Source organism: Lutispora saccharofermentans, from assembly GCF_024363565.1.
Taxonomy (GTDB): domain Bacteria; phylum Bacillota; class Clostridia; order Lutisporales; family Lutisporaceae; genus Lutispora; species Lutispora saccharofermentans.
Genome location: NZ_JAJEKE010000016.1, coordinates 55917 through 104275, shown reverse-complemented (window position 1 = coordinate 104275; position 48359 = coordinate 55917). Strand labels below are relative to the sequence as shown.

Annotated in this window: 45 protein-coding genes, 3 tRNA genes, 1 rRNA gene and 1 other annotated feature (1 of these 50 only partly in view); of the genes, 38 read left to right on the top strand and 11 right to left on the bottom strand. The window is 41.0% G+C overall.

Translation table 11 applies throughout. The features are described from left to right. The first annotated feature begins 6 nt into the window (after positions 1–6). The 4 genes from rrf to LJD61_RS15795 all read left to right on the top strand — a co-directional run bounded on the left by rrf (position 7) and on the right by LJD61_RS15795 (position 5801). Positions 7–123 (top strand): 5S ribosomal RNA (gene rrf / locus LJD61_RS15810). A gap of 130 nt (positions 124–253) precedes the next feature. Continuing rightward, positions 254–751 carry a thioredoxin family protein gene (locus tag LJD61_RS15805; protein ID WP_255228510.1) on the top strand — a complete coding sequence of 166 codons (498 nt, stop codon included), beginning with the start codon at positions 254–256 and terminating at the stop codon, positions 749–751. Positions 752–946: 195 nt separating this feature from the next. Beyond that, positions 947–4396: a TSCPD domain-containing protein gene (locus LJD61_RS15800; RefSeq protein WP_255228509.1), complete on the top strand. Its 3450-nt coding sequence runs from the start codon at positions 947–949 to the stop codon at positions 4394–4396. Positions 4397–4580: 184 nt separating this feature from the next. Continuing rightward, entirely contained in the window at positions 4581–5801 is a 1221-nt protein-coding gene (locus tag LJD61_RS15795; RefSeq protein WP_255228508.1) for a GGDEF domain-containing protein, read from the top strand. Between the two features lie 115 nt (positions 5802–5916). On the opposite strand, the gene LJD61_RS15790 is transcribed toward LJD61_RS15795, so the two are convergent. The 5 genes from LJD61_RS15790 to LJD61_RS15770 form a co-directional block, all read right to left on the bottom strand. Further along, positions 5917–6075: a hypothetical protein gene (locus LJD61_RS15790; RefSeq protein WP_255228507.1), complete on the bottom strand. Its 159-nt coding sequence runs from the start codon at positions 6073–6075 to the stop codon at positions 5917–5919. A 113-nt stretch (positions 6076–6188) separates the two neighbouring features. Further along, positions 6189–8507 carry an FtsX-like permease family protein gene (locus tag LJD61_RS15785; protein ID WP_255228506.1) on the bottom strand — a complete coding sequence of 773 codons (2319 nt, stop codon included), beginning with the start codon at positions 8505–8507 and terminating at the stop codon, positions 6189–6191. Continuing rightward, positions 8504–9187 (bottom strand): ABC transporter ATP-binding protein, encoded by a 684-nt coding sequence (locus tag LJD61_RS15780; protein ID WP_255228505.1) that lies wholly within the window; start codon positions 9185–9187, stop codon positions 8504–8506. The genes LJD61_RS15785 and LJD61_RS15780 overlap by 4 nt, the downstream gene beginning before the upstream one ends. A gap of 65 nt (positions 9188–9252) precedes the next feature. Further along, entirely contained in the window at positions 9253–10290 is a 1038-nt protein-coding gene (locus tag LJD61_RS15775; RefSeq protein WP_255228504.1) for a sensor histidine kinase, read from the bottom strand. Between the two features lie 9 nt (positions 10291–10299). Next, on the bottom strand, positions 10300–10986 hold the full coding sequence (locus LJD61_RS15770; protein ID WP_255228503.1) for a response regulator transcription factor: 687 nt from the start codon (positions 10984–10986) through the stop codon (positions 10300–10302). 411 nt (positions 10987–11397) lie between these two features. Here LJD61_RS15770 and LJD61_RS15765 point away from each other — a divergent pair, with 411 nt between their 5' ends. Together LJD61_RS15765 and nifJ are read left to right on the top strand one after the other, a co-directional pair. Continuing rightward, entirely contained in the window at positions 11398–11946 is a 549-nt protein-coding gene (locus LJD61_RS15765; RefSeq protein WP_255228502.1) for an NADH peroxidase, read from the top strand. Between the two features lie 264 nt (positions 11947–12210). Then, positions 12211–15741 (top strand): pyruvate:ferredoxin (flavodoxin) oxidoreductase, encoded by a 3531-nt coding sequence (gene nifJ, locus LJD61_RS15760; protein ID WP_255228501.1) that lies wholly within the window; start codon positions 12211–12213, stop codon positions 15739–15741. Positions 15742–15899: 158 nt separating this feature from the next. Here nifJ and LJD61_RS15755 read toward each other — a convergent pair whose 3' ends face one another. From LJD61_RS15755 to LJD61_RS15745, 3 genes are all read right to left on the bottom strand, one after another. Next, the gene (locus LJD61_RS15755; protein WP_255228500.1) at positions 15900–16475 is read right to left on the bottom strand and encodes a manganese efflux pump; all 576 of its coding nucleotides are present in this window, start codon (positions 16473–16475) and stop codon (positions 15900–15902) included. 180 nt (positions 16476–16655) lie between these two features. Next, positions 16656–17510 (bottom strand): DegV family protein, encoded by an 855-nt coding sequence (locus tag LJD61_RS15750; RefSeq protein ID WP_255228499.1) that lies wholly within the window; start codon positions 17508–17510, stop codon positions 16656–16658. Positions 17511–17541: 31 nt separating this feature from the next. After that, positions 17542–18795, bottom strand: a complete 1254-nt coding sequence (locus LJD61_RS15745; protein ID WP_255228498.1) for a pyridoxal phosphate-dependent aminotransferase — start codon at positions 18793–18795, stop codon at positions 17542–17544. A 268-nt stretch (positions 18796–19063) separates the two neighbouring features. Here LJD61_RS15745 and fusA point away from each other — a divergent pair, with 268 nt between their 5' ends. The 7 genes from fusA to LJD61_RS15710 all read left to right on the top strand — a co-directional run bounded on the left by fusA (position 19064) and on the right by LJD61_RS15710 (position 26808). Then, on the top strand, positions 19064–21148 hold the full coding sequence (fusA, locus tag LJD61_RS15740; protein WP_255228497.1) for an elongation factor G: 2085 nt from the start codon (positions 19064–19066) through the stop codon (positions 21146–21148). 144 nt (positions 21149–21292) lie between these two features. Continuing rightward, the gene (locus LJD61_RS15735; protein WP_255228496.1) at positions 21293–21526 is read left to right on the top strand and encodes a hypothetical protein; all 234 of its coding nucleotides are present in this window, start codon (positions 21293–21295) and stop codon (positions 21524–21526) included. A gap of 23 nt (positions 21527–21549) precedes the next feature. After that, entirely contained in the window at positions 21550–21711 is a 162-nt protein-coding gene (locus LJD61_RS15730; RefSeq protein WP_255228495.1) for a hypothetical protein, read from the top strand. Positions 21712–21839: 128 nt separating this feature from the next. Then, complete coding sequence (locus LJD61_RS15725) at positions 21840–22298, top strand: CtsR family transcriptional regulator (RefSeq protein ID WP_255228494.1); 459 nt, start codon at positions 21840–21842, stop codon at positions 22296–22298. Between the two features lie 265 nt (positions 22299–22563). Further along, a complete protein-coding gene (locus tag LJD61_RS15720; protein ID WP_255228493.1) occupies positions 22564–23076 on the top strand; it encodes a UvrB/UvrC motif-containing protein in 513 nt (170 codons plus the stop codon). Next, positions 23076–24086 (top strand): protein arginine kinase, encoded by a 1011-nt coding sequence (locus LJD61_RS15715; RefSeq protein WP_255228492.1) that lies wholly within the window; start codon positions 23076–23078, stop codon positions 24084–24086. Before LJD61_RS15720 ends, LJD61_RS15715 begins: the two co-directional genes overlap by 1 nt. A 289-nt stretch (positions 24087–24375) precedes the next feature. Further along, positions 24376–26808, top strand: coding sequence for an ATP-dependent Clp protease ATP-binding subunit (locus tag LJD61_RS15710; RefSeq protein WP_255228491.1), 2433 nt, complete (start codon positions 24376–24378; stop codon positions 26806–26808). Between the two features lie 139 nt (positions 26809–26947). Here LJD61_RS15710 and LJD61_RS15705 read toward each other — a convergent pair whose 3' ends face one another. Next, positions 26948–27379, bottom strand: coding sequence for a C-GCAxxG-C-C family protein (locus LJD61_RS15705; protein WP_255228490.1), 432 nt, complete (start codon positions 27377–27379; stop codon positions 26948–26950). 74 nt (positions 27380–27453) lie between these two features. Further along, the gene (locus LJD61_RS15700; protein ID WP_255228489.1) at positions 27454–28230 is read right to left on the bottom strand and encodes a DeoR/GlpR family DNA-binding transcription regulator; all 777 of its coding nucleotides are present in this window, start codon (positions 28228–28230) and stop codon (positions 27454–27456) included. A 490-nt stretch (positions 28231–28720) separates the two neighbouring features. On the opposite strand from LJD61_RS15700, the gene radA reads away from it, so the two are divergent. After that, on the top strand, positions 28721–30079 hold the full coding sequence (radA, locus tag LJD61_RS15695; protein ID WP_255228488.1) for a DNA repair protein RadA: 1359 nt from the start codon (positions 28721–28723) through the stop codon (positions 30077–30079). A 30-nt stretch (positions 30080–30109) separates the two neighbouring features. Here the strand turns inward: radA and LJD61_RS15690 are convergent, their stop codons facing one another. Then, positions 30110–30505 (bottom strand): nucleoside triphosphate pyrophosphohydrolase family protein, encoded by a 396-nt coding sequence (locus LJD61_RS15690; RefSeq protein ID WP_255228487.1) that lies wholly within the window; start codon positions 30503–30505, stop codon positions 30110–30112. A 179-nt stretch (positions 30506–30684) separates the two neighbouring features. Here LJD61_RS15690 and LJD61_RS15685 point away from each other — a divergent pair, with 179 nt between their 5' ends. The 24 genes from LJD61_RS15685 to rpoB form a co-directional block, all read left to right on the top strand. Beyond that, positions 30685–31173 (top strand): CarD family transcriptional regulator, encoded by a 489-nt coding sequence (locus LJD61_RS15685; RefSeq protein ID WP_255228486.1) that lies wholly within the window; start codon positions 30685–30687, stop codon positions 31171–31173. A 103-nt stretch (positions 31174–31276) separates the two neighbouring features. Continuing rightward, positions 31277–32395 carry a PIN/TRAM domain-containing protein gene (locus LJD61_RS15680; protein ID WP_255228485.1) on the top strand — a complete coding sequence of 373 codons (1119 nt, stop codon included), beginning with the start codon at positions 31277–31279 and terminating at the stop codon, positions 32393–32395. Between the two features lie 23 nt (positions 32396–32418). Beyond that, positions 32419–33117 carry a 2-C-methyl-D-erythritol 4-phosphate cytidylyltransferase gene (ispD, locus tag LJD61_RS15675; RefSeq protein ID WP_255228484.1) on the top strand — a complete coding sequence of 233 codons (699 nt, stop codon included), beginning with the start codon at positions 32419–32421 and terminating at the stop codon, positions 33115–33117. Next, the gene (gene ispF, locus LJD61_RS15670) at positions 33110–33595 is read left to right on the top strand and encodes a 2-C-methyl-D-erythritol 2,4-cyclodiphosphate synthase (protein WP_255228483.1); all 486 of its coding nucleotides are present in this window, start codon (positions 33110–33112) and stop codon (positions 33593–33595) included. Before ispD ends, ispF begins: the two co-directional genes overlap by 8 nt. A gap of 6 nt (positions 33596–33601) precedes the next feature. After that, positions 33602–33928, top strand: a complete 327-nt coding sequence (locus LJD61_RS15665) for a hypothetical protein (protein ID WP_255228482.1) — start codon at positions 33602–33604, stop codon at positions 33926–33928. Positions 33929–34411: 483 nt separating this feature from the next. Continuing rightward, positions 34412–35806 (top strand): cysteine--tRNA ligase, encoded by a 1395-nt coding sequence (cysS, locus tag LJD61_RS15660; RefSeq protein WP_255228481.1) that lies wholly within the window; start codon positions 34412–34414, stop codon positions 35804–35806. A 4-nt stretch (positions 35807–35810) separates the two neighbouring features. After that, entirely contained in the window at positions 35811–36296 is a 486-nt protein-coding gene (locus LJD61_RS15655) for a Mini-ribonuclease 3 (RefSeq protein ID WP_255228480.1), read from the top strand. 286 nt (positions 36297–36582) lie between these two features. Next, positions 36583–36813, top strand: coding sequence for a PF20097 family protein (locus LJD61_RS15650; RefSeq protein ID WP_255228479.1), 231 nt, complete (start codon positions 36583–36585; stop codon positions 36811–36813). A 239-nt stretch (positions 36814–37052) separates the two neighbouring features. Next, positions 37053–37808, top strand: coding sequence for an FAD-dependent thymidylate synthase (thyX, locus tag LJD61_RS15645; protein WP_303740791.1), 756 nt, complete (start codon positions 37053–37055; stop codon positions 37806–37808). 105 nt (positions 37809–37913) lie between these two features. Then, positions 37914–38843: a 23S rRNA (guanosine(2251)-2'-O)-methyltransferase RlmB gene (rlmB, locus tag LJD61_RS15640; protein WP_303740790.1), complete on the top strand. Its 930-nt coding sequence runs from the start codon at positions 37914–37916 to the stop codon at positions 38841–38843. A 21-nt stretch (positions 38844–38864) separates the two neighbouring features. Next, positions 38865–39383, top strand: coding sequence for an NYN domain-containing protein (locus tag LJD61_RS15635; RefSeq protein WP_255228478.1), 519 nt, complete (start codon positions 38865–38867; stop codon positions 39381–39383). A gap of 93 nt (positions 39384–39476) precedes the next feature. After that, positions 39477–40121 carry an RNA polymerase sporulation sigma factor SigH gene (gene sigH, locus LJD61_RS15630; RefSeq protein ID WP_255228477.1) on the top strand — a complete coding sequence of 215 codons (645 nt, stop codon included), beginning with the start codon at positions 39477–39479 and terminating at the stop codon, positions 40119–40121. A gap of 110 nt (positions 40122–40231) precedes the next feature. Continuing rightward, a tRNA-Tyr gene (locus LJD61_RS15625) sits at positions 40232–40316 on the top strand. 6 nt (positions 40317–40322) lie between these two features. Then, positions 40323–40396: transfer RNA gene (locus LJD61_RS15620), tRNA-Gly, on the top strand. An 8-nt stretch (positions 40397–40404) separates the two neighbouring features. Further along, positions 40405–40481 (top strand) — tRNA-Thr (locus LJD61_RS15615). A gap of 84 nt (positions 40482–40565) precedes the next feature. Next, positions 40566–41768 (top strand): elongation factor Tu, encoded by a 1203-nt coding sequence (gene tuf, locus LJD61_RS15610; protein ID WP_255228463.1) that lies wholly within the window; start codon positions 40566–40568, stop codon positions 41766–41768. A 247-nt stretch (positions 41769–42015) separates the two neighbouring features. Further along, positions 42016–42165 (top strand): 50S ribosomal protein L33, encoded by a 150-nt coding sequence (gene rpmG, locus LJD61_RS15605; protein WP_255228476.1) that lies wholly within the window; start codon positions 42016–42018, stop codon positions 42163–42165. A gap of 20 nt (positions 42166–42185) precedes the next feature. Next, complete coding sequence (secE, locus tag LJD61_RS15600) at positions 42186–42389, top strand: preprotein translocase subunit SecE (RefSeq protein WP_255228475.1); 204 nt, start codon at positions 42186–42188, stop codon at positions 42387–42389. A gap of 46 nt (positions 42390–42435) precedes the next feature. After that, on the top strand, positions 42436–42957 hold the full coding sequence (nusG, locus tag LJD61_RS15595; protein ID WP_255228474.1) for a transcription termination/antitermination protein NusG: 522 nt from the start codon (positions 42436–42438) through the stop codon (positions 42955–42957). A 47-nt stretch (positions 42958–43004) separates the two neighbouring features. Next, positions 43005–43430: a 50S ribosomal protein L11 gene (gene rplK / locus LJD61_RS15590; protein WP_255228473.1), complete on the top strand. Its 426-nt coding sequence runs from the start codon at positions 43005–43007 to the stop codon at positions 43428–43430. Between the two features lie 50 nt (positions 43431–43480). Then, positions 43481–44176 (top strand): 50S ribosomal protein L1, encoded by a 696-nt coding sequence (rplA, locus tag LJD61_RS15585; protein WP_255228472.1) that lies wholly within the window; start codon positions 43481–43483, stop codon positions 44174–44176. 10 nt (positions 44177–44186) lie between these two features. Next, positions 44187–44306, top strand: a sequence feature (ribosomal protein L10 leader region). Positions 44307–44337: 31 nt separating this feature from the next. Beyond that, positions 44338–44841, top strand: coding sequence for a 50S ribosomal protein L10 (rplJ, locus tag LJD61_RS15580; RefSeq protein WP_255228471.1), 504 nt, complete (start codon positions 44338–44340; stop codon positions 44839–44841). Between the two features lie 20 nt (positions 44842–44861). After that, positions 44862–45242 (top strand): 50S ribosomal protein L7/L12, encoded by a 381-nt coding sequence (rplL, locus tag LJD61_RS15575; RefSeq protein WP_255228470.1) that lies wholly within the window; start codon positions 44862–44864, stop codon positions 45240–45242. Positions 45243–45650: 408 nt separating this feature from the next. Continuing rightward, positions 45651–48359, top strand: the 5' portion of a protein-coding gene (gene rpoB, locus LJD61_RS15570) for a DNA-directed RNA polymerase subunit beta (RefSeq protein ID WP_255228469.1). It continues 1281 nt past the right edge of the window; 2709 of the gene's 3990 nt are visible here — the first part of the coding sequence; its start codon is at positions 45651–45653; the stop codon falls past the right edge of the window.

Sequence of the window (48359 nt, the reverse complement as noted above, 5' to 3'; positions counted from 1 at the left end):
TAAACATCCGGTGACAATAACAGAGAGGCCACACCTGTTCCCATGCCGAACACAGAAGTTAAGCTCTCTAGTGCCGATGGTACTTGGACCGCAGGGTCCCGGGAGAGTAGGTCGTCGCCGGGTCTTTTTTATTTTTTGTAGAAACAGGGATACGGGGAACACGGATTGGCACGGATAAAAGATTCTCCAATGGTGTTCGGAATGACATTATGTTAAAATAGCATTAGAATATGAGCAAATGTGGGTGATAAATATGAAAAATTTATTTGATTCCGGTTTAAGCTTTAGAAGCTATATGTTCAATGTGGATGAAGACAACAGGCAAAAATTCATGAAGTATTACATACCTATGGAAATAAAGGATGAGGTTAAAGACGAGATAATTTCTTTAGAGGATGAAATAAATATTCTTGGAGTCGTTGAGCCCTGGTGTCCGGATTGCCATATAAACCTTTCGGTTTTAGGTAAGATGATAAGCCTGAATGACAAAATAAATCTTCGCCTTGTCGGAAGAGACAGTGTAAAAAACGAACTGGATGATTACAAAGAAAATGAGAAGCTTAAGGTTCCTACATTTATAATAATGGATAAGGATTTCAATGTTAAAGGAGCATTTATAGAAAAGATAGAAATGGTAAAAACTGTTGATATTGAAAGCTTGGAAGGCTCAAAAATCAATATGAAATATAAAGCAGGAAAGCTTATTCCTGAGACTGCTGAAGAGTTATTGAAGATTATTACCGGCGCTTAAACACAGCGCTAATTTTTTTTCTAAATTTTGCTAAGTGATGATAAACAGAGTATGCTTATCAAAATAAGTAGAAACTAAGCTAAATTAATATAATTAGTACTAAAGGCATTTTGTAGTGATAATTTGCTTATGATACAATATATAGTGCTTAGTGCAATTATTTATACTATAGATTGTTAGGAGGTTGGAATTTCGATGATATCGGATAATGGGATCAAGGTATTGGAAAGACGATATTTGGCGAAAGATGAGAAAGGAAATTTAAAAGAAACCCCTGAAGATTTGTTTAAAAGGGTTTCTTCATTTATAGCCGGTGCAGACAAAATCTTTGAGCCGGATAAGGATACTAATGAGTTAGAAAAAAAGTTTTATAATATCATATCTAATCTGGAGTTTTTACCTAATTCACCTACATTAATGAACGCAGGAAGAGAATTGGGCCAGCTTTCTGCTTGTTTTGTTCTTCCGGTGGAAGATTCTATGGAGGGCATATTTGATGCTATAAAGTATGCCGCTATAATACATAAAAGCGGCGGAGGCACAGGCTTCAGCTTCAGCCGTCTCAGAAGCATGGGCTCTGCTGTCAATTCAACAGGAGGAGTAGCTTCGGGCCCCATAAGCTTTATGAAGGTTTTCAACTCTGCTACTGAGGCCGTCAAGCAAGGGGGAGTGAGAAGAGGCGCCAATATGGGTATATTGAGGGTGGATCACCCTGATATACTTGATTTTATACAATGCAAAAAGAATGATAAAGAGATCACTAACTTCAATATAAGCGTCGGTATAACTGAGAAGTTTATGGAAGCGGTGGAAAAAGGCGAAGAATATGAACTGATCGAGCCCAATACCAAGGAAGTTAAGGGCAAGCTCAAGGCCGACGAAGTATTTGAGCTTATAATAGATATGGCCTGGAATAACGGTGAGCCGGGTATTATCTTCTTGGATAGAATGAACAGGGACAATGTAGTGCCTGAGCTGGGAGAAATAGAGAGCACAAATCCATGCGTTACAGGCGATACGTGGGTCATTACAAATGATGGGCCCAAGCAGGTTAAAGATATATTGGGACAGAAAGTCAAATTGGCTTTAAACGGAAATTATTATGATTCCGATAGCAAAGGCTTCTTTAAAACAGGAAATAAGGATGTTATCAGGATATCTACTGATAGAGGCTATGGAATTACTGTGACAAAGGACCATCTGATCCGTACTGTCGATAAAATGACCCGATTTAATATTGAAGAGGTATGGAAGCCGGCAGGAGAGATAAAGCCGGGAGATAGGATAGTTCTATCAAACAATAGAGGGATAGAATGGGTTGGAAAGGGCAGTCATAGCGAGGGCTATATTTTAGGGCTCCTATTAGGGGATGGCACATTGAAAAAAGAGGGCGGAGTAATAATAAGCATCTGGGGAGATGGCGAAGAGGCAGAATCCTTGTTAAAGGCAGCCGGAGAAGCGGCCTTCATATTGCCTCATCGTTCAGATTTCAAGGGCTTTCAATCGGTTGTTGAGGGAAGGCAGAAGCATCGGATTAAAATGGCTGCAATAAGAGACCTGGCTGCAGAATATGGCATTATGCAGGGTGAAAAGAAGCTGAACAGCGAGATTGAAAAGGCTGGATATGATTTTTATTGCGGATTGTTAAAAGGCTTATTTGATGCTGATGGTACAGTTACGGGTGCACAGGATAAAGGCGTATCAATAAGGCTGTGGCAGAATGATTTAGATGCTTTGGTTATTGTGCAGAGAATGCTTGCAAGGCTTGGCATAGCTTCACAGATATACCCTGATAGGAAAGCATCTGAACAAAAGCTTATGCCGGATGGAAAAGGCGGAAGCAAAGAATACGGGATAAATAGCGGACATGAATTAGTATTATCAGGTGACAATTTATATATATTCCATGAAGTCATCGGATTTAACAATAGCAAAAAGCAAAAACGGCTAAAGGAAGCTTTAGGCAATTATAAGCGTGCCTTGAACAGAGAGCGTTTTGTAGCTTCGGTGAATGAGATCACTGAACTAGGATCATGCGATGTATATGATGTTCAAGTACCCGGCATAAATGCTTTTGATGCCAATGGAATTTACGTACACAATTGCGGTGAACAGCCGTTGCTTCCATATGAATCATGTAACCTCGGCTCAATAAACCTTGTGGCATGTATTGGCAGAAATAAAAAAGGAAGCTATATCAACTACGAAAAGCTTGGAGATATTGTAGATACTTCAGTGCATTTCCTTGACAATGTCATAGAGGTAAATAAATATCCTTTGGTCAAAATTGATGAGATGACCAAGACTACAAGGAAGATCGGATTAGGGGTAATGGGATTTGCCGACATGCTTATAGAGCTTGGGATCCCTTACGATTCGGAGGAAGGTATAAAGACTGCCCAGAAAGTGATGAGCTTTATAAATGAAAGATCCAAGCAAGCCTCAATGGAATTGGCAGAAGTGCGCGGAACATTCCCCAGCTTTGATAAGAGCATATTTGCTGAAAGGGATATGAAGCTGAGAAATGCCACAACAACTACTATTGCCCCTACAGGTACGATATCAATAATCGCAGGAGTTTCCAGCGGCATTGAGCCGCTCTTTGCGGTATCCTTCATAAGAAATGTTATGGATAATGATGAATTGCCCGAAGTAAACCCGCTGTTTGAAAGGGTTGCAAAGGAAAGAGGCTTCTATAGCGTAGATTTGATGAGAAAGATTGCTAAGCTGGGTTCAGTAAGGCATATTGAAGAGATTCCGGAGGATGTGAGAAGAGTATTTGCAACAGCTCATGATATCGACCCGATTTGGCATATAAAGATGCAGGCTATGTTCCAGCAATATACAGATAATGCTGTATCAAAAACTGTGAATTTCAGGAACGAGGCCACAAAAGAGGAGGTAAGAAAGGCTTATATACTTGCATATAAACAGGGATGCAAGGGCGTTACAATATATAGAGACGGAAGCCGGGACTCTCAGGTGCTGAATATCGGATCGGTCAATAAAGAGGCCGGCAAATCAGCAGAAAATGTTATCGATGAACAAAAGAGCCTTAAGGCTAGAGTAAGGCCGGATGTGACCATAGGGATAACCGAAAAGATTAAGATAGGCTGCGGTAATTTGTATGTTACAGTTAACTCTGATGAAGGCGGTATTTGCGAGGTATTCGCAAATCTGGGAAGAGCCGGGGGATGCCCGTCTCAATCAGAAGCTACCAGCAGGCTTATATCTATCGCCTTAAGAGCAGGCGTTGACATCAAAGAAATAATAGAGCAGCTTAGAGGCATAAGATGTCACTCTACTCTGCGCCAGAAAGGCCTCAAGGTTTTATCCTGCCCGGATGCAATAGGCAGGACTCTGGAGAAAGTATTGAACATGCAGGTGGAAATAAAGGATATAGAGACTATAGATGAATTGACTTCAGCCGTGGAAGAAGAAAGCAGCTTGGGCTGCGGAGGCAATTGCTCCTTATGCTCTGTTCAATGCAGCCACAGTACTATAGCCGCAAGCGAAACCTCTGCCACTATTGAGGGAAATATTGATTGGTCCAACCTCAAACACTGCCCCGAATGCGGTTCCAAGATCCAGCATGAAGGCGGATGCATGATCTGCATGAACTGCGGCTTCTCAAAATGCGGCTAAAACGCGTTTGAATATATCTATTTGAGTATATTAACTACCCTTGGGCTTATGTAAAGCCCAAGGGTAGTTTTTTGGATTTTTAAGCGATTAATAAAGGAAAATAGGTTTTAAGAATTCAATCTTTGATTGATTATAACCGATAATATTTTTGGACATAAAAATATTCCGGAAGGAGTCATCAACTTTGAAGCTTAAAATTAAAACAATTTTTTCTGCCTTATTGCCTTTTATTTTAATTATTTCAGCATATATTTTTTTTATAAAGACTGACACGATGACAGAGCAGCAATTAGATATTATAAAGCTTTCTCCTTATGTTACATTCCTTATAGGTTCTGCTATCGCTTTGAAGTTTAACCGTAATCGAGAATTTTTTACCTTAATAATTCTTACCCTGTGCTTTATTGCCATTAATTATATTCAGGCAAATATCGGAAAAACAGCGGCTAAAGATATTTACTCAATAATTTGTATATTGATTCCCATAAATATTCTGATATTCTCTTTCTTAAAAGAAAGAGGAGTATTAACTTTATGGGGGCTTATTCGTATTGGTTTTATTATTTCTCAATTATTGTTTTCTTATTGGGTGATCAATTCGGAGCGAAGAGATATCCTCGGCATGCTTAATAAAAGCATATTACCAGCCAAACTCAGTTCTATAACCTCAATATCTGAGCCGGCTCTTGCAGCTTTTTTCATAACTTTTATAATACTTGTGCTCAGGCATATTTTTTATAAATCCTCACAGGATATTTACTTTGCAGGGGTGCTATTTGCATTGTTTTTTGTGCTCTATGATTATGGCAACAAAATACTTCATCCAATATTTTTAACAACGTCAGGAATCATTCTCATAATTTCGATAATCCAATACTCTTATTCCATTGCTTTCTATGATGAACTCACAGGATTGCCATCGCGCAGAGCCCTTAAGCAAGATATGATGAAGCTGGGCGTTAATTACTCCATCGCTATGCTGGATATAGATTTTTTTAAAAAATTTAATGATGCTTACGGGCATGATACTGGAGACCAGGTTTTAAAGCTGGTCGCTTCCATTATAAAGGATGTCAGTGGGGGAGGAAAATCTTTCAGATACGGTGGAGAAGAGTTTACAATTCTTTTTCCGGGCAAGGCCATAAATGATGTATTGCCACATCTAGAAGAATTGAGAGAGAAGATTGCAAAGAGAGGGTTTGCAATACGTGGTAAGGATAGACCAAAAAAGAAGCCTAAAAGCAGAACCAAAAGCTCAAATGCATCAAAGCTGATTCATATAACAGTAAGTATAGGAGGAGCACAAAAAAACGAAAATTGCAAAACTCCGGATGCTGTTTTAAAATCTGCAGATAAAGCATTATATCGTGCAAAGAAAAAAGGCAGGAATTGCGTTTGCAAATAGCCTGTACAGAAAATTATGTCGCTAAAGAAGAAATAGATATGAGCAGGAGACCTTTGACCCTGTGTCAGCTAATATCCCATTTCGTCACTGGGTTGTTCAGCCCTGCTCCGCAAACTTAGTGCTTTTCTTGTTTTTCTATAGCAGATAAGATAAAACAGCCCATCGCTGCAACCGAGAAATAATGCCCCATATATGGAGAATTAAAGGATTCTCCAATCCAAAAGCCTACAAATCCCATGAATACGGTTACTAAAAAAGCAATACTTTTGTACACGACGATTCACTCCGTTTCCAAGCAAATTCTTCACTGTTATATTGTTTTAAATTCTGATTTCCATATAAGAAAAATTATAGCATATTTAATTATTTACAGACAGAAGGTTTTTCCTACTCTGCGTTCACAACATTGATGATACTCATTTTTTCAATTTTCCTTGTTGGTGAAATCACAGCAACAAAGGTAGTCAGGATTGCGGCTGAAATTGTAACAATCAAAACCACAAGCGGCGGCTGCCAAAGCTCTCCCCAATTCGATGTAATCAACATTTCAAAGAAGAACCGGTGTAGGAGAAGACCTAAAATACCGCCTGTCAGACTGCCGGATATAGCGTAAGCAGCGGCCTCGGCTGTGACCATTCTTTTAAGCTGCCTGCCTGACATTCCTACCGCACGCATCATTCCATAATTGCCTATTCTGCTTGAAACACTTGCATTTACCGTGTTGATAATGTTAATCAGGGCAACAAGAGCAATGACCATCAAAAATCCGTAGACAAATACCGCCATTGCGAAATAACCTGTGCGTACTTCTTTGTTGCGTTGTTGTTTGTCAAGCAGTTGCATCTCTGGTGTAATAAGGGTTCTTACGTTCTTGGAAACATCTTCATTAACCTGCATATCAATAATTGTATAATCCTCTATTCCTGTCAGAGCGCTAAATGTCTTTTCAGAGGCAACGATACTCCACCCATTATTTCCCGCATCAAACGCTACATCAGAGATAATACATGCAATTTTTAGATCATGAGGTGTTCCAGATATATTCAAAGTAAGAATATCTCCTACGTTCCAGTTGAATTTTTGCGACTGTGTATGATCAACCAATACGCTGTTGCCGTTTTTTACATTGTCAAGATTTCCGGAAATCAACATTTCTTCAGCCCATTCAAATTGTGGTTCATCATAAGAAATCAACATAGCTATAGCAGATCCCTGTTTATCATTTGCCGGTATATCATAGTAAAACATACGACCATACACCTTTTGAATATACGGTATTGCTTTTAGTTCTTCTACAAGGGAGCGGTCAATCAATATGGAATTCTGCACCCCTTTAATAGACAGGTCAGGTGCGTAAGGCTTTAAAGGATTTAATGCATGATTCATAAAAGTAATTAGTACTGTAAAGCATAAAAACGATATAATACTAATTGCAAATGAGCCTGCGATCAATACCATGCTCTTTTTATTGGAAAAAGCGTGGCGAACCCCCATTGCCGTATCTACATGAAACAGTCTTGTATTTGATGCTTTGCTAATCTGCAAATTGTTGGTTTCGTTGATATTGCCCGTTACAGCCGACTGCGGAGATACCCTCGCTGCATTTTTGGCGGGAGAGCTGGAGGCAATCATAACCACCAGAAACCCAATCACCGCACCAGCAGCAATTCCGGGCCAGCTCACTTGCAGCATTGGCATCGGTGGAATATCCTGTAAACTTAACGTATTTAGGAAGAAAATCGCTGCCCACAATACCCCACATCCGGTCAGTAACCCGATTGGAATTCCTTTTAGGCAATATTGAAAGCCTTCCCGCCGGATATACCGTTTGATTTGCTTTTTCGTTGCACCAAGACAACGCAACAGTCCAAAGAATTGAGTCCTTTCCAATATACTCATATTGAAACTGCTGGCAATCATGAATGTACCTGCCATCGCAACAAGGAGAAACAGAATAACCGCTGTCAAATAGAGGTCCCGCATCGATGAATTGTCGCTCTGACCCATAAGTCCAAGCAGTCTGATATTTGTAGAGACCTGCTCGTCTATTAAACCATATTCCGCTTTTATTTCTGAAATCGCCTTGTTTATATTTACTCCACTTTTGAATTGAATATAATAATATTCCTCATATAAATCGGATGGAAACGCACGCATACCTGCCATCGATAGAAAAAGACCGTGTGCATCGTTCCCTTTCAGGCTAGAAAAATCGCCATATGTTCCTGTAATCTTATACTGTCGTATTTTTCCGTCACTAAAAGCAACCTCTATCGTATCCCCAATGGAAAGACCGAATTGCTCAAGTCCCTGTCTATCAAGAAGAGCCTCCTGTGAGGAAACAGGATAGTCACCCTCTATTACATTGAGATTCATCTGCTCTGCCATATCCTGTTCACTGCTTTGAACAAGCAACTCTTTTCCCTGAAAAGTTGTATCTTCAGCCATCCCCAAGAAACTTGATACTTTTACATCGTCGCGATCGCCAATTTGTTCAGCAATACGGTCTGATATGTCTGTAATGATAGCGTGGAAGTTTCCGTTTTGACGGATATACTCATTGATTTGTGCCTTTACGCTCATATCGGCCATACCGAAAATCGCCGTTACCAGCATGACGGATATCACAATACATATCACAGTCAGCCGGTTTTTCTTTTTGTGTGCTTTCGCATATTCTGAAACAAGACCAAGATAACTATTCATTCAGCGTACCCCCCCAAATCGGTTAATACGCCGTCCGATACTTGCAGTACACGGTCAGCCGTGGAAGCAATACTACGATTATGCGTAATCATGATGATTGTCTGTTGGTAGCGTTTGGACGCTGTTTTCAGAAGCGAAATTACCTCGCCCGAGTTTTGGCTGTCCAAATTGCCGGTTGGCTCGTCCGCAAGTATCAACATGGGGCGGGTAATCAGAGCGCGACCAATCGCCACACGCTGTTGCTGCCCGCCGGATAACTGCCGGGGCAGGTGTCCGCGTCTGTCCTGCAGGGAAAGGACTGTCAATATTTCCTCCACATACGCCTTATCCGGCTTTTTATAGTCGAGCAGTACGGGAAAAGTAATATTCTGCTCAACATTGAGTTCGGGAATAAGGTTATATGCCTGAAAGATAAAGCCTATATTGCGGCGGCGAAAGATAGTGAGCTTTTCATCTTTCATGCTGAATATATCGTTGCCGTCAATCAGCACCTTGCCGGAAGTAGGGGTATCCAACGCCCCAATCATATTAAGCAGCGTGCTTTTTCCAGAACCGGATTCCCCGACAACTGCCACAAATTCCCCTTTGGGAATCGAAAAGTTAACATTCTTTAATGCGTTAACCGCAGCTTCACCTGTACCGTAGGTTTTGCAAATAGCATTTACCTCTAATAAATTCATATCTTATCACACCTTTCTATAAAGGCAGGATAACATTCACGCCTTACTCTCACATGAATTTCCGCTTACATTTTAGTAAGGTTAAGAAAACTTAGAACGAATATGCTTCCCTTACCCAAAGCACTGTCCACTGTGATGTTACCGTCATGTGCTTCTACGATTGTTTTTGCAAGCGGCAGTCCAAGGCCGATCCCTTGCATATCTTTTGAAAAGCGGCTGCGGTAAAACCGCTTAAAAATATGGTGAATATCTTCCGGGTGTATACCGCTGCCGTTGTCCTTTATGGTTATCTGCGTGACGGCCGGAAGCTTTTTCCACTCAACCGTAATCTGATTTCCTGCATTCGTATGGTCGAGTGCATTTTTTACAATGTTACTAATGGCTTCTGTTATCCAATCTCTGTCACAAAAAAGCAGGGTATCATCTGGCCCTGACAAGGTGATGATTTTCTTTTCCTCATTGGCACGAAATTCAAAATGCTGATAAATATCATTTATCATATCTGCTATGTTTTCAGGTGCCTTTTTTATAATAATAGCCCCTGCGTCTAACTTTGTAATTTTCAAGAGGTTTTGAACGAGCATTTCAATCCGTTCAATCTCTTTCTCTGACTTAACTGCAAATTCTTTTACAGCGGCAATATCTTCTGTTTCGTCCTGTAAAAGTCCGTTGTAGATAGTGAGGGCGGCAAGCGGTGTTTTTAGCTGATGAGAAATATCGGAAATAGTACCTTTCAAAAACTCTTTTACTTTCTGCTCCTTTACTGCATGAGCATTGAGCGCCGTAGCCAATGTGTTTACTGCATGGAAAAGCTTATACAGGCTGCCTTCCTTATCACAATCAATACGGACATCTGTGTTTCCCGAAAGGTATAAATTGATTTGAGATACAGCTTCTTCCATGATCTGACTTTGCTTTCGGAAATAAAGGAAGCAAGCCACTAAGATGCATAACGAAGTGAGCAGGGACAGTATAAGCAGAACAAGATTCAGTGTGCTGTAAAGCAGCCACGTAATCAACTGGAACAAAAGGATAAAGCCGCCCAGTATACAAGATACTGCAACAAAAAAATTCTTAATATCCCTATTGGTAAAAATCTTCATCGGGCCACCTCAACTTACTACATTCCATTTGTATCCCATGCCTCGAACAGTCAGCAGCATTTGCGGATCACCAGGATTGTTTTCTATCTTCATTCTCAACCTGCGGATATATACCGCCAATGTATTATCGTCCACATAGTTCCCCTCGCCATCCCATAGCTTATCCAGAATTTTTTCTTTGGAAAGTATGATGTTGGGGTTTTGCATCAGCAGACAAAGCAATCGGTATTCGGCTGTGGTTAAATCCAAAAGCTGTCCATCCTTATAGACTTGTCCTTGAAGCAATAAAACTTTTATCCCGTTAGATATGATTTCTGTATCCGCATCTCCGAAATTCTTCGCCCTCCGAAGCAATGCATTAATTCTTGATAAGAGAACCCCTAATTTAAAGGGCTTTGTAATATAATCGTCAGCGCCAATATCAAGCCCTGTAACGATATCCATTTCTTCATCGGATGCAGTTAAGAAGATAATGGGAACCTTTGATACATGGCGTACTTCTTGACATACTTCAAAACCGGAACCGTCCGGCAAGGATACGTCCAGAATCAATAAATCGTACTTGCCATCCGTCCAAATGGTATTGGCTTCTTTTACGGTTCGGGCAATATCTAATTCGAAACCCTGCCTTTTTAGTAACCAGGAAAGCCCATCAATCAGGCTTAAATCATCTTCAAGAAGTAATATTCTATCCATTGGTTTTCTCCTTTCCCCGCCCATCAACGGGTTTGAGAGCATCCTTCCGAATCATCCACACCCGGCTAAACCGAACAGTCATATATTCCATGTCATCATATCCTTTCAGGGTATATGTATGTACTATCTATCGTATTCGTTTAACCGAACTAAATCAAGAGAATAAATCTTCACTTTATGCCTTCTCTATTTGCTTTATAGATACGGCACATTTAGATATCATATGAGAATATATTCAAAAAGCAAGATATAAGGAAAGAAACGGAGAATGACTATCTATTAATAAGATATATTGTTTATATAGGCCATTTTGAGGCTTAATATCGTAGCATCATAATAAGCATTATAGTATAATAGCCATGTAGTCAATTTTGGTTATAAATACTAATAATATATAGGAGGCTTGTTTTAATGAAAAAGTTTGTTTGTACAATTTGCGGATATGTCCATGAGGGAGACAGTGCTCCGGATTTTTGCCCTCAATGCAAGGCGCCAAAGGGAAAATTCGTAGAGCAATCTGCTGAAAATCTTCAGTGGGCTGATGAACATAGAATAGGTGTTGCAAAGGATGTAGATCCTGAAGTCATAGAAGGGCTAAAGGCGAATTTCATGGGAGAATGCACAGAAGTGGGCATGTACTTAGCTATGAGCCGTCAGGCAGACAGAGAAGGCTTCCCTGAAGTTGCAGAAGCATACAAGAGGATTGCTTTTGAAGAAGCAGAGCATGCAGCTAAATTTGCGGAGCTGCTGGGCGAAGTAGTTGTTGCCGATACAAAGAAAAACCTTCAGATGAGAGTAGAAGCCGAGTATGGCGCATGCAAAGGCAAGAAGGATCTTGCAACCAGAGCAAAACAGCTTAATTATGATGCAATACATGATACAGTACACGAAATGTGCAAGGATGAAGCAAGACACGGCGCAGCATTTAAGGGCTTGCTGGATAGATACTTTGGAAAGTAATAAATGGTGTAAAACAGAGTATTATAAAGGCTTATAAAAAATACCGCAAATCGGAGTTGATAGATTTTCACTCCGATTTTTGCTTTAGCGGTTGTGTAGTATGCCGTGTGTGAAGGATTTGCGAGGAGGGCTTGCAAACTTTTCCATTTTATGTAAGCTATTGTCGCTTTTTTTTAACATCTCAAATTGACATTGAAGTCAATATTTAATATACTTAAATGTGGACATGTGAAAAATTAAATATTATTGTTAGGGGGTTTCACAATGGCAAGAAAAATGAAGACCATGGATGGTAATACGGCTGCTGCGTATGTGTCATACGCCTTTACTGATGTGGCTGCCATCTTCCCGATCACACCATCGTCGCCTATGGCGGAATACGCAGACGAATGGGCAGCTCATGGACAGAAGAATATCTTTGGTCAAGAAGTAAAGGTAGTTGAACTGCAATCAGAAGGAGGCGCAGCCGGTGCCGTACATGGTTCCTTAGCGGCAGGAGCGTTGACAAGTACATTTACCGCTTCTCAGGGACTCCTTTTAATGATACCTAATATGTATAAAATTGCTGGAGAACTTCTTCCGGGAGTATTTCACGTAACAGCTCGTGCAATAGCCGGGCATGCCCTATCCATATTTGGGGATCATTCGGACGTTATGGCTACCAGACAGACAGGCTTTGCTCTATTGGCTTCAGGCTCAGTTCAGGAGGTTATGGACTTGTCCGGTATTGCTCACTTAGCAGCCATAAAGGGCAGAGTACCGTTTTTACATTTCTTTGACGGATTTAGAACCTCTCATGAAATACAAAAAATAGAGGTCATAGAATATGACGAATTTAAGAAATTAGTTGATTATGATGCAGTAAATGCTTTCAGAAATAATGCGTTAAATCCTGAGCATCCGGTAACCAGAGGCACTGCTCAGAATCCGGATATATTCTTCCAGGCTAAAGAAGCATCAAACACATATTATGAGAGAATACCGGATATAGTTGCAGGCTACATGGATGATATAAGCAAGATCACAGGCAGAGATTACAAGCCTTTTGTTTATTACGGACATCCGGAAGCAGAAAACATAATCATTGCTATGGGTTCTGTAACTGAAGCAATAGAAGAAACTATCGATTATCTCATGAGCAAGGGCGAAAAAGTCGGCGTTGTAAAGGTACATCTTTACAGACCATTCTCACCCAAATACTTCTTTGACGTACTTCCTAAGTCCGTTAAGAAAATTGCTGTTCTCGACAGGACTAAAGAGCCCGGTGCATTGGGAGAACCTTTATATCAGGATGTCAGGACATTGTTCTTTGAATCTGAAAATCCTCCTGTAATAGTAGGCGGAAGATACGGATTAGGTTCTAAGGATACAACTCCTGCCCAGATATTGGCAGTTTATGAAAACTTAAAGGCAGATAAGCCAAAGAACGGCTTTACTATAGGCATAGTGGATGATGTGACACATACATCATTGGAAACCAAGGAAAATGTCAATACAGCTCCATCCGGAACGATAAGATGCAAGTTCTGGGGATTAGGCTCTGATGGAACAGTAGGCGCAAATAAGAACGCTATAAAGATAATTGGAGACGAAACCGATCTATACGCACAGGGTTATTTCTCTTATGACTCCAAAAAATCCGGCGGTGTTACCATTTCTCACTTAAGATTTGGTAAGAAACCTATAAAATCAACATATTTGATAGATGAAGCTGATTTCGTTGCCTGCCATAACCAGGCTTATGTATATCAGTACGATCTGCTGACTGGTTTGAAAAAGGGCGGCTCCTTTGTACTGAACTGCTCATGGAGCAAGGAAGAGCTGGATGAGAAGCTACCGGGTTCCATGAAAAAATATATTGCCGAAAATGATATTAAATTCTATATCATAGATGCTACAGCAATCGGCGAAGAGATAGGCTTAGGAAACAGGATCAATATGATAATGCAGTCTGCATTCTTCAAATTGGCTGATGTTATTCCTTTGGACGATGCTGTTAAATACCTGAAAGAGGCTATAGACCATAGCTATGGCAAAAAAGGCGAAAAGGTTCTCAAGATGAACTATGAAGCAGTTGATAAGGGAATAAATGCTCTTGTCAAGGTAGAAGTTCCTGCATCCTGGAAGAATGCCGCAGACGAAGCTGCCGCTGAAGCCGAAGCTCCCGAATTCATCAAAAAGGTCCTCATACCTATGAACAGACAAGAAGGAGACTCATTACCGGTCAGCACCTTCGTAGGAAGAGAAGACGGACACTTCCCGATGGGAACATCTGCTTACGAAAAGAGAGGGATTGCTGTTCATGTGCCTGAATGGCAGATAGACAAGTGCATACAGTGCAACCAGTGCTCTTATGTATGCCCCCATGCAGCAATAAGACCTGTTCTCGTGACAGAAGAAGAAATGAAGAACGCTCCCGAAAGCTTCAAGACAAAGAATGCTATGGGCAAAGAACTTGCAGGCCTGCAGTATAAGATTCAGGTAAGCCCGTTGGATTGCACAGGCTGCGGCAATTGCGCAGATATATGCCCTGCCAAGGAAAAGGCTCTTGTTATGAAGCCCCTTGCAACTCAGATGGAAGCTCAGATTCCTAACTGGGAATTTGCTGTTAAGGTTCCTGCAAAGGATAAGCTGATGCCTTTGACTACTGTTAAGGGAAGCCAGTTTGCACAGCCATTGTTGGAATTCTCAGGAGCATGTGCAGGCTGCGGCGAGACTCCATATGTGAAGCTTATCACTCAATTGTTTGGAGATAGGATGCTGGTAGCTAATGCTACAGGTTGTTCTTCAATTTGGGGAGCTTCCGCACCATCCACACCATATTGCACAAATGCAGAGGGCAAGGGTCCGGCATGGGCTAACTCATTGTTTGAAGACAATGCCGAATACGGATATGGTATGGCAGTAGCAACAAAACAAATAAGGAACAGATTAGCTGATCTGATGAAAGAAGCTATGACTTTAGATATGCCTGAAAACTACAAGGCAGCCTTCAAGGCTTGGCTGGATGGCATGAATGATGCAGAAGAGAGCAAAAAGGCCGCTGCTATGATCATGCCGCTGCTCAATGCAGAAGGAATAAGCTGCAGCAGAGCTAAGGAAGTTATTGCAGAAATAGCCGACAAGAAGGATTATCTTGTCAAGAAGTCCGTATGGATATTCGGAGGAGACGGCTGGGCTTATGACATCGGTTACGGCGGATTAGACCATGTATTGGCTTCCGGCGAGAATGTAAATGTTTTGGTATTGGATACTGAAGTATACTCAAATACTGGAGGACAATCTTCCAAGTCTACGCCAATAGGCGCAGTTGCCAAATTCGCAGCTTCCGGCAAGAGGATTAAGAAGAAGGATCTAGGCATGATTGCAGCTACTTACGGCTATGTATACGTAGCTCAGGTTGCAATGGGTGCAGATAAGAACCAGCTGCTTAAGGCATTGATAGAAGCTGAGAAATATGACGGACCATCACTCATCATCGCTTATGCTCCATGCATAAACCATGGGCTCAAGGAAGGTATGGGACGTACACAGGCTAATGCACAGAAGGCTGTTGAAGCAGGATACTGGCATTTGTACAGATATAATCCAACCCTTAGAGAAGAAGGCAAGAATCCATTTACATTGGATTCCAAAGAGCCAAAAGCAAGCTTCAGAGAATTCTTGGACGGTCAGGTAAGATATACTTCTCTTACTGCTACATTCCCAGAAGTTGCAGAAGAGTTATTTGCAAAAGCTGAAGAGGTTGCCAAGGAGAAATACGAAAACTACAAGAAAATGGCTGAAGCAAAATAGTAAATAATATAAGAAAGAGCGGAATGATTTTCCGCTCTTTTGCTTTAATAGAATTCTTTCATGAAAGGCTCTGCATCCTGGGGAGCCCATTTTCTTTTTATAAGGGGCACGGCATTTTCAAGCTGGGGAAAATATACCTAAGATATAAAGCTGAAGCGCTAAATAGACATCTCATGGATTCCTAATAGGATCATTACTATAGCTGAAACCAATGGAGCATATTTTCCCAAAATAGCTGATAAATAGCTTTTGCCGATATGGAAGCCCAATATTATAGAGATTATGCTGAGCAAGGTCGTGCTTAAAGTAGTATATAGAAGGTTCAATCCGGTAATGCTGGCACCTATGCCAAGGCCCACGTTATTCATGCCTAAGGCCAAAGCCAGTATTACCGCTTCTTTCTTATCTATATCCCCTGAATTATTCTCATCTGCTTTTTCTGGGTTTTTAAGGAAGGTATCCCTGCCATTTCCCTTAAAAAAATCCATCATCAAGTATAAGCCCATGATTATCAGAATTGAGGAGCCGAGGATATTGCTGATGCTGTGTGAAATCAGCCTATTGATAAATAAGCCCAAGGTCATGGATAGAAAGGTTCCTAAGCCTGTTATGACCGCTATGATCATGTTGCTCCATATGCCTATCTTTATCTTTTTTATTCCATATACTATCCCTACCGTAAAATTATCCATATTTGCTGACAGGGCGAACAATAATGAAGGCAGTATGCTCATCTTGCGACCTCCGTTATAAGTCATGATATTTTAGTATATTAGCCTATCAGGGGAAATGTTACAAAATTATAGAGATACAAAAAAGGCTATAATGCAAATCCGTGTTGCGTTATAGCCTTTCTTTCTATGAAAATTTGAACGATGGATAATATATTCTGATGCTCAAGCGATGCAGCAGGCTTATAGTACGTGTACACAAACCCCCACAAGTCCAGGGCCCGTATGAACTCCTAATGCAGGACCTATTTGGCCGAACATTATATCCTTTACATTGGGAAGGTTTGACAGGGTCTCCTTTATCTTAGCCGCTTCCTTCTCTGCATTTCCGTGCATGACTGCCAGGTTTACAATATGTCCTTCGGAGATTTCCTTTGCGATTTCCACCAGCTTCTCCAGTGATTTTTTTCTTCCTCTTACCTTGGCATGGCTGTAGTATTTGCCTTCTTCATTTATGGATATGATAGGCTTAATGTCCATTATGTCGCCTATGGTTGCAGCTACGGTGTTTATTCTGCCTCCTTTTTTCAGATACTCCAGTATGGGGAGGCAATAGAATATCTTGATCTTTTCTCTTAATGATATTATCTTTTCTTTGACTTCATCGATTTTCAAGCCCTGAGAGATCATCTTAGCCGCTTCATAAACCATAAATCCAAGGCCTATGGATAAGCTTTTTGAGTCAATAGCTATAATATTCAAATCCGGAAAATCCTTGCTCATCATTTTGATCATATCAAAGGTACCGCTCAAGCCGCTTGAAATATTTATGGACAAAACATTTTTTATTCCTTGATCTCTTATAGACTGAAGCAAATTTTTACAATCTAAAGGAGATGCCATAGAAGTTTTGGGTATTTCGTCAGGCATCCTGTCGTATATCTCCTGGGGTGTTATATCTATGCCGTCCCTATACTCTCTGTCCGGATATATCACTCTCAGCGGGAGGGTAAAGATCGAATGCTTTCTTATTATTTCTTCGGGCAAATCACAGCTGCTATCGGTGATCAAGGCAATTTTTTCATTGATATTGTCCATGCATATTCCTCACTTCATATATGTATTTTGTTTATTTTTCTTTTTGAATATTATCCATAATCGATTTTATCATCTTAGGGGCTTTTTTACATTTTTCTTCAGAAACAGCGCATACTGCAAATCTTAATCCTTTTTTCAGGGGTATCAAAAATAAATTATCCTCCATTAGCTTATCGCTTATAGCTTTTGCATTATCGCAGGGTATGCTCACAAAGAAGCCGTCTCTATAAGGAAGTATCTCCAATCCTGCATCCTCAGATGCCTTCACGAATGCCTCCGCCCTTTTATGAAGCATATTTTTGTATATGGCTTTTTCAGCTTCATAGGCTTCCGATTTCTTAGGATCATTTGATATTCTGGTCATGACTTCCATTGCACCCCTGTTGCAGTTTGACCAATTGGCCCTGTTTGAATGGGCGCAGGAATAATAGAATTCCTCTGCTATATCCTTGCTTGAAGATATTCCTATAGCTGCCCCAAGCCTCATGCCGTACATAGTATAGCCTTTAGACAAGCTATAGCCTATGACTACCAATATGTTTTCGGGAAGGTTGGAGAATTGCTTGAAGAACTTTCTTCTTTCATTTCCCTTTCCGGCAAAGTCTATGTATGCTGCGTCAACAAGCAGTATTATCCTGTTTTCTTTGTCTTTCGCATTTTCCACCATTAGATCTATTACTTGCTTCCATTCATCATCAGATAAGCTGTAGCCTGTGGGGTTCTGAGCAGGGCTGTTGATTATAGCCACCAGCCTTTTTTGCTTGTTTAGGAGCTTTTCAAAGCTTTCTCTGAAAGATTTTATGTTGAATTCGTTCTTGTCGTTAAATAAATTATAAAAGTCTACTTTTCTGCCATACTCCTCAGAAATAGTGACATAGGGCTTCCAATACCAGTCAGATACCAGCACTGAATCTCCTGAGTTTGTGTAATTGTATATGGTATGTCTGACCGAACCGGTCCCTCCCGGAGTAGCTACTGCCTTGATGTAGGCTTCCGGCCTGTATTCTTTGAAACATGCTTCTTGAACGGCGTCCAGATAATCAGGCTGTCCGGCCACCAGAGCATAGGCAGCTATGTTTTCATTAGGCATAGATTTCAATTCATCATATACAGCTTTCATGCATATTAAATTTCCATCATCATCTGCCAGCGCTCCTAATGTAGAGTCTATTACTTTATCTTTCCCATATTTTTTGATTGCTTGCTGTGCTTTAGCTGCCAGTCCGAAAATTGCATCATCCTCTTTAGGCCATACCGCATGTTTTGCCGCCATAGAATTAATCATAATATCACTCCAATATATTTAATAGTAAGCTTACGAAAACTCAAAGAGTTTGAGCTTTATATATTTCAATATTATTCTAACCTTTAACATAACACTAGTCAATGACGCTAGTTCTACATTTTTTCCTTTACATTTGTACCGGTTATAGATAAAATTAAAATACGGGTCAAATAAAATTTATTATTCTGTAAATTTTATATATGCTTATAGGGTAATATATGGTCAAGTATGTAATCTGATAAAATAACCTGATAAGGGGGAATTCATTATGAAAGAATACAAAACCGAAAACCTGAGAAATGTTTGTCTGTTAGGACACGCCAGCGCCGGCAAAACTTCTATCGGAGAGGCTATGCTTTATAACACAGGGGTATTAGACAGATTTGGCAAAGTTGACGATGGTACTACTACATTAGATTTTGATCCAGAAGAAGTTAAAAGGAAGATTTCCATAAGTGCAGCGGTAGCTCCATGCGATTGGAAAGACATAAGGATCAATGCTATTGACACTCCAGGATACTTTGATTTCGTAGGAGAGGCAGTTGCAAGCCTTAAGGTGTGCGACGGCGCATTGATAGCTGTCGACAGTGTATCCGGTGTAGAAGTAGGTGCAGAAAAAGCCTGGGATATGGTGACCGAAAAAGGGATGCCTTCCTTGTTTTTTATCAATAAAATGGATAGAGAAAATGCAAACTTCTCAAAAGTCTTTGGACAACTAAGAGAAGTTTTTGGAAATAAATTGGTTCCTCTTGTGCTTCCCATTGGCGCAGAGTCCAGCTTCAAAGGGGTAATAGACCTTATAGATATGAAGGCCAGGACCATGGATGGGCACAAGGTTGTTGAAAGTGAGATACCTTCAGGTCATGAAGATGATATAGAAGAATTTAGAAGCATGATAATTGAGGCTGCAGCTCAGACTGACGAAGAACTCATGGAAAAGTATTTCGGAGGCGAGGAGCTCAGCAAGGATGAAATAGTAAAGGGTTTAAGGCTTGGAGTCCTGGGCGGAGACGTTGTTCCTGTCCTTTGCGGCTCTGCTGTTAAGAATATAGGCGTTGTAACACTTATGAATACGATAGAAAGATTTTTCCCGTCGCCGTCAGATGCCGGAGAATATCATGTAAAGGACTTAAAAGCTAATAAAGAAGAAAGCAGAAAGCTTGATATGAATCTTCCCTTCAGTGCGCAGGTATTTAAGACAGTAGCAGACCCGTTTGTAGGCAAGATTTCAATGTTTAAGGTGATGTCAGGCACCGTAAGCTCAGATACTGAAGTATTCAACTCAAATAAAGAGAAGAAAGAAAGACTGAGCGGACTGTTCCTGCTGAGGGGTAAAAAGCAGCTTCCCATGACGAAGCTCGTGGCAGGAGATATCGGGGCTATTGCAAAGCTTCAGTTTACTACTACAGGGGATACATTATGCGATCCCAACAATCCTGTAATGTTCGACGCTTTGAAGTTCCCGGAGCCCAACATTGCTATGGCAGTAGAGCCCAAGTCCAAAGGCGATGAAGACAAAATAGGAAGCGGACTCCAAAGACTTATGGAAGAAGATCCGACACTAAAGGTGGAGAAAAATGCCGAAACAAGACAGACACTTATATCAGGCATCGGAGAGCAGCATCTTGAGATAGTTACAAAGAAGCTGTTGAATAAATTCGGCGTCGATGTATTGATCAAGGATCCTAAAATACCATATAGGGAGACCATTAAGAAATCTGCGAAAGCGGAGGGCAAGCACAAGAAGCAATCCGGAGGACATGGACAGTATGGACATGTATGGGTTGAGTTTGAACCTATTTCGGATGGCAGTACGGAATTTGAGTTCGTTGATAAGATTGTAGGCGGCGTAGTGCCGAGACAATATATACCCGCTGTAGAAAAGGGCCTCAGGGAATGCACTGAAGAAGGCGTATTGGCAGGCTATCCGGTAGTTAGTTTGAGATGCACATTATATGACGGATCCTTCCACCCTGTAGACTCGGCAGAAATGCCATTCAAGATTGCCGCATCCCTGGCATACAAAAAAGGCCTGGCTGCTGCAGAACCGGTTTTATTAGAGCCTATTTACAGTGTAGAAGTGACTGTTCCCGATCAGTACATGGGAGATATTATAGGCGACTTGAATAAAAAGAGGGGAAGAGTTTTAGGCATGGAGCCTGCAGGAAAGCTTCAGAAGGTTACGGCAGAAGCACCGCTGTCTGAGATGTTCAAATATGCAACAGACTTGAGATCCATGACTCAGGCAAGAGGAAGCTTCAGCATGAAATTCGTGAGATACGAAGAAGTCCCCGCTCAGATAGCTCAAAAGGTTATAGAAGCTGCTAATCTAGAAAAAGAAAAAGAACAATAAAGAATTTAAAAAAATTATGAATATAGGAAATACGGCAAATTATGGGTTTGCCGTATTTTTTTGGCGGCATATTTATCTGGTGCTTTCATAAACTAGTAATAAAGTAGATTTATAAATATCCATCATGTCATGGGAGGGCGTTGAATGATACAAAGAAGAATGTCGCTGGATCATCCGATGGGATTAAACGATGTCAGAAGAGTGGTAGAAAGTATAAAAGATATTGGTGAGGGGGAGGAACTGGTAATACAAATGAGCAGCCAGGATTCTTTCAGAGCAGAAGGCATATTTTCGGTACTTGACACAGGAGACTACCGGTGGTCCGCTAAAGGAGGGCATGATGGAAAAGACTATTATATAGTCGCGAGAAAGAGATGATTCTGATATGAGGAGGCATTGGGATGAAAGACAGAAGAACTGATTTTGGAAATATGGAGGATGAGCTTGCGGATGTAAGCCTCTATGGTGAGTTTGTATCAACTTTTCATAGCTGGGTTAGTTCTGAAAGACAAAAAAGCAAGGTTAAGGAATTAGAGCATATAAGTGAAGAAAAATTTAAATAAGTTACGTGCCGGCCACGTAACTTATTTAAATGGGAAAATTTAAGCAAAAATATATTTGCACCCATGATATCGGATAATTATAATGAATTATAAGGTCAAAGAAAGTCAAAGTCAGAAAGAGTGATAATATGGCAAGAATAAGTGATATTATAGAAGAATTCATCAATCAATTGATCCGGGAGGCAGAAGGAACCGTTGAAATAGGCAGAAATGAACTGGCCGATTATTTTAACTGCGCTCCTTCCCAGATCAATTATGTTTTAACCACAAGATTTACTACAGAAAGAGGATATTATATAGAATCAAGAAGAGGAGGCGGAGGCTGCATTAAGATATCCAAAATAGATATAGATAATCAGGGATATCTGAAGAATATTTTATCTAAAGAAATTGGGGATAATCTTAATAAGGAGCGGGCATTTGGTTTTGTTGATTTTATGCAAAGGGAAGGTTTTTTATCGGAAAGAGAGAGCAATATAATAAAAGCTGCCGTAGATGACAGCAATATGCCTATGATACCAAAGTCCGTCAGGAATATAATAAGAGCAGCCATACTGAAAGCCATGCTGGTATCGGCACTGGTATAGCTATATAACATGATGAAAATCTTGAGTTTACAGCAATAATGTTATTCTGACTGATATAAGAGTGCATTGTGAAGGGACTTAGAGTTTGTTAGCGAAGTATAGGACCAGTTGCGTCAACTGTTTGAGCCGAAGCGAGTTTTGACGCAACCCTATGCAAGCTTACAAAGTCTTAGTTCCAGAGCTCTGCAATCGTTATCAGTCAGCATAACAGCTATGTAGAATATTTGGTGATTTATATATAATTTTAGCATTGGAGGAGAGAAATATGATTTGTACTGAATGCGGCAAGAGACCTGCTACAGTTCATATTACAAAGATTGAGAATGGAAAGAAATCAGATATGCATCTTTGCGAGCAATGCGCTTTGACCAAAGGGGCTTTAAATATCAATACGGGATTTTCTATCAATGATCTATTGACAGGCCTGCTGAATACAGGTGCGGCGCTGCCCATCAAGATGGATTTTTTGGACGATCCTGTCTGCCCGGTATGCGGCATAAAATACAGCCGCTTCAGAGAAACGGGCAGATTTGGCTGCGGGAGCTGCTATAAGACCTTTGGTGACAGGCTGACTCCCCTGTTTAGAAGAATACACGGTAACATAAGCCATACGGGCAAGATTCCTCAAAGAGCCGGAGGAAGATTGAAGGTTATAAGAGAGATGGAAACATTAAAAGCGGAGCTCTCGAACGCAATAAAAAATGAAGAATATGAGAAGGCTGCGGAGATAAGAGATAAAATCCGAGCGCTGGATAAGACCAATGGGAGGGAAGAATGATGAGCGGATGGATTACGCAGGAAGGCCCGCAGAATGAAATAGTGATAAGCAGCAGGGTAAGGCTTGCGAGAAATATTGCATATACTCCTTTCCCGGCATATTTGGACACGGAGGAAGCCAATAAGCTGATAGATAATGTATACAGAGCAGCGAAAAAAAAGGAAGACCATGCATATACTCTTTATGCCATAGATAAAATGCCTCAAACGGAAAGGCAGATACTGCTGGAGAAGCATCTGATCAGCCCTGACTTAGTAAAGAGCTCTAAGGGCGCTGCTTTGATATCAGGGGACGAGATGATCAGCATAATGATAAATGAGGAAGACCACATCAGGATACAATCAATACTTCCGGGATTCCAGGTTAATAAGGCATGGAGTATTGCAAATGAAGTAGATGATGTATTGGAAGAGGCACTAGATTATACCTATGATGAGAAGCTGGGCTATCTGACCTGCTGTCCTACCAATGTAGGCACGGGAATGCGGGCTTCCGCCATGATACATCTTCCTGCATTAAATATGATAGGCAACATAAGCAAGATACTTCAGGCGGTAACCCAGATAGGGCTGACTATAAGGGGATTATATGGTGAAGGGACAGAGTTTTTGGGCAATCTTTTCCAGATATCCAACCAGATAACCTTAGGCCTGTCCGAGGAAGAAATAGTTGGGAATATCAACGCCGTGACCTCTCAAATCGTAGAAAAGGAAAGAGAGGCCAGGAACATTTTATTGAACAACAATAGAATCCAGCTGGAGGATAAGTTTTGGCGCTCATGGGGAATCCTTAAAAATGCCAGAGTCATGACTTCTCAGGAAGCAATGAAGCTGTTGTCCGATATAAGATTGGGCATGGATTTGAATTTCATTGAAAATCTTACCGTACCGCTTCTAAACGAGATAATGATAGAGACGCAGCCTGCAAGCATACAGAAATACGCGGGAGAAGAATTAACCCCCGAAGCCAGGGATATAATAAGGGCAGAAATAATAAGGGGAAAATTGTAAAGGGGTTACGGGGAACACGGAAAGACACGGATTTTTACACGGATTAGCACGGAGGGATTTCTATTTTATTTTTTAAGCGGATAAGAATATGTGCGAGTGAGGATCTATATATAACGCATTAAATAATTTACAGCAGTAAGCTTATATTAACTGATAAAAGAGTGCATCGTGAAGAGGCTTAGAGTTTGTTAGCGAAGTAGAGAATAAGTTGCGTCAACTGTTTGAGCCAAAGCATTTGCAATCATTATAAGTTAGCACAACAGAACTTTTGATAGAAAGAGGAGATTATATGGGTATTTTTGATAAATTTACGGAAAGGGCCCAAAGAGTAATGGTATATGCCCAGGAAGAAGCTATCAGGCTAAGACATGACTATATAGGCACGGAGCATATACTGCTGGGGCTCGTGAGAGAAGATGAGGGCATAGGGGCCCAATTGATAAAAAACAGAGGCGGTGATCTGGAAGATCTGCGAAAAAGGGTCATGGCCGTAATCGGTATGGGTCAAGAACCTGTCACCAAGGTGATAGGCTATACCCCAAGAACCAAAAATATACTGGAAAGCAGCTTAAGCGAAGCGAGAGCCCTGGGACACAACTATGTAGGTACAGAGCATCTTTTATTGGCGCTGCTCAGAGAAGGTGAAGGAGTTGCAGCCCAGATACTGGACAGCATAGGTATAACCCTGGAAGACATAGAAGATGATGTTATAAAACAACTATCAAGTGAGGATAAGTCGGCTGCAAAAGCAGGCGCTTCAGGAGCAAAGAGAACCAATACTCCAAACCTTCAGCAATATGGGAAGGATTTAACCGAAGCAGCCAGAGAAGGCAAAATCGACCCTATAATTGGCAGGGGTAAGGAGACTGAGAGGGTAATACAGATATTGAGCAGAAGAACCAAGAACAATCCGGTCTTAATCGGCGATCCGGGTGTCGGAAAAACTGCCATAGCTGAAGGCCTTGCACAAAAAATTGCAGAAGGAAACGTGCCTGAAATATTGAAGGATAAACGAGTAGTGACGCTGGACCTTTCTGCTATGGTAGCAGGCTCAAAATACAGAGGCGAATTCGAAGAAAGACTCAAAAATGTGATGAATGAAATAAAAGAAGATAAAAATGTCATATTGTTTATCGATGAAATGCATACCATCATAGGAGCCGGGGGAGCCGAAGGAGCTATTGATGCTTCCAATATATTAAAGCCCGCCCTGGCCAGGGGGGAAATACAGGCTATCGGTGCTACCACTTTGGATGAATACAGAAAGCATGTAGAAAAGGACCCTGCTTTAGAGAGAAGGTTCCAGCCTGTAATGGTCGGAGAGCCGACCAAGGAAGAAACCGTTCAGATTTTGGAAGGCTTGAGGGATAAATATGAGGCCCACCACAAGGTTAAGATAACGGATGAATCGATAAAAGCAGCAGTCGATCTTTCCGATAGATATATAACCGACAGATTTCTTCCCGACAAGGCCATAGATCTTATAGACGAGGCTGCTTCAAGGCTCAGGATAAAAACCTTTACGGCTCCGCCGGATGTAAAGAAGCTGGAGGAGGAGTTGTTGTCTCTGGATAAGGAAAAAGCTGAAGCAATCAATTCTCAGAACTTTGAGAAAGCAGCAGAGATAAGGGATAAAGAGCAGGACACTAAAAAGAATCTCGAGGCTATAAAAAAACAATGGAACGAAAAGGCAAATCAAAATGAGCCTGTTATAGGCGAAGAGGAAATTGCGCACATTGTGTCCTTATGGACTGGTATACCTGTTACAAAGCTTGCAGAAGAAGAATCAAAGAGGCTTTTGAATCTTGAGAAAATACTTCACGAAAGGGTAATTGGCCAGGAAGAAGCTGTTTCGGCAGTATCCAAGGCCATAAAAAGAGCAAGGGTAGGCTTGAAGGATCCAAAGAGACCCGTAGGCTCCTTTATATTCCTCGGACCCACGGGCGTGGGCAAGACGGAATTATCCAGAGCTTTGGCCGATGTGCTGTTTGGTGACGAAAACGCCATGATCAGGATAGACATGTCTGAGTATATGGAGAAGCATACGGTATCAAGGCTCATAGGCTCACCTCCGGGATATGTGGGCTACGAGGAAGGCGGGCAGCTTACCGAAAAGGTGAGGAGAAAGCCGTACTCGGTAGTTCTGCTGGATGAGATAGAAAAAGCTCATCCTGATGTATTCAATGTGCTCCTTCAAATACTGGAGGACGGGAGATTGACAGACGGAAAGGGCAGGACTGTGGATTTTAAAAACACTGTGATAATAATGACCTCCAACGTAGGAGCAAGCACTATCAGAAGGCAAAAGGTCATGGGCTTTACTTCGACCGCGGGAGAAAAAGAAGAAGCCTATGAAAGAATGAAGGACAATGTGATGGAAGAGCTGAAAAGAACCTTTAGGCCTGAATTTCTGAATAGAATAGATGATGTGATAGTATTCCATCAACTGGAAGAGGATCATTTAAAGAAGATTGTCGGCCTGATGCTGAAATCTCTGGTCAAGAGGATTGGTGAACTCAATATAGAGATAGAAGTAACAGATGCCGCCAAAGCTCTGCTGGTCAAAAAAGGCTATGATCCTGTCTATGGAGCAAGACCCCTTAGACGCGCAATTCAAAAGATGGTGGAGGATAAGCTGTCTGAAGAAATGCTGGCAGGCAATGTGAAAGCCGGAAGCAAGGTCCTTATAGACTCCGATGATGAAAAGCTGATATTTAAATAGGAAACGGAGAACACGGATTTACACGGAATCTTGCACGGATTGACAGGCAGTGAAGAATATATTCAAGAGAAAGGGGAAGAGCTATGTGTCTGCCCCTTTTCTTGAATATCATGAATAATTCGAGTTTTTTGCATTGTAATTAGAATCCCATTTCTTCAAGAAGCAATACGGCTGTTTCGATTATCTCAGGGCATACTTTTTTTTGCCTGCCTGGGAACTTAGCCCTGGTTTCTTTATCACGGACATCATAACCAAGTATTTCACGACAGAGGATGGTCCCTTTTCTTTTAACGTACCCTTCCATAAATTTGGAGGTAATTTCATAACACTTACCTTTGGAAGCTTTATCATCTGCAATACATTGCCCATATTTTAATCCAATTATCATGACTGCACCAGTGACTGCTCCGCATACTTCACCGCAGCGCAAACCGCCGGCAAATCCACAGGCAAGCTTCATAGAAAGCGGCTCATCCATCCCAAACTGGTTACAAAAGGTGCCCACAACGGCTTGCGAGCAATTAAGGCCACTTCTGAACAGCTCAAGTGCTTTTTCTACTCTTTTACTCATAAATACAGCCCCTTATTTACAATATATAAACATTGTGAGCTAAAAGCTAAAAGTTTATTGATATGCAAAGCTGATTACCGTTTATCGACTATTATGACTTCAACTCCTAAATCTTCAATTTTAGATAATTCATCTTCGACTGCATCCCAATCGGTTATCAAAACGTCAAATTTAGCAGCATCAGCATCTTTTAAGAATGAGTTGTGTCCGATTTTTTGATTAGGAAATAGGGCAATGTTTTTTCTCGAATTTTCAGCAACTGTTCTTTGAAAAGCGGAAGTCTCGGCTGTACCGTTAGAAACGCCAAAGCTTGCAGAAAATCCGGCTCCTGTTAGAAAACTGATATCAAATCTCATATTTCTCACAAATTCTTGTGCAAAGGAATCTACAATCCTTCCATTTGATCTCATTTTGCCTCCGACAACATAAACTTGCACATTATTATAGCTTCTCAAAATGGAAGCATTGTCAATAGAGTTTGTCACAATAGTATATTCTATATTAGTCGGGAGATATTTTATCATTAAGTATCCAACTCTTGCAGATGTAAGATATACGGCATCATTTGGTTTTATAAATTCAACAGCTCTTTTAGCAATTGCATCTAAATTTGCATCGATGGTCTCCATCTGGGCTGCATTCCAGGTTTTGGGGTAATGCAGGCCGACTTGCATTATTGGTATTGCCCCGCCATGAGTTCTTTTGAGCAAGCTCTTTTCTTCAAGTATCCTTAAATCTCTTCTTGCTGAGTCCACTGAAACGCCAAACTTTTCTTGAATTTCGCCTATCGATATTCTTCCGTTTTCGCTGATGATTTTTAATATTTCTTGATGTCTTTCCTCAATAAACATATCAATCACTTCCTAATATAATAATTTATTGACAAATATGAGCTAATCTATATTCAATGTTATTCACAATATATCATGATTATTACTGAATATCAATACAAATAATTAAAAATAGTGAATAAACGTGAACAAAGAGGTATTAGAAAGCAATACAGCTTAAACTATAAGCTTGATTCTTAGTGAGGTATGATATATAATTTATATAGAACAAATGTTCTGACAGGATGAGGAAAGCATATGACTATCTCAAAATTAAAACCCTTTAGTGTCTTTCGGTGTCTCCCGTTCTCATTGACCCTAGACTCGGGACCCCATACTAGAGGCTAGCGGCTAGAAGCCAGAGACTAGAGGCTGACCTATAAAAATACCCAATAAATCCTATGGACAAAGATATGTAAAAATTCTACAATAAATATATAGATACTCAAAATATGTCGGAGCTCATAGTAAAAATGAGACAGCAGGCCTAAAATCCAAAGGAGGGATTTTAATGGCAAAGTTGAAAACTAAATATGTATGCATGGAATGCGGATGCGAGTCACCCAAATGGATGGGGAAATGCCCTGAATGCAACCAATGGAACACTCTGGTTGAAGAAGTGGATACCAAGACCGCGCCTGCTTCTGCACCTTCGTTGTCAAATTTATCCAAACCGGAAAGGATGCAGGACATTTCCATAGAAGAGGAAATGAGGCTTAGCACCGGCCTGGGTGAATTGGACAGGGTGCTGGGCGGAGGCATAGTCAAGGGATCGCTGATACTTGTAGGGGGAGACCCGGGTATAGGGAAATCTACCCTTTTGCTTCAGCTATCGGACAATATAGGGAAAAAGGGCTTAAAGGTGCTATATGTTTCCGGGGAAGAATCCGTAAAGCAGATAAAGATCAGGGCTCACAGGATGAGTGCAGATTCAGCAAATATTTATCTTCAGTCAGAAAACAATATGGACTATATACAAAGAACCATAGAGGATGTAAACCCTGATGTTCTCATAATAGATTCCATACAGACGGTTTATAACTCAAGCATATTGTCGGCTCCGGGCAGTGTCAGCCAGGTAAGGGATGCTACGGGCAACCTGATGAGGATCGCCAAAGGGCAGGGCATAGCAGTATTCATTGTAGGACATGTTACAAAAGCCGGGTCCATAGCAGGCCCCAGAGTTTTGGAGCATATGGTGGATACGGTTTTGTATTTTGAAGGAGACTCCCATATGTCCTACAGGATTCTAAGGGCGGTCAAGAATAGATTTGGCTCTACCAATGAAATAGGTATATTTGAAATGGCCGACAGAGGGCTGGCAGAGGTGTTGAATCCTTCTCAGATGCTCTTATCCGGAAGGATGAAGGGAGTGTCAGGCTCTTCCGTCATAGCTTCATTAGAAGGCACCCGGCCTATGCTGGTTGAGGTTCAGGCGCTTCTGAGCTACACAAGCTTTGGAGTGCCGAGGAGGACCGCCACAGGAGCAGATTACAACAGGGTGGTTCTGCTGATGGCTGTGCTTGAGAAAAGGGTGGGGCTTCAGCTCCAGAACTATGATTCCTATGTGAATGTGGTAGGAGGAATTAAACTCAATGAACCTTCTTCAGATTTGGGAATAATTGCAGCAATAGCTTCAAGCTATAGAGACAAGGAGATCGATGACGGTACGGTTATAATAGGAGAAGTGGGTTTGGCAGGAGAAGTGAGGGCAGTTAATTTTATAGAAAAGAGGATCAATGAAGCGGCTAAATTAGGCTTTACCAAATGTGTTATACCATATAATAATTATAAGAATCTGAAAGACGATCCTAAAATAAAGATTTATGGTGTAAAAAGTGTGGAGGAAGCTCTTAATATAATAATATAAACCCTGCAGATATTCTCAGCAGGGTTTATGTTAAAACATATTGTATATTCCTAAAGTGTTGATTTTTTCATACTCTTTCTCTAAAACATCATGGAGATTGATATCTAATGTATTGCATAACGATGTTATATAGAATATATTATTTCCTATTTCCTTCTCGATGATATCCTTGCAGCTTTCACAAAGCTCACCTTCTATATGAGTGCTCATGCAGCTTTTTAAATCCTTTATGTCTGCATCATGAGGAATGTGCTGCTTTTGTGCGCTTACCTGAATACATCCGCAGCTCGTTACTGCTTTGGCTACAGCCCTGTTGACTCTGGATTGGGATTCTTCAAGCTTTGTCATTATATCCAATATGCTTTTGTGCCTTATCAGTAGCTGGGATACGCTCTGTTGAAAATCGTCGCAAATAAAATCCTTCAATATGTATCACTCCTAAGCTCATGTATACATAAAATGTACTATAAGATAATTATAGAGTTATGCAATTTAGTTGTCAATGTAAAAAAAACATTGACAAGCCTTATTATATGTGATATTATTCAACGTTTGCCGACAAGAAACTACATATCGTTAAAACTATTTGCCTTTGGAGGGATTATATGTTTCATGTTGGAGACAAAGTTGTGTATCCTATGCATGGTGCAGGCATAATAGAGTCCATTGAAGACAGGGAAGTGTTTTGCAAAAGATCCAGGTATTATATAATAAAGATGATATTAGGGCAGATAAAGGTGATGGTTCCAATCGATAAGGCTGAAACAATAGGAATCAGAAAAATAACTGATATAAACGGCTATGATCAGGTGGTGGGGATACTATCGGGAGATTATAAAATAATGGACAAGAAATGGAATAAAAGATACAGGGAAAATGAAGCTAAGCTGAAGGAAGGGAATATAAAGGATATAGCTGAAATAGTGAACTATCTCAACTATATGAACAAAAAAGGGAAGCTATCCACTGGAGAAAAGAAGATGCTTGTTCAGTCCAGACAAATGCTGGTGAGTGAGCTGGCGCTGATCAAGAATATTTGTTATGAAGAGATGGAGAGAGATGTGGACAAAATATTAAATATCTGTGAATTTTAAGAACCAGGGTTTTTAAAACCTTAGAAGTCTGTTATAATTATCATTAATTTCTTATGGTTTAAAATATTCCTGGTTTGGATATACTTTTAAGGAGGTGAGATTATTGATAAGAAAAATACTTGTTTGGATTCTGACTTTACTGGGAATTGCTCTCGGCTCCGAGACGACCTATCTTTTACTTAAATTTTTAGGAGTTACCCATCTCTTCGGGTATGAAATTACTGATTTTAAAAGATTACTTGCGATTGCAATATCAGGAATCATAGGTGGAATAATATTTTATTTAATATCGCCATGGATTATTAATCGGGGAAGCCAATCTACGCATAAGGTAGAAAAGATGCTTCAGAAGATCCCGACCAATGAAATTATAATAGGTTCTATAGGCTTGATCATAGGGCTGGTCATTGCCAACCTGATCAGCGGTCCCTTAAAGCTTTTGCAGATATCCTGGCTGACCAGCATAGTGTCAGCGATTCTGTATGTTTTGCTGGGCTATCTGGGAATAAGCATCGCTACTAAAAAGAAAGATGATTTGTTAAATTCGTTTTCTTTTTTAAAGAGAGTCAATATAAAGGATAAGGATAAAACAAGCAAACAGGAACATAAGATACAGCCCAAGGTTTTGGATACCAGCGTCATAATAGATGGAAGAATAGCCGATATAGTGAAAACAGGATTTGTTGAAGGACCTTTGATCATACCTGCTTTCGTGTTGGAGGAGCTCAGGCATATTGCGGATTCATCCGACGGCTTGAAAAGAAATAGAGGAAGAAGAGGTCTTGATATTTTAAACAAGATCCAGAATGACATGGAGATACCTGTCGAAATCATTGAAAAGGACTTTGAAGACGTGAGCGAAGTGGATACTAAGCTTTTGAAGGTAGCTCAATTATTGGGAGGCAAAGTTGTCACCAATGACTACAACCTTAATAAGGTTGCAGAATTTCAAAGAGTGCCTGTTTTGAATATTAACGAACTTGCCAATGCAGTGAAGCCTGTTGTTCTTCCCGGTGAGGAGATGACCGTACTGGTTATAAAGGATGGGAAGGAGACCGGCCAGGGTGTTGCATATCTGGATGACGGAACCATGATCGTAGTTGATGGAGGGAGAAAGTTTATTGGTGATACTATCACTGTTGTAGTGACCAGCGTTCTCCAAACTGCGGCCGGCAGGATGATTTTTGCAAAGCCTAAATCTGCCGTTGATAAAGTTTCCTGAGCTATAGCCCAAGGAGGAGACTTATGAATACAGCCGTTATTTTGGCAGCCGGCAAAGGCACCAGAATGAATATGGGTATAAATAAGCTATATTTAAACATCAAGGGCAGGCCTTTGCTTGCCCGTACCCTTGATGTTTTTTTTGCATGCAGTTCTATACATGAAATAGTTTTGGTCATAGGGGAGGATGAAGAAGAGCTCTGCAGAGAAAAGATCATATGCAATATGGAGCACAACAAACCTCTCAAGCTTGTTATAGGCGGAAAGGAAAGGCAAGACTCCGTATATAACGGCATTAAAAGCGCGGACAAGGGTTCTGAATTGATACTTATACATGATGGGGCCAGACCTTTTGTAACACAGGCTATGATCGAAGAATCCATAAAGGAAGCCAAGCTTCATAAAGCCGTAGCAGTGGGGATGCCTGTGAAGGACACCATAAAGCAAGTCGACGGAAACGGCTTTATATTAAACACTCCTGACAGATCCGGGCTATGGATTGCTCAAACCCCTCAAACCTTTACACTGGACACTATAGTACAAGCCTACGAGCTCTCTTATAGGGAAAAGGCAGCAGCTACCGACGATGCTATGCTGGTTGAGAGGATGGGACTGAGGGTCAGGATGATAAAAGGCAGCTATGATAATATAAAGATAACGACTCCAGAAGATATGGCACTGGCCGAAGAAATACTGGAGTCCGGGAGGGTTGGAAATGTTTAGAGTCGGAAACGGATATGATGTACATAAATTGGCGGAAGGCCGTAAGCTGATACTGGGCGGTGTGGAAATCCCTTTTGAAAAAGGTCTTCTGGGCCATTCGGATGCAGATGTTCTGGTCCACGCCATTATTGATGCATTGCTTGGCGCTTGCGGCAAAAGAGATATAGGGACGCTGTTCCCTGATACGGATTCGGCTTACAAGGATATTTCAAGCCTGATCCTGTTGGAAAGAGCTGCAGAGGAAGTAGAAAAGTCAGGATACAGAATGTCAAATATAGACAGCATCATAGTAGCGCAAAAACCAAAGCTTTCTCCTTTCATTGATAACATGAAAAATAATATAGCTGCTGCTATGGACATAGAAGCCGGAAGGATCAACATAAAGGCCACCACCTCTGAAGGGCTCGGTTTCACAGGGACTGGTGAAGGCATAGCTGCTTATGCTGTTGCATGCTTATACTCGAATGAGGAAAGGTGATTATCTATGGCAAGATATAGAAGAAATATTTTTCTCGGAAATAGAGTGACAATCCTGGCAATAATCCTTATCCTGGCAATGAGTTTTTTTGTGAAGCTTACAGTTCCGCTGGACAGCATCAAAACTCCTCCGGAAAAGATAAAGTACATAAGCCATGAGTACACATATGAAGAAACTATAAAAGCTTCTCCTTTTAAATTTGCAAGAGGGAAGCAGGGCAGCGAAGAGGGCTTCAGGGTGTTGATCCTGCGGAAGGATAAAAGAACGGAAGTTCCTGTGGAAGTATATATTTATAACGGCAGGAGAGAATATTTGAAATACCGGGCTGATTAAAAGTACGAAATAATATTTATTATCTATTGACACAGTGTGGCTTTTTTCTCATAATATTATATAAGCTAATAAATGATGCTGTGATCGGGAATAGTAAATTTGCTAATACCAGCAGAGATAAGCCTTCATCGGCTGAAAGGGGCTTTTGGGGACAGCAGATTGAAGTGCGCCCGTTAGCACCTGCGGTGAAATGAGTAGCCATGGGCGGCAGAGCCGTTAAGGTTGTGAGCAAATAAAGAGTGGAACCGCGTCATATGTCGCCTCTTAGCGAGGCGGCTTTATTTATTTAACGCTGGAGTAACATTGCTATGAAAGCCCTGCTTAGTTGTCATCCTGAAGGCTTTGCCTGAAGGATCTTATTTAGATCCTTCAGTTGCTTTGCTCCTTCAGAATGACAGAAAATGCTTTCATTTATCGTGATTCGTATACCGCATGAGAATTCAGTGTTAATTAGAAATTCATTAAAATAGTGGAGGGATAAAAATGAAAATATTTAATACCATGAGCAGAAAGAAGGAAGATTTTGTTCCCATGGTGCCGGGCGAGGTCAAAATGTACTCCTGCGGACCAACCGTATATAACTATTTTCATATCGGGAATGCCAGACCTTTTATAATATTCGATATTTTGAGAAGATACTTGGAATATAGAGGATATAAGGTTACCTTTGTACAGAACTTTACCGATGTTGATGATAAGATAATCAAGAGAGCTAAAGAGGAGGGCATAACTGAGAAAGAAGTTGCGGACAAATATATACAAGAATATTTTAAGGATGCCCAGGGTTTAGGTATCAGAAAGGCCGATCATCATCCAAGAGTGACGGAATTGATACCCGATATAATAAATGTTGTAAAAAGGATAGAAGACAACGGCTTTGCTTATGAGGTTGACGGGGATGTCTATTTTGATACGGTAAAATTCAATGAGTACGGCAAGCTTTCCAAGCAAAACCTGGAGGAGCTGGAGGCCGGAGCGCGGGTTGATGTAGGAGAGGTAAAAAGAAATCCTATGGATTTCGCCTTATGGAAGAGCCAGAAGCCGGGAGAACCTGCCTGGGAAAGCCCTTGGGGCTTGGGAAGACCGGGCTGGCATATAGAATGCTCTGCCATGGCTATGAAGTTCTTGGGAGAAACCATAGACATTCACTCCGGCGGTCAGGATTTGATTTTCCCTCACCACGAGAATGAGGTAGCACAAAGCGAAGCAGCTACAGGTAAGCCGTTTTCAAGATATTGGATGCACAATGGCTTCATAAATATAAACAATGAAAAGATGTCAAAGTCTTTGAATAACTTTTTCACTGTGAGAGATATAAGCGAGATGTATGATTTAGAGGTTGTAAGGCTCTTTATGATCTCTTCTCATTACAGAAGCCCGATAAATTTCAGCAAGGATTTGCTGGACAGCATTAAGAGCAGCTTGGAAAGGCTTTATATCGCAAAAAGCAATCTCATGCATTTGCTTAAAAATGCAAAAGATAATCCTGAGAGCCAGGAAGACAAGGATTTAGAAGCTAAGCTCCTGACACATAAAGAAAGCTTTATTGCGGCGATGGATGACGACTTAAATACCGCTGATGCAGTTTCCGCCATATTTGATTTGGTGAGGGACGTAAATTCCAATATAAACGAAGACTCATCAAAGGATCTGGTCAAGTTTGCATTCGATCTGTATATGGAATTGGCGGGAGTGCTGGGCATCCTCAATAAGAAAGAGGAAAGCCTTGATGATGAAATTGAAAAGCTCATAGAGGAAAGACAGCAGGCCAGAAAGGATAAGAATTGGGCTTTAGCTGATAAGATAAGGGATGATTTGAAGGATAAAGGCATAATTCTTGAGGATACTCCCCAGGGAGTCAAATGGAGAAGGGCGTAGGTTTATGGATAAAAAAGAAGGGCTTATAGAGCATGATGCGGTGAACAATGAATATGCCGGATATGTCAGGACGATGGAAAGTGATGTTATGAACCGGGTAAAGCTCACGGATATCCAGATGTATAATCCTGCGATCCTCGCATATATAGGTGATTCTGTATACGAGCTTTTTGTAAGAACTTTGCTGGTTTCCAAAGGCAGTGTGCAGGTTTCCAAGCTCCACAAAAAAGCCATTGCCTTTGTTAAGGCTAAGGCACAGGCAGAAATGGCAGATAAGCTGGAAGCATACCTCGATGAAGAAGAAAAAGACATAATAAGAAGAGGCAGAAACGCTAAAACCACTTCCATGCCTAAAAATGCAGAATTAGCGGACTACAAACATGCTACCGGCTTTGAAGCCCTCTTAGGCTATCTCTATCTCAATAACCGCATGGATAGGCTTATGGAGCTCTTGCACCTCATCACTGAGATAAATCAGGAAAGTATATAGAAGTCAGGGGATTCCTTGCGGGTGTAGGAAGACGGGAACCACAGATTTACACGGAAAAAGTTTTATTTTTCATATTATATATAACGTGAAAAAGATTTTACAGTAAAAATGTTATCCTGACTGATATAAGAGTGCATCGTGAAGGAGCTTAGAGTTTGTTAGTTTTGACGCAACCCTATGCAAGCTACAAAGTCTTAGCTCTGGAGCTCTGCAATCGTTATCAGTCAGCATAACAGCTATGTAGAATATTTAATGCGTTATATATAGATAAATGGGGGTATTATAAATGGGAACACTTATTAACGCTACTTGTCCTAAGTGCGGCAAAGAAATGGAAGGTGGCTATATTTATTCGCCACGGCAAATAATGTGGGCTGATGATGATAAAAAAAAGGTTTTTGCAATAGGTGATGAAACATTAGTTGGCATTAGTATGGGTTTTACTCATAAAAAAGTACGGGCCTATAGATGTGGAGACTGCAAAATAGTTACATTTGAATATGGTTCGTCAATATAATACATATGCATCCCCTTCCGTGAAAACCCGTGTTCCCTTCCGTGTCTTTCCGTGGTTACCGTATTCCATAGCTCCAGAGTCCTGCCCAAAAACTCGTACATCGCACCTCGTGTCCCGAGCCAAAGCACCAGAGGAATACCCAAATATCATATAGACAAATAAAGATAATTCTCTTAAAATGATAAATAAGTTATGTCATAGCTCAGATATAATTTATGTGAATGGAGGTCATATGTATTATGAAGGTAGAACTGATACGATATACTCCTGAGCCGGAGAAGCTGGTAGCAGCAGCAGCGAAGCTTTGCTATTCTCAAATAGGCATAGATGGAATATTGGACGGATTGGATACAGAAAAGACTGAGAAATTTCTGAACATGCTGATGGACTTAGGCCATGAAAGCCCCATAGAGCATGTCTCTTTTACTTTTGCAGTTGAAGGAATCAGCCGGGTTCTTTCTCATCAACTGGTTCGCCACAGAATCGGCTGCTCTTACTCCCAGCAATCTCAAAGATATGTGAAGCTTGAGCAATTTGAATACATAGTACCTCCTCAGATAGATGCAATAGACGAAGCCCGGGAAATATTCATCAACTCGATGAAAAAGGACCAGGAGGCTTATGATAAGCTGGTAGAAATACTATATGCAGAAAACTATAAAAGATATATCGAAGAAGGCAAGAGTGAGAAGCAAGCGGTGCAGATGGCTGAAAAAGCATCTATAGAGGATGCAAGATATGTATTCCCCAATGCCTGTGAAACAAAAATAGTATTTACTATGTCAGCGAGGGCTTTATTTAACTTTTTCAGGCTTAGATGCTGTGGAAGAGCCCAGTGGGAGATAAGAGATATGGCGGCAGAAATGCTGAGAAAAGTGCGGGAGGTTGCGCCCATACTCTTCAAGCATGCCGGGCCTGGATGCATCAGCGGACCATGCCCCGAAGGAGCCATGAGCTGCGGAAAAACTGCAGAGGTCAGGGAAAGATTCAGATAGCAAATCAAATCAACGGCCGCAACGTCTCAACTTGGTGGAGAATACTGCCCATCGATAATGAAGATAATAAAACTATGAAAAAAATAATATAGAAGGATGATGCATATGCCATTTGGCGGAGAAAAAAGGAATAAAGCAGATAAATGGGGCAAAAAGGTAAGGGAGGATAAGAAAACTCCTAAATTTAATAAGCCCGTACAGAAAAAGACCGAAGGAAGAGCCAAACCCCAATATATTGAAGAAGCTGAAGACAGGGATGACTATTATATAAATCTGATAGAAGGAAGAAATCCTGTATTGGAAGCGTTAAAATCAGGGAGAGAAATAGATAAGCTGTTTGTCCAAAGCGGCCAATTGGAAGGATCGATAAGACAGATCATTGCTATAGCAAGAGATAAGAAGATACTGATAAAGGAAGTTGACAAGGCCAAGCTGGACAGGATGTCTGCTACCAAAAGCCACCAGGGAGTCATTGCCTCCGCTGCATTGTACAAATATTATGAAGTCGATGACATACTGGAAATTGCAAAAGAAAAAGCCGAAGATCCTTTTATAGTTATTTTGGATGAAATAACAGATCCCCAGAACCTGGGCTCAATACTGAGAAGCTGTGACGGGGCGGGTGTACATGGTGTAATAATCCCCAAGCGCAGGGCGGCAAGCCTTACCCCCATAATAGGCAAAATATCGGCAGGAGCAGTTGAATATGTGCCTGTGGCCAAGGTGACAAACCTGAATCAGACCATGGATTATCTGAAGGAAAAAGGTTTATGGATAGCAGGAGCTGATGCCAGCGGAGATCCATACTATGAAAAGGATATGACGGGACCCTTGGCTTTGGTAGTGGGAAGCGAAGGGAAAGGCCTCGGCAAGCTTATAAAAGAAAATTGCGATTTCATCGTAGGAATACCTATGGCAGGGAAAATATCCTCACTTAATGCGGCTGTCTCCTGTGCAGTTGTCATATTTGAGGCAAAAAAACAGAGAGCACTGAAAAATGCTGCCGGTAGTCTTCAGGACGGCAGTATTCATTAAAACTGATTTAGGTGATGAAAATTGAAGGAATACCTGATGGTTGACGGCTACAACATAATAAATAACTGGGAAGAGCTTAAAGAAGAAAGCAAACATTCTCTGGACAGCGCAAGAAGCAAATTGCTGGATATATTATCAAACTATCAGGCCTTCAGAGGTATCAAGGTGACTGTCGTATTTGATGCTCACTATGTTAAAAACAGCATGGAAAAGCATGAATTTTATAATAATGTTGAAATTGTATACACAAAAGAGTTTGAAAGTGCGGATAATTATATTGAGAGGTTTGTAGCCGAAAACTCCAGCGAGGATAATATAATAAGAGTTGCCACCTCTGATTCGCTGGAGCAAACGGTTGTCCTGGGATTAGGAGCTGCAAGGATATCGGCGAGGGAGCTTAAAGTCCAGATAAAAGAAGCATCCAATAAGATGGACAAAAATCATATCAACAGGCTGAAGCATGACAGGAACCTGTTGGAACACCATCTTGACCCTGTTGTTGCTGAAAAATTGGAACGAATAAGAAGACAACGGCATTGATTCCTTATTCTGCATTTATAGTTAACCTTGAAAAAACGCGATTATATATGTATAATATAGATGGTTGAAAGCTAAAAGCTTGGAGGAGATATAGTGGAAGCAAAAGCAAACAAAGATGAGGTACTTAGCTTTGATAACATGATGGACGAAGAACTGGTTTTGAGTGCCAGAGACGGGGACAAGGAAGCCCTGGAATTCATAATCAATAAGTACAAGAATTTTGTGAGGGCAAAGGCAAGATCGTATTTTCTTATCGGTGCTGATAGAGAGGATATTGTTCAGGAAGGAATGATAGGCTTATATAAATCTATCAGGGACTTTAAAAATGATAAGCTGTCATCTTTTAGGGCATTTGCCGAGCTTTGCATAACAAGGCAAATCATTACTGCCATAAAAACAGCGACAAGGCAAAAGCATATTCCACTAAACTCGTATGTATCCTTGAACAAGCCTATTTATGATGAGGAATCGGACAGAACTCTGCTGGATATTCTGACTGCTACCAAAATAACTGATCCGGAAGAGCTGATCATAAGCAGGGAGGAATTATGTTCCATAGAGTCCAAAATCGGAGAAATACTCAGTGATTTGGAATTGGAGGTTCTCATGTCATATCTTCAAGGCAAATCCTATCAAGAGATTGCCGTGGATTTGGACAGGCATGTAAAATCCATCGACAATGCTCTTCAGAGGGTAAAACGCAAATTGGAAAAGTTTCTTGAGTTTAAGGATGCTTAGCTATCAGACAGAGTCATAAACTTCCTTTGAACTAAGAATGCTGTTAATATTGACAAAACACCTATACCATATTATAATAACTAATTAGTTACTCTGGTTATAAATAAAGGGGGGAAATTCCCGAGCGGCCAAAGGGGGCAGACTGTAAATCTGTTGTCTCAGACTTCGGTGGTTCGAATCCACCTTTCCCCACCATATACCGCGGGCATAGTTCAGTGGTAGAATTCCAGCTTCCCAAGCTGGCCGTGCGGGTTCGATTCCCGTTGCCCGCTCCAGTAAATACGCCCATGTAGCTCAGCAGGTAGAGCACCGCCTTGGTAAGGCGGAGGTTCGCCGGTTCAAGCCCGGTCGTGGGCTCCATTCTTACGATACACCAGGCAGAGTTTATTAACCAGATTATAATTTTTTATTTAATCGATACATATAAAGGAGGAAAAGTAAAAAATGGCAAAGGCAAAATATGAAAGAACGAAACCCCATGTAAACATAGGAACCATAGGACACGTTGACCATGGAAAGACGACACTGACAGCAGCAATAACCACAGTACTATCAAAATTTGGTGGAGCGACAGCAACAAAATATGATGAAATAGACAAAGCACCGGAAGAAAAAGAAAGAGGAATAACAATAAACACCTCACACGTTGAATACCAGACAGCAACAAGACACTATGCCCACGTTGACTGCCCCGGACACGCTGACTATGTAAAGAACATGATAACAGGAGCAGCTCAGATGGACGGAGCCATACTGGTAGTATCAGCAGCAGACGGACCGATGCCTCAAACAAGAGAGCACATACTCCTATCCAGACAGGTTGGAGTGCCATATATAGTAGTATTCTTGAACAAAGTAGACATGGTAGACGACGCAGAACTTATCGAACTGGTTGAAATGGAAGTAAGAGAACTATTGAACGAATATGAATTCCCCGGAGACGACACACCGATAGTTGCAGGCTCAGCCTTAAAGGCACTGGAATGCGGATGCGGAAGCGAAGAATGCCAATGGTGCGGAGCAATCCATAAGCTGATGGCAGAAGTAGACAACTACATTCCAACACCAGAAAGAGCAACAGACAAACCATTCCTGATGCCTGTGGAAGACGTATTCTCCATAACAGGAAGAGGAACAGTTGCAACAGGAAGAGTAGAAAGAGGAACAGTAAAAGTACAAGACAACGTAGAAATAGTAGGACTGAACGACACACCGAAGACAACAGTAGTAACAGGCGTAGAAATGTTCAGGAAGCTGCTTGACCAGGCACAAGCCGGAGACAACATAGGAGTACTTTTAAGAGGCGTACAAAGGACAGAAATAGAAAGAGGCCAGGTACTGGCAAAACCGGGCTCCATAAAGCCTCACACACACTTTACGGCACAAGTATACGTACTGACCAAAGAAGAAGGAGGAAGACACACTCCATTCTTTAAAGGATACAGACCCCAGTTCTACTTCAGGACGACAGACGTAACAGGCGTAATAGAACTTCCAGAGGGAGTAGAAATGTGCATGCCCGGTGACCACATAACGATGACGATAAAGCTTATAACACCGATAGCTATAGAAGAAGGCTTGAGATTCGCTATAAGAGAAGGCGGAAGAACGGTAGGAGCCGGAGCAGTTGCTTCTATAATAGAATAAAAAATTGGTTATTTATTTAGACAAAAGACCAGGAAAACCTGGTCTTTTGTAAAGTATTAAACGAAAAAAGCTTGGCAATAATCATTATATGCGGCTGGCAGTCAGCTGTAGATAAATATAAAGGGAAGTTAGGGACAAAATATTGACATAAGGATTAAATTATGATAGATTTTTAAGGTAGCCCGAATGTGCTATGTTTATGTTTTATTGTCAAGATATTAATGCGTTAATGTTGGGAGGTGCCGTAATGAGAGTTAAGATAACCCTTGCATGCAGTGAATGCAAGCAGAGAAATTATAACAACATGAAGAACAAGAAGAATGATCCTGACAGACTGGAAATGAATAAATACTGCAGATTCTGCAGAAAACATACTACCCATAAAGAAACAAAATAGGCTGTAAAGGAAGTGAAAATATGACAGATACAGCTAAGAAGTTTAGCATGAAGAAGTATTTCAAAGAAACAAAGGCTGAGATGAAAAAGGTCAGCTGGCCCAGCAGAAAAGAAGTTTTACAGCATACGGAAGTAGTTTTGGTTTCTATACTTATCATAGGAGTAGCATTATGGGCTGTAGACATGGGTTTTGGGAAGGTATTGGACATATTCCTAATGAAATAGTAAAAGGAGGAAAGACTATCGTGTTCATCACGGGGTCTGCTTACTGATGGAAGAAAGAGGCAAGTGGTATGTGGTTCACACTTATTCCGGCTATGAGAATAAGGTAAAGGCTAATATTGAGAAAATCGTTGAGAATAGAAATATGCAGGATGTGATCTTTGAGGTAAAGGTGCCCATCGAAGAGCAAATAGAGATAAAGAACGGCAAGAAGAAGGTCACCCAGAAAAAGATATTTCCTGGATATGTTATTGTCAAGATGATAATGACTGATGAATCATGGTATGTTGTTAGAAACACAAGGGGTGTGACAGGTTTTGTCGGACCTGGTTCTAAACCCGTGCCTCTCACCGATATGGAAGTAAAAACTTTAGGTGTTGAAAAGATTCCTGTTAAGCTTGATGCCAGGGTTGGTGACAGCGTTAAAGTTATTTCCGGGCCTTTTGAAAACTTTGTAGGAACCATATTAGAAATCAATAATGAAAAGCAAAAGGTAAAGGTCATGGTTTCAATGTTTGGAAGAGAAACCCCAGTTGAATTGGAATTCCTTCAAATTGAAACTTTGAAGTAGTTTATATATGTTCATATATAGAAGTTTCCGTGAGAGGAGGTGCAACAATGGCTAAAAAAGTTTCTGCATTAGTAAAGCTTCAGGTTCCTGCAGGCAAAGCTACGCCCGCTCCACCGATAGGTCCTGCTTTGGGTCAGCATGGTGTTAATATCATGGGCTTCTGCAAGGAATTCAATGAAAAGACTGCAAAGCAAGCAGGCTTGATCATACCTGTTGTTATTACTGTATATCAGGACAGATCCTTCACTTTCATAACAAAAACTCCGCCTGCAGCAGTTCTAATAAAGAAGGCAGTCGGAATTGAAAGCGGTTCTGGAGTACCAAACAAGAACAAGGTAGCGAAGATATCCAAAGCTAAGGTCAGAGAGATTGCTGAGCTTAAAATGCCTGATCTAAATGCCGGCAGCATAGAAGCCGCAATGAGCATGGTAGCAGGTACAGCAAGAAGCATGGGAGTAGTCGTAGAAGACTAAAAATAAGTGGGAGGAAATAAAATTTCCGCTTACCACAAGGAGGAAAAGTAATGTTTAGAGGTAAAAAATACCAGGAAAGCATGAAGCTTATCGAACCAGGCAAGCTTTATGATCCAAAGGAAGCCATTGAATTGGTTCAAAAGACAGCTAAGGCAAAATTTGACGAATCCATAGAAGTTCACATTAAGCTGGGTGTTGACCCCAGGCATGCGGACCAACAGGTCAGAGGCGTTGTTGTATTGCCTCATGGAACAGGTAAAACTCTTAGAGTTTTAGTATTTGCAAAGGGTGACAAGGCTAAAGAAGCAGAAGCAGCAGGAGCTGATTTTGTTGGCGCTGAGGAATTGGTTGCAAAGATACAAACTGAAAATTGGTTCGATTATGACGTAGTAGTCGCTACCCCGGACATGATGGGCGTAGTCGGCAGACTAGGTAAAATACTTGGACCAAAGGGTTTAATGCCTAACCCGAAATCCGGAACAGTAACCTTTGATATATCAAGAGCTATTGCAGATATCAAAGCCGGTAAAGTTGAATACAGAGTTGACAAGACCAGTATCGTTCACGTTGCTGTAGGAAAAGCATCCTTTGGAACTGAAAAACTGGCTGACAATTTCAAAACTTTGATGGAAGCTGTGGTAAAAGCTAAACCTGCAGCCGCAAAGGGTACCTACCTGAAGAGCGTTACATTGACAAGCACTATGGGGCCTGGCATCAAAGTTAACCCTCTCCGTGTCGTTGAATAACAGCACAGAGTTAAAATTGAAGATATTACCGTAGACAGTAGGTGCTTTTGCTTAATTTCCTACCGAGGTTCGATCATAAATTTGTTTATGACCTCTCTACGTCTACGGAGAGGTCTTTTGTATATTCAAAAGGCCAATAATCCAACAGAGGAGGTGTAGATATGTCAAAAAATCTAGAAGCAAAACAGCAAGTTGTTAATGAAGTAAAAGAAAAGCTTCAAAAATCTAAATCAGTACTGTTAGTCGATTATAAAGGCATAAACGTTGAAGATGTAACTGAGCTGAGAAAGAGGTTTAGAGAAGCAGGCGTAGACTATAAGGTTTACAAGAACACATTATTTAAGAGGGCTGCCCATGAAGCAGGAATAGAAGAATTGAATGAGTTCTTGGAAGGCACTGTAGGATATGTATTCGGATATGATGATGTTGTAGCTCCTGCTAAAACAATAAATCAATTCCAAAAGGATAATCCAAAGACACCGATAGCAGTTAAAGCCGGTTTCGTTGAAAACAGCTTTATGGATGCGGACGCCGTAAAAGCTCTTGGAGATCTGCCGTCAAGAGAAGTTCTCATCGCTATGCTGCTTGGTGCATTGCAGGGCTCGGTCAGAAACCTTGCATATATGTTGAATTCTATAAAAGAAAAAAAAGAAGCGGAAGCTTAATATATTAGGAGGTAAATAAAATGGCAAGTGAAAAAACTTTAAAGTTCATAGAAGAAATAAAGAACATGACAGTATTAGAATTAGCAGAATTGGTTAAAGCTATAGAAGAGGAGTTTGGTGTAACAGCAGCAGCTCCTGCAGCAGTAGCAGCAGGTCCGGCAGCAGCAGCAGGTCCGGCAGCAGAAGAGCAGACTGAATTCAATGTGGTATTGGTAGCTGCAGGTGCAGAAAAGATCAAGGTTATCAAGGTAGTTAGAGAAATAACCGGTCTTGGCCTAAAAGAAGCAAAGGATCTTGTTGACGGAGCTCCAAAGCCAGTTAAAGAAGGCGTAAGCAAACAAGAAGCAGATGAAATAAAAGCAAAATTCGACGGAACAGGTGCTACAGTAGAAATAAAATAAATCAAGAGCCGCATAATGTGCGGCTCTTTTAACAACTATCCTTTTCCATTTGAGTATCATTTCAAAAATGACAACATTATATACAGACGATCTGACACAAATACTCATATTTCCCGGGAAATGTCGACAAAATAAAAAAAGCACAGCAGAGTTGAAATATATTAGAGAAGACAGCAAAATTCATAAAAGTAATTGAATTGTCTTATTGACAGACAATAGATGGTATGTTAATATTATATATTGCATTGGTGTAAGAAATTACTATATTTAGGCATGTGGCTGTATAAGATTGACTAAAAAAGGCAATATTAAAATAGCTATGCTAAAATTTACAGTTAACCAAAAGCAGTTATGGTCGGAGAGCTTTTGGCTATTTTACTTTATTTATTATTAAGGGGTGAGTGACTTATGGTACATCCAATCTCTGTTGGGAAAAATCAGAGAATGAGCTACTCAAACATTGATGAAGTCATGGATATGCCGAATCTTATTGAAGTCCAGAAAAATTCCTATAACTGGTTTCTGGAAGAAGGTCTGAAAGAGGTATTTAACGATGTATCTCCAATCTCAGATTATACAGGAAACCTGGTATTGGAATTCGTTGACTATTCTTTGGATGGTAAGCCCAAGTATAGTGTTGAAGAGTGCAAGGAGAGAGATGTTACATACTCTGCGCCGCTGAAGGTGAAAATCAGACTTGCCAATAAATCTACCAACGAAGTAAAAGAACAAGAAGTCTTTATGGGAGATTTCCCTCTCATGACAGATCAGGGAACCTTTATAATCAATGGCGCTGAAAGAGTTATAGTAAGCCAGTTGGTTAGATCCCCCGGAGTTTATTATGATGAGCAGATAGATAAGTCTGGAAAGAGATTGCACTCAGCAACGGTTATTCCTAATAGAGGAGCATGGTTGGAATACGAAACGGACTCTAACGATGTATTATGGGTGAGAATAGACAGAACGAGGAAAATTCCGATTACTGTGCTTTTGAAAGCTCTCGGATATGGTACAGATCAACAGATTGAAAATGTGCTTGGAGAAGACGAAAGGATAAAGGTTACACTGCAAAAAGACACCACCAAGAATACCGAGGAAGGCCTTATTGAAGTGTACAAAAGACTCAGACCCGGTGAACCTCCAACAGTTGAAAGCGCCAAATCTCTAATAGAATCCTTGTTTTTTGATCCCAAGAGATATGATCTGGCAAAAGTAGGAAGGTATAAATTTAATAAAAAACTTTCCTTAGCATCAAGATTGAGCGGTCAGAAACTTGAAAAAGACATTGTCGATCCGAAAACCGGAGAAATTTTAGCTGCAGCCGGGGATAAGATAACCAGAGACAAGGCTCAGCAAATTCAGAACGCCGGCATAAATGAAGCCTTTATATTATCTGAAGGAAGAGCGGTAAAGATTCTTGGAAACAATGTTGTAGATATAAATAAATATTTGCCTTTTGATGTTTCCGATTTAAGCATCAGGGAACTGGTAAATTTAGGCATATTGAAAGAAATATTGAACAAATACGAATCTGAAGCGGATATAAAGGAAGAAATTAAAAAAAGAATACACGACCTTATTCCTAAGCATATAGTCATTGATGATATTATGGCCTCCGTAAGCTATAATCTGAATCTCATCTATAATGTAGGAAATGTTGATGATATCGATCATCTGGGGAATAGAAGACTCAGATCCGTTGGAGAGCTTTTGCAGAATCAGTTCAGAATCGGCCTCTCTCGTATGGAGAGGGTCGTCAAGGAGAGAATGACCATACAGGATATAGATGTGGTAACTCCCCAGCAGCTTATAAATATAAGACCGGTAGCCGCTTCTATCAAAGAATTTTTTGGAAGCAGCCAATTGTCTCAATTCATGGACCAGACAAACCCGTTGGCGGAGCTGACTCACAAGAGAAGGCTTTCTGCTCTGGGCCCGGGAGGACTGTCCAGAGAAAGAGCCGGCTTTGAAGTCAGAGACGTTCATCACTCCCATTACAGCAGAATGTGCCCTATAGAAACTCCCGAAGGCCCTAACATCGGACTTATAGGAAGTCTCAGTACCTATGCCAGAATCAATGAGTATGGTTTTATAGAAGCGCCCTATAGGGTCGTTAAGATTGATGAAAGCGGAGAAAAGATAGTAACTGATGAAATCGTATATGTAACCGCTGATGAAGAGGATGATTATATCGTAGCCCAGGCCAATGAAGCCCTGGATGCGGAAGGAAGATTTATAGACAAAAAGGTTACCGCCAGGATAAGGCATGAGATAGTGGTCGTGCCCATATCAGAGGTTGAGTATATGGACGTATCGCCCAAGCAGGTAGTTTCGGTAGCTACAGCCATGATACCCTTCCTTGAAAATGATGACGCCAACCGTGCTCTCATGGGCTCCAACATGCAAAGGCAGGCGGTTCCTCTCATTAAGCCTGAATCCCCTATAGTGGGTACAGGAATGGAATATAAAGCAGCCATCGATTCCGGTGTTGTGATACTGGCAAGGAATGGCGGGGTTGTGGAAAAGGTAAGCTCCAATGAAATAGTGATAAGAAACGATGATGGCGGCAGAGACAGGTATAAGCTTCTCAAGTTCTTAAGATCCAACCAGGGCACTTGCATAAACCAGAGACCTTTTGTTAAAAAAGGAGAAATAGTAAAGAAGGGTCAGGTAATCGGCGATGGTCCATCTACGGATTATGGCGAAATCGGCCTTGGAAGAAATGTGCTCATTGGTTTTATGACCTGGGAAGGCTATAACTATGAGGACGCTATATTGATAAGTGAAAAGCTGGTTAAAGAAGATGTGTTTACATCTATTCATATAGAAGAATACGAAGCCGAAGCCCGTGATACAAAGCTGGGGCCCGAGGAAATAACCAGGGACATACCCAATGTGGGTGAAGAAGCGTTAAAGGACCTGGATGAAAGAGGCATTATCAGGATAGGCGCTGAAGTAAGAACAGGAGATATATTGGTGGGCAAGGTGACACCCAAGGGTGAAACCGAGCTTACAGCCGAGGAAAGACTGCTGAGAGCCATATTCGGTGAAAAAGCCAGAGAAGTAAGGGACACATCGCTGAGAGTGCCCCATGGCGAAGCAGGCATAATAGTTGAC

Bases quoted from the DNA above. Each gene is read 5' to 3' on its own strand.
- cysS (WP_255228481.1), top strand. From the start codon at position 34,412: ATGAAAATATTTAATACCATGAGCAGAAAGAAGGAAGATTTTGTTCCC.
- LJD61_RS15770 (WP_255228503.1), bottom strand. From the start codon at position 10,986: ATGGATAGAATATTACTTCTTGAAGATGATTTAAGCCTGATTGATGGG.
- LJD61_RS15800 (WP_255228509.1), top strand. From the start codon at position 947: ATGATATCGGATAATGGGATCAAGGTATTGGAAAGACGATATTTGGCG.
- secE (WP_255228475.1), top strand. From the start codon at position 42,186: ATGACAGATACAGCTAAGAAGTTTAGCATGAAGAAGTATTTCAAAGAA.
- LJD61_RS15725 (WP_255228494.1), top strand. From the start codon at position 21,840: ATGGCAAGAATAAGTGATATTATAGAAGAATTCATCAATCAATTGATC.
- LJD61_RS15805 (WP_255228510.1), top strand. From the start codon at position 254: ATGAAAAATTTATTTGATTCCGGTTTAAGCTTTAGAAGCTATATGTTC.
- LJD61_RS15735 (WP_255228496.1), top strand. From the start codon at position 21,293: ATGATACAAAGAAGAATGTCGCTGGATCATCCGATGGGATTAAACGAT.
- LJD61_RS15755 (WP_255228500.1), bottom strand. From the start codon at position 16,475: ATGAGCATACTGCCTTCATTATTGTTCGCCCTGTCAGCAAATATGGAT.
- LJD61_RS15650 (WP_255228479.1), top strand. From the start codon at position 36,583: ATGGGAACACTTATTAACGCTACTTGTCCTAAGTGCGGCAAAGAAATG.
- rplL (WP_255228470.1), top strand. From the start codon at position 44,862: ATGGCAAGTGAAAAAACTTTAAAGTTCATAGAAGAAATAAAGAACATG.
- LJD61_RS15780 (WP_255228505.1), bottom strand. From the start codon at position 9,187: ATGAATTTATTAGAGGTAAATGCTATTTGCAAAACCTACGGTACAGGT.
- fusA (WP_255228497.1), top strand. From the start codon at position 19,064: ATGAAAGAATACAAAACCGAAAACCTGAGAAATGTTTGTCTGTTAGGA.
- tuf (WP_255228463.1), top strand. From the start codon at position 40,566: ATGGCAAAGGCAAAATATGAAAGAACGAAACCCCATGTAAACATAGGA.
- rpmG (WP_255228476.1), top strand. From the start codon at position 42,016: ATGAGAGTTAAGATAACCCTTGCATGCAGTGAATGCAAGCAGAGAAAT.
- ispF (WP_255228483.1), top strand. From the start codon at position 33,110: ATGTTTAGAGTCGGAAACGGATATGATGTACATAAATTGGCGGAAGGC.
- LJD61_RS15685 (WP_255228486.1), top strand. From the start codon at position 30,685: ATGTTTCATGTTGGAGACAAAGTTGTGTATCCTATGCATGGTGCAGGC.
- LJD61_RS15700 (WP_255228489.1), bottom strand. From the start codon at position 28,230: ATGTTTATTGAGGAAAGACATCAAGAAATATTAAAAATCATCAGCGAA.
- rplA (WP_255228472.1), top strand. From the start codon at position 43,481: ATGTTTAGAGGTAAAAAATACCAGGAAAGCATGAAGCTTATCGAACCA.
- LJD61_RS15710 (WP_255228491.1), top strand. From the start codon at position 24,376: ATGGGTATTTTTGATAAATTTACGGAAAGGGCCCAAAGAGTAATGGTA.
- rlmB (WP_303740790.1), top strand. From the start codon at position 37,914: ATGCCATTTGGCGGAGAAAAAAGGAATAAAGCAGATAAATGGGGCAAA.
- LJD61_RS15665 (WP_255228482.1), top strand. From the start codon at position 33,602: ATGGCAAGATATAGAAGAAATATTTTTCTCGGAAATAGAGTGACAATC.
- ispD (WP_255228484.1), top strand. From the start codon at position 32,419: ATGAATACAGCCGTTATTTTGGCAGCCGGCAAAGGCACCAGAATGAAT.
- LJD61_RS15785 (WP_255228506.1), bottom strand. From the start codon at position 8,507: ATGAATAGTTATCTTGGTCTTGTTTCAGAATATGCGAAAGCACACAAA.
- LJD61_RS15720 (WP_255228493.1), top strand. From the start codon at position 22,564: ATGATTTGTACTGAATGCGGCAAGAGACCTGCTACAGTTCATATTACA.
- LJD61_RS15775 (WP_255228504.1), bottom strand. From the start codon at position 10,290: ATGAAGATTTTTACCAATAGGGATATTAAGAATTTTTTTGTTGCAGTA.
- thyX (WP_303740791.1), top strand. From the start codon at position 37,053: ATGAAGGTAGAACTGATACGATATACTCCTGAGCCGGAGAAGCTGGTA.
- radA (WP_255228488.1), top strand. From the start codon at position 28,721: ATGGCAAAGTTGAAAACTAAATATGTATGCATGGAATGCGGATGCGAG.
- LJD61_RS15715 (WP_255228492.1), top strand. From the start codon at position 23,076: ATGAGCGGATGGATTACGCAGGAAGGCCCGCAGAATGAAATAGTGATA.
- LJD61_RS15745 (WP_255228498.1), bottom strand. From the start codon at position 18,795: ATGATTAATTCTATGGCGGCAAAACATGCGGTATGGCCTAAAGAGGAT.
- nusG (WP_255228474.1), top strand. From the start codon at position 42,436: ATGGAAGAAAGAGGCAAGTGGTATGTGGTTCACACTTATTCCGGCTAT.
- LJD61_RS15705 (WP_255228490.1), bottom strand. From the start codon at position 27,379: ATGAGTAAAAGAGTAGAAAAAGCACTTGAGCTGTTCAGAAGTGGCCTT.
- LJD61_RS15765 (WP_255228502.1), top strand. From the start codon at position 11,398: ATGAAAAAGTTTGTTTGTACAATTTGCGGATATGTCCATGAGGGAGAC.
- LJD61_RS15750 (WP_255228499.1), bottom strand. From the start codon at position 17,510: ATGGACAATATCAATGAAAAAATTGCCTTGATCACCGATAGCAGCTGT.
- nifJ (WP_255228501.1), top strand. From the start codon at position 12,211: ATGGCAAGAAAAATGAAGACCATGGATGGTAATACGGCTGCTGCGTAT.
- rplJ (WP_255228471.1), top strand. From the start codon at position 44,338: ATGTCAAAAAATCTAGAAGCAAAACAGCAAGTTGTTAATGAAGTAAAA.
- LJD61_RS15655 (WP_255228480.1), top strand. From the start codon at position 35,811: ATGGATAAAAAAGAAGGGCTTATAGAGCATGATGCGGTGAACAATGAA.
- LJD61_RS15730 (WP_255228495.1), top strand. From the start codon at position 21,550: ATGAAAGACAGAAGAACTGATTTTGGAAATATGGAGGATGAGCTTGCG.
- rplK (WP_255228473.1), top strand. From the start codon at position 43,005: ATGGCTAAAAAAGTTTCTGCATTAGTAAAGCTTCAGGTTCCTGCAGGC.